Origin of the sequence: Paraclostridium dentum, assembly GCF_048568265.1 — a bacterium.
GTDB lineage: Bacteria > Bacillota > Clostridia > Peptostreptococcales > Peptostreptococcaceae > Paraclostridium > Paraclostridium dentum.
On sequence record NZ_CP183813.1, the window covers coordinates 230685 to 288355 of the forward strand.

At 29.5% G+C, this 57671-nt stretch carries 45 protein-coding genes (1 of these 45 only partly in view); 39 read left to right on the forward strand and 6 right to left on the reverse strand.

Features of this window, described 5'->3' with window-relative positions; genetic code table 11:
* The 14 genes from ACN6I1_RS01055 to ACN6I1_RS01120 all read left to right on the forward strand — a co-directional run.
* Positions 1-3552: the 3' portion of a tetratricopeptide repeat protein gene (locus tag ACN6I1_RS01055; RefSeq protein ID WP_419742415.1), read on the forward strand. Its footprint begins 339 nt before the window's first position; the window shows 3552 of its 3891 coding nt (coding positions 340-3891); its start codon lies beyond the left edge, outside the window; its stop codon occupies positions 3550-3552.
* Positions 3553-3915: 363 nt separating this feature from the next.
* Positions 3916-4278 carry a hypothetical protein gene (locus ACN6I1_RS01060; protein WP_419742416.1) on the forward strand — a complete coding sequence of 121 codons (363 nt, stop codon included), beginning with the start codon at positions 3916-3918 and terminating at the stop codon, positions 4276-4278.
* Positions 4279-4365: 87 nt separating this feature from the next.
* On the forward strand, positions 4366-5367 hold the full coding sequence (locus ACN6I1_RS01065) for a type II toxin-antitoxin system antitoxin SocA domain-containing protein (protein ID WP_419742417.1): 1002 nt from the start codon (positions 4366-4368) through the stop codon (positions 5365-5367).
* Positions 5368-6648: 1281 nt separating this feature from the next.
* Complete coding sequence (gene licT, locus ACN6I1_RS01070) at positions 6649-7500, forward strand: BglG family transcription antiterminator LicT (protein ID WP_419742418.1); 852 nt, start codon at positions 6649-6651, stop codon at positions 7498-7500.
* A gap of 92 nt (positions 7501-7592) precedes the next feature.
* A complete protein-coding gene (locus ACN6I1_RS01075; RefSeq protein WP_419742419.1) occupies positions 7593-9515 on the forward strand; it encodes a beta-glucoside-specific PTS transporter subunit IIABC in 1923 nt (640 codons plus the stop codon).
* Between the two features lie 11 nt (positions 9516-9526).
* Positions 9527-10954 carry a 6-phospho-beta-glucosidase gene (locus tag ACN6I1_RS01080; RefSeq protein ID WP_419742420.1) on the forward strand — a complete coding sequence of 476 codons (1428 nt, stop codon included), beginning with the start codon at positions 9527-9529 and terminating at the stop codon, positions 10952-10954.
* Between the two features lie 369 nt (positions 10955-11323).
* On the forward strand, positions 11324-11863 hold the full coding sequence (locus ACN6I1_RS01085) for a flavin reductase family protein (RefSeq protein WP_419742421.1): 540 nt from the start codon (positions 11324-11326) through the stop codon (positions 11861-11863).
* Between the two features lie 288 nt (positions 11864-12151).
* Positions 12152-14353: a catalase/peroxidase HPI gene (gene katG, locus ACN6I1_RS01090; RefSeq protein ID WP_419742422.1), complete on the forward strand. Its 2202-nt coding sequence runs from the start codon at positions 12152-12154 to the stop codon at positions 14351-14353.
* A gap of 594 nt (positions 14354-14947) precedes the next feature.
* Positions 14948-18628, forward strand: coding sequence for an AAA family ATPase (locus ACN6I1_RS01095; protein WP_419742423.1), 3681 nt, complete (start codon positions 14948-14950; stop codon positions 18626-18628).
* A 16-nt stretch (positions 18629-18644) separates the two neighbouring features.
* A complete protein-coding gene (locus ACN6I1_RS01100) occupies positions 18645-19133 on the forward strand; it encodes a hypothetical protein (protein ID WP_419742424.1) in 489 nt (162 codons plus the stop codon).
* Between the two features lie 11 nt (positions 19134-19144).
* Positions 19145-19792 carry a hypothetical protein gene (locus ACN6I1_RS01105; protein ID WP_419742425.1) on the forward strand — a complete coding sequence of 216 codons (648 nt, stop codon included), beginning with the start codon at positions 19145-19147 and terminating at the stop codon, positions 19790-19792.
* A 130-nt stretch (positions 19793-19922) separates the two neighbouring features.
* Complete coding sequence (locus ACN6I1_RS01110; RefSeq protein WP_332841262.1) at positions 19923-20576, forward strand: hypothetical protein; 654 nt, start codon at positions 19923-19925, stop codon at positions 20574-20576.
* 172 nt (positions 20577-20748) lie between these two features.
* A complete protein-coding gene (locus ACN6I1_RS01115) occupies positions 20749-22002 on the forward strand; it encodes a DEAD/DEAH box helicase (RefSeq protein ID WP_168932367.1) in 1254 nt (417 codons plus the stop codon).
* Between the two features lie 420 nt (positions 22003-22422).
* Positions 22423-22989 (forward strand): 50S ribosomal protein L25/general stress protein Ctc, encoded by a 567-nt coding sequence (locus tag ACN6I1_RS01120; protein ID WP_419742426.1) that lies wholly within the window; start codon positions 22423-22425, stop codon positions 22987-22989.
* Positions 22990-23037: 48 nt separating this feature from the next.
* On the opposite strand, the gene ACN6I1_RS01125 is transcribed toward ACN6I1_RS01120, so the two are convergent.
* Complete coding sequence (locus ACN6I1_RS01125) at positions 23038-23640, reverse strand: TetR/AcrR family transcriptional regulator (protein WP_419742427.1); 603 nt, start codon at positions 23638-23640, stop codon at positions 23038-23040.
* Between the two features lie 308 nt (positions 23641-23948).
* Here ACN6I1_RS01125 and hypB point away from each other — a divergent pair, with 308 nt between their 5' ends.
* Genes hypB through ACN6I1_RS01140 form a run of 3 tightly spaced genes read left to right on the forward strand, consistent with a single transcriptional unit; the run spans position 23949 to position 28304 of the window.
* On the forward strand, positions 23949-24617 hold the full coding sequence (hypB, locus tag ACN6I1_RS01130; protein WP_419742428.1) for a hydrogenase nickel incorporation protein HypB: 669 nt from the start codon (positions 23949-23951) through the stop codon (positions 24615-24617).
* A 36-nt stretch (positions 24618-24653) separates the two neighbouring features.
* A complete protein-coding gene (locus tag ACN6I1_RS01135) occupies positions 24654-27338 on the forward strand; it encodes an FAD-dependent oxidoreductase (RefSeq protein WP_419742429.1) in 2685 nt (894 codons plus the stop codon).
* A gap of 30 nt (positions 27339-27368) precedes the next feature.
* Complete coding sequence (locus ACN6I1_RS01140; protein WP_419742430.1) at positions 27369-28304, forward strand: DUF5692 family protein; 936 nt, start codon at positions 27369-27371, stop codon at positions 28302-28304.
* Positions 28305-28399: 95 nt separating this feature from the next.
* Here ACN6I1_RS01140 and ACN6I1_RS01145 read toward each other — a convergent pair whose 3' ends face one another.
* Together ACN6I1_RS01145 and ACN6I1_RS01150 are read right to left on the reverse strand one after the other, a co-directional pair.
* Positions 28400-29422, reverse strand: coding sequence for a DUF4179 domain-containing protein (locus ACN6I1_RS01145; RefSeq protein WP_419742431.1), 1023 nt, complete (start codon positions 29420-29422; stop codon positions 28400-28402).
* 14 nt (positions 29423-29436) lie between these two features.
* Positions 29437-29982 carry a sigma-70 family RNA polymerase sigma factor gene (locus ACN6I1_RS01150; RefSeq protein WP_419742432.1) on the reverse strand — a complete coding sequence of 182 codons (546 nt, stop codon included), beginning with the start codon at positions 29980-29982 and terminating at the stop codon, positions 29437-29439.
* A gap of 269 nt (positions 29983-30251) precedes the next feature.
* Between ACN6I1_RS01150 and ACN6I1_RS01155 the strand changes: the two genes are divergently transcribed.
* The 9 genes from ACN6I1_RS01155 to ACN6I1_RS01195 all read left to right on the forward strand — a co-directional run bounded on the left by ACN6I1_RS01155 (position 30252) and on the right by ACN6I1_RS01195 (position 37328).
* Positions 30252-30923 (forward strand): response regulator transcription factor, encoded by a 672-nt coding sequence (locus ACN6I1_RS01155; RefSeq protein WP_261813290.1) that lies wholly within the window; start codon positions 30252-30254, stop codon positions 30921-30923.
* Positions 30911-32062 (forward strand): sensor histidine kinase, encoded by a 1152-nt coding sequence (locus tag ACN6I1_RS01160; RefSeq protein WP_419742433.1) that lies wholly within the window; start codon positions 30911-30913, stop codon positions 32060-32062. The genes ACN6I1_RS01155 and ACN6I1_RS01160 overlap by 13 nt, the downstream gene beginning before the upstream one ends.
* A 98-nt stretch (positions 32063-32160) precedes the next feature.
* Positions 32161-33558, forward strand: coding sequence for an ABC transporter permease (locus ACN6I1_RS01165; protein ID WP_419742434.1), 1398 nt, complete (start codon positions 32161-32163; stop codon positions 33556-33558).
* Between the two features lie 4 nt (positions 33559-33562).
* Positions 33563-34258 (forward strand): ABC transporter ATP-binding protein, encoded by a 696-nt coding sequence (locus tag ACN6I1_RS01170; protein ID WP_419742435.1) that lies wholly within the window; start codon positions 33563-33565, stop codon positions 34256-34258.
* Positions 34259-34298: 40 nt separating this feature from the next.
* Positions 34299-34655, forward strand: a complete 357-nt coding sequence (locus tag ACN6I1_RS01175) for a hypothetical protein (protein WP_419742436.1) — start codon at positions 34299-34301, stop codon at positions 34653-34655.
* A 317-nt stretch (positions 34656-34972) separates the two neighbouring features.
* Complete coding sequence (locus ACN6I1_RS01180; RefSeq protein ID WP_419742437.1) at positions 34973-35692, forward strand: MBL fold metallo-hydrolase; 720 nt, start codon at positions 34973-34975, stop codon at positions 35690-35692.
* A 66-nt stretch (positions 35693-35758) separates the two neighbouring features.
* Complete coding sequence (locus ACN6I1_RS01185; RefSeq protein WP_419742438.1) at positions 35759-36154, forward strand: GNAT family N-acetyltransferase; 396 nt, start codon at positions 35759-35761, stop codon at positions 36152-36154.
* A gap of 57 nt (positions 36155-36211) precedes the next feature.
* Entirely contained in the window at positions 36212-36835 is a 624-nt protein-coding gene (locus ACN6I1_RS01190; protein WP_419742439.1) for a GyrI-like domain-containing protein, read from the forward strand.
* A gap of 82 nt (positions 36836-36917) precedes the next feature.
* A complete protein-coding gene (locus ACN6I1_RS01195; protein WP_021434058.1) occupies positions 36918-37328 on the forward strand; it encodes a peptide deformylase in 411 nt (136 codons plus the stop codon).
* Between the two features lie 54 nt (positions 37329-37382).
* Here ACN6I1_RS01195 and ACN6I1_RS01200 read toward each other — a convergent pair whose 3' ends face one another.
* Positions 37383-38693, reverse strand: coding sequence for an NCS2 family permease (locus ACN6I1_RS01200; protein ID WP_220796137.1), 1311 nt, complete (start codon positions 38691-38693; stop codon positions 37383-37385).
* Positions 38694-38950: 257 nt separating this feature from the next.
* Here ACN6I1_RS01200 and ACN6I1_RS01205 point away from each other — a divergent pair, with 257 nt between their 5' ends.
* The 9 genes from ACN6I1_RS01205 to xdh all read left to right on the forward strand — a co-directional run bounded on the left by ACN6I1_RS01205 (position 38951) and on the right by xdh (position 52868).
* Positions 38951-40744, forward strand: coding sequence for a sigma-54-dependent Fis family transcriptional regulator (locus ACN6I1_RS01205; RefSeq protein WP_220796138.1), 1794 nt, complete (start codon positions 38951-38953; stop codon positions 40742-40744).
* A 229-nt stretch (positions 40745-40973) separates the two neighbouring features.
* Positions 40974-42185 carry a diaminopropionate ammonia-lyase gene (gene dpaL / locus ACN6I1_RS01210; RefSeq protein ID WP_021434055.1) on the forward strand — a complete coding sequence of 404 codons (1212 nt, stop codon included), beginning with the start codon at positions 40974-40976 and terminating at the stop codon, positions 42183-42185.
* A gap of 34 nt (positions 42186-42219) precedes the next feature.
* Positions 42220-43407 (forward strand): YgeY family selenium metabolism-linked hydrolase, encoded by a 1188-nt coding sequence (locus ACN6I1_RS01215; protein WP_220796139.1) that lies wholly within the window; start codon positions 42220-42222, stop codon positions 43405-43407.
* A 19-nt stretch (positions 43408-43426) separates the two neighbouring features.
* Positions 43427-45007, forward strand: a complete 1581-nt coding sequence (locus tag ACN6I1_RS01220; RefSeq protein ID WP_278548440.1) for an N-acyl-D-amino-acid deacylase family protein — start codon at positions 43427-43429, stop codon at positions 45005-45007.
* Between the two features lie 19 nt (positions 45008-45026).
* Complete coding sequence (gene ssnA, locus ACN6I1_RS01225) at positions 45027-46355, forward strand: putative aminohydrolase SsnA (RefSeq protein WP_419742440.1); 1329 nt, start codon at positions 45027-45029, stop codon at positions 46353-46355.
* A 27-nt stretch (positions 46356-46382) separates the two neighbouring features.
* A complete protein-coding gene (locus ACN6I1_RS01230; protein WP_419742441.1) occupies positions 46383-47744 on the forward strand; it encodes a nucleobase:cation symporter-2 family protein in 1362 nt (453 codons plus the stop codon).
* A gap of 62 nt (positions 47745-47806) precedes the next feature.
* The gene (locus tag ACN6I1_RS01235; RefSeq protein ID WP_419742442.1) at positions 47807-48910 is read left to right on the forward strand and encodes a 4Fe-4S binding protein; all 1104 of its coding nucleotides are present in this window, start codon (positions 47807-47809) and stop codon (positions 48908-48910) included.
* A gap of 15 nt (positions 48911-48925) precedes the next feature.
* Positions 48926-50299 carry a dihydropyrimidinase gene (gene hydA, locus ACN6I1_RS01240; protein WP_419742443.1) on the forward strand — a complete coding sequence of 458 codons (1374 nt, stop codon included), beginning with the start codon at positions 48926-48928 and terminating at the stop codon, positions 50297-50299.
* A 10-nt stretch (positions 50300-50309) separates the two neighbouring features.
* Positions 50310-52868, forward strand: coding sequence for a selenium-dependent xanthine dehydrogenase (gene xdh / locus ACN6I1_RS01245; RefSeq protein ID WP_419742444.1), 2559 nt, complete (start codon positions 50310-50312; stop codon positions 52866-52868).
* A 51-nt stretch (positions 52869-52919) separates the two neighbouring features.
* Here xdh and ACN6I1_RS01250 read toward each other — a convergent pair whose 3' ends face one another.
* Together ACN6I1_RS01250 and ACN6I1_RS01255 are read right to left on the reverse strand one after the other, a co-directional pair.
* A complete protein-coding gene (locus ACN6I1_RS01250) occupies positions 52920-53558 on the reverse strand; it encodes a 4Fe-4S binding protein (protein WP_419742445.1) in 639 nt (212 codons plus the stop codon).
* A 3-nt stretch (positions 53559-53561) separates the two neighbouring features.
* On the reverse strand, positions 53562-53768 hold the full coding sequence (locus ACN6I1_RS01255) for a 4Fe-4S binding protein (protein ID WP_046822853.1): 207 nt from the start codon (positions 53766-53768) through the stop codon (positions 53562-53564).
* Between the two features lie 134 nt (positions 53769-53902).
* On the opposite strand from ACN6I1_RS01255, the gene ACN6I1_RS01260 reads away from it, so the two are divergent.
* From ACN6I1_RS01260 to ACN6I1_RS01275, 4 genes are all read left to right on the forward strand, one after another.
* Entirely contained in the window at positions 53903-54742 is an 840-nt protein-coding gene (locus tag ACN6I1_RS01260; protein WP_419742446.1) for a MerR family transcriptional regulator, read from the forward strand.
* 98 nt (positions 54743-54840) lie between these two features.
* Entirely contained in the window at positions 54841-55542 is a 702-nt protein-coding gene (locus ACN6I1_RS01265) for a B3/4 domain-containing protein (protein ID WP_419742447.1), read from the forward strand.
* 333 nt (positions 55543-55875) lie between these two features.
* Positions 55876-57306, forward strand: a complete 1431-nt coding sequence (gene nhaC / locus ACN6I1_RS01270) for a Na+/H+ antiporter NhaC (protein ID WP_419742448.1) — start codon at positions 55876-55878, stop codon at positions 57304-57306.
* A gap of 15 nt (positions 57307-57321) precedes the next feature.
* The gene (locus tag ACN6I1_RS01275; protein ID WP_025161815.1) at positions 57322-57597 is read left to right on the forward strand and encodes a hypothetical protein; all 276 of its coding nucleotides are present in this window, start codon (positions 57322-57324) and stop codon (positions 57595-57597) included.
* The last annotated feature ends 74 nt before the right edge of the window (positions 57598-57671 follow it).

Consider the following 57671-nt stretch of genomic DNA (forward strand, 5'->3'; position numbering starts at 1 on the left):
AATAATCAAGGTAAAAAATTAATTAATACAAAATTTGAGGGATTAACTATAATGGCTAATTTAATGCAAGAGGAAGATTGGCATACATATTGTTTATGGTTAGACAAACTATATGAGGACTTTCAGCATAAAGTTAAAGGTATTATATTAAATATAGGGGTCGATGAGAATACGAGGGATATAATTACATCATTATTAGAAAAATCAGAAAATATGTCAATTATAAATACTCAATATATAAAAACTAATAATAATTTATATGATATTTCAAATGAATTTTATAACAATCTTGAAAAATATAAATATGATGATATGATTGAATTTTTAGATAAAAATAAAAATTTATTAGATAAAAAGACTTATATAATTATGTCAATACAAGTGTATTTATTTTTTGGAGTTAGAAATAAAGCAATAAATTTACTAGAAAAAAATTATGATTATTTAAGTAATCAAAATAAAAAATTATTAGCTGATTTATTGTATAGGGAATACAATAAAGTTGATGAAAGTAAAAAAATATTATATGAGATATTTAAACAAGATAAGTTTTTAAAAGATTTAATGCCATCTATATTAAGGGTTCATGAGAAGGATAGTGATGAAATAAGGGAAAAATGGATTAATATATCATTAGAAATAGATCCAGATAACCCAAAAGTTATTGAAAATTATGGAAACTGGCTATCCCATATAAATAAATATGAAGAGGCTGCAAAAATATTTAGAAATCTAAAACTAATTTTCAATAATCAATATTATGAAATAGTGGCACGAATAAATGATATTTTAAATAATCCTCCACAAGATTTATTAGAAATACAAACGTATATCCTTCAATCAGTTCAAGATTATCCAGAACTACATAATGAAGCAATTCTAAGACTAGTTATTTACTTTAAAGATATTAATAGGAGTGAGTATGTTACATACAGGTTACTAAACGATATAGATTATAATTTTAATGAAGATTTGGTATATAAATTGCTAAATATTAAATTAGATATGTTGAGTGATATTGTAACTGCATCTAAAGCCTTAGGAAAATTAAAACCTCATATAAAAGATACTCATGCAAAAAAAATTAATATTGAAAGAATTAAATGTGTAATAAACTCAATATTTACTCTTGCTAAATATGAAAAAGGGTATTTAGATTGGAGGAGATTTATAGATAATTGTCAATCTCAAGATAGCTGGTTTGATGTTGTTTGTGATGAGTTGATTGAAAATATATGTGAGTTAAATAAACTAGACATTAACAAATTAATAGGGAATTCCTTTATAAATAGAATTGAAGATTGTAATAATAAAGGATATAAGGAGTTAGGTATTGTATTACTTAGAAAGATAAAAAGTGGCCAATTTCATGTTGATGATATTGATGAGACTATTACTAACCTATTAAAATATGCAGAAATTGAGCAAGATGAGGAACTAAAAATATGGGGAAGATATTATGCATCTATAATTTACTCACTTAGAGGAAATGACCAATTAGCTAATAACTATGCATTAACTATTTTAGATTATTATAATATTATGAGTGAAGAGCGTAAGGAAATATGTATTTTACTAGGATTAATCTCATGGGCTAATTCTCAGTTTAGGATAGGGAGAGAAATTGAAGGGATTATATGTCTAATAACCTGCATTAAATATTGTAGTAATGTAGGAGAAATATATCCGATATTAGAAGAAGGGTTAAATTTAGTTGGAAGATTTTTCACTGAACATATAAATGGAATTCAGAGCATGGATAATTCTAGAGTCTCTAGTGTATTAAATTCTTTAAGTAAATATAACGATAGCTTGAAGTTTTCAAGTAATTTTATCAATAACTCGTTGGAAATATTTGAGAAAGAACTATTAGAAAAAATTTGCAAATCTAATGAAGAAAATATAGAATGGGCAGGAGATATTACTAATTTAGTGGCTATTTATGTTAAAAATGAGAAGTATGATAAAGCTATTCCTCTAATCAAAGATAACTATAAAAAGATAATGGAAGTATACAAACTAAGAAAGGATATGAGATATAAGTTAGCACAAAATTGGGCAAAATTGATTTTTTTATTAGAAGACTCATGTATAGATAAATATGCTATAGCAAAAGAATTATTAGAAATTTCAATTGGAGATATTGAAAATAGACGTAATGTTTATCATAAAGAAGAAAGGGCTACAATTGGAGAAATATCTAAATCAATATATATTATGTATATAGAGATTATTTTTCTAACGGATAGTAAAATTATATCTGAAGTCGATAAGTATAAAATTTTAGAACAAAATATTATTAATATTTGTCATAAATCTACAATAGAACAGAAAAAATATAATCAAGACAAAAATATAGACGATAATTTAAAGAAAAAAGAAACAGAACTGCAGAATTTAAAAGAAGAATACGATATTTTATATAAGGGTAATCTAGGGCAAAGTGAAGAATTAAATAATTTAGGTATTAAAATTCAAGAGCTACAAGATTATTTAAAGTTAAATCATCCGTACTATAGACCTTTACCTAAATTAGAGAAGATAAGTTTTAAAGATATAAAAAATTCACTAAAAGATAAAGAGATATTTTTTCAATATATTAAGCTGAATATAATATCTATTCAGATATTAATAACTAATAAAGATATAATGGTAATTTCAAAATTATTAGATACAGAGAAAATTCATAGGAGCTTAAATTTAGTAGATAAATACATATATGGTAGTAATTTAAATAGCGAAGATTCTAATATTATTAATGATATAGAAATCCTATCAAATCAATTTGCGAGCAGTGTTTTAGAGTATTGTCAGCATAATCAGGTAAGTAAGATATATGTTATGCCAGACTTAAGCTTAGGTTCATATAACTTAAATATGAGTAGACTTAATGATGTATGTATAATAGATAAAACTACATCCATTATACAAATTTTAGACTATAGTGTATTAAATGAGAAAAAATATATACATAATTGTTCAAAATTTATTAATAGAGTTTTTGGAAATAAAAATGAAAGAAATTTGAAATTAATAGATAATTTTATACAACGATATAAAAGCGATGATTTTATTATAGTAGATAGTGATGAAGATGAAATAGATACAGTTAGAAATTCGATTATTGATAAAAATGCAGATACTGTTTTAATATATGGACATGGGGTTGATGATCCAAATGGAAGTGATATAAGTGGTTCATTAGGTATACAAGGAAGACGAAGCTTAATTCATATAGAAAATATTGTTGAGAATATGAATATTGTAAAAAATATAGTACTCATAAGCTGTAGAGGTGGAGTTCCTCTAAGTAAAGGAATTGAAACATCTACAGGTAGCTGGGCAGAATTATTTGAAACGTTTAGAGGTAATATAATAATCTGCAAATGGGATGTCAATACTGAGTCTAGTATCTATATTGTTGAAAAATTACTTGTGTATGTAAATAAAAATATAAAATTAGATGAAGCTTTATTATTGTCAATAAAGGATGCCAAAAAAAAGTATAAAGATACTATTTATTGGTCGGGGATTGAGTTTTGGATGAATTAATATAAAGATTACTAGAAAATAAATTAAACATTAATTATAGATTTTATAATAATAGAGTGTATGAGTTTTGATAACCATCTTCACAACTCGAATCAGATTAAGCACATTGATATTTTATCAATGTGCTTTTAAATATATATATAATGAAAATTAATATCTAGATTTGAAAAAATTAAAAATGATACACTTTGTATATAAATAAGCTTTTAAAAATAAAAAGTGTTGCAATTGATACTGTATTTCGATAGAATTATATTAATATAAGTATGATAAATAAAAATATGTCAATACTATAAATACACAAAAGAAAGGGAAGATATTTTTGGGATAGCATTAAATAAACATTTAATAGAAGAGTTAGTATTGAAAAGGGTACATAGATGTGCTAATAATCGAAGTTTTAGAATATCAATGAATGATGAGACTAGAACAGAAAATTGTGAATTTATAGAGGAATATAATTTAACTAATTCTAGGCAGATAGAAATGCTAAAAAGTATTAAGGTTGAAGATTTTTCTAAAGCAGAACCTGATGACAAAGATGGTAGTGAAACTGTATATTTTTTTGGGAAAGATTATGAGTTAGATCATGAAGAAAGAGGACCTGAGACTATAACTTGTTATATAAAGCTTGTGTTTAAGGAACGAAAAAATGATGAATTAATGCTCTTAATTTCTTTTCATAAGGCTAAATGGCCTATAGATTACCAATTTAAAAACAAATAAAAGTAAGTAGGTATGCATTGCATACCTACCGAATTAAAACATATAGATATTATGATTATAGGAAAGATAAACTTTGGAGGTGGCTATATGATTAGTAATATTGATTTTTGCGAAAAATGTTTAGATGATAGAAAATATACTATTATAGCTGAAGAAAATACTAAAACAGTTAGAGGATATAATATAAAATATATAAAAAAGCAAGCAGTATGCGATACGTGTCAAAGTATTATGTATATACCAGAAATTAATGATGAAAATTTAAATGAATATTATAGTAAAATTAGAGATATCGATAAAATTGTATCTATAGAAGACATTGAAAAAATTATTGAAAAATATAATATTAAGAAAAGACCATTATCTAAATTATTAGGATGGGGTGAAACTACACTTACTAGATATATAGATGGAAGTTTACCAACTAGAGAATACTCAGATAAACTAAAGCTAATATTAAATAGCATAAATGAAATGGAAAATCTTTTAGAAGCTAACAAGTGTAACATAAGTGACATTGCATATAAAAAATGTAAAGAAGCTATAAATAATTTAAAAGATGAAAAGGCAATATCATTGGAAGAAGAGGACTGTAAAATATATCGTGTTTCTAATTATCTGATAAAAAAGTGTGGAGATATAACGCCACTCGCTCTTCAAAAAATGTTATACTATTGCCAAGCTTTTTGTAAAGTATTTACAGGAAAATACTTATTTGAGAATGAATGTCAAGCATGGGTACATGGACCTGTGTATGTTGAAGTTTATAATAAATATAGTAAGTTTGGTGGAAGTATAATAGAATTATGTGATGAAAAAACTTATTTAGAAAATCAGGATGAAGAAGAAATTGTTGAATGTGTAGCTAAATACTTTGGAAAGTATAGTGGAAGGACACTAGAATTAATGACTCATATGGAAAGGCCATGGAGAGATACTAGAAAAGGTCTTAAAGTAAATGAAAGCTCAAATAAAGTAATAGAAAAAGATTTGATTGAATCTTATTTTAACATAGAAAAAGAAAAGTGTAATATGGTAAATGTTAGTGATATTACAGAATATATAGATTCATTATTAAAAAAAATATAAGATATTTAAATTTCTAAAGAAAAGTATAATATATTAAAGGAAGAAAAGTAGTTAAAATCATTATGAAGAATAGACATAATTTTAAGGGTAAATAAAAAAGAGAAGTAGTTGATTCTACAACTTCGATTGAACAATGAAGATAAGATATAAAAAAAGGTGCAGATAAAATGTCAAAACTACTTGATTGAGTTAAGATAGTTGATTCAAAAGTTGATAAATTTTATAGTGAGTGGATAATACCAGAAAACCATAATTAAGATAAAGTAATATTATACTTCTGCGGAGGTGAATTTGTAGCTGGAACAAGCAAAGGTCATAGAAGATAAGTTGCTAATTTTTCTAAAATATGTAGTGTAAAATGTTCAGGCTTTGATTATAGCCTAGCTTCTAAAAACATTTTCAGTAGCAGTAGATGATTCTGCAGAAATATATAGTTGGTTATTAAAACCAGTATATATTTCATAAAATATAATGTTTGTTGGAGATTCAGAGGGTAGAGGAATTGAAATAAGTATATTATTAATGTTAAGAGAAAAGGTGATTAATAATATAAATGCTGTTGTGGCTATGTGTCCTTGTGTAGATATGGCTAAATCTGGATAATCTAACATAACTAAAAGATATATAGATCATTGTACACCTATAGGAACTGATGAAAATTATATAAGTTACTATTTTGTACCGCATGATTCAAAAGATCCTATAACATCTCCTATATTTGCTGATTTTATAGGTATATGTCTTACTATTATTCAAGTGGGAGAAGAGGAGATTGTATTAGCGGATTCTATAAGATTAGCAAAAATAGCAGAAGAAGATAGAGTAGATTTAAGTATGTATATGGAAGGAAATGTTCCATTGTTCCCCAATGCTAGAACTGATGTTTAGAGAAGCAACTGATGCAATGGATGAAATTTGTGATTTTATAAAAAAGCATCTATTACAGTAGATTGTGGGTATTATTTCTATGATTCGTCTCTAATATTGAAATTCATGAAAAACACATTGATTAATTAATCAATGTGTTTTTATTTTATAAACCATAGTTAAACAATCATATTAAAATGAGCATAAAACATTATCTAAAATAAAACTAGCAAAAGAAAGTTATACAAAGAAAACGTTGACAAAAAAGATGCTATGTTCTATCATAGTAATTGGAATTAGGTAGTAATTGTTTAAGTACAAGCTAAGCTTATTCATTAATAATAGCAGTATCCTAGGAAGGAGTCTGCCCATTATTATGAATAAGCTTTTTTTATACTTAAAAGGAGGCTAATCATGATAATTAATAAAATATTAAACAACAATGTTGTAATTACATCAGATGACAATGATGAGGAAATTATTGTCATGGGTAAAGGCATTGGTTATCAAAAATCAAAAGGTGATTCAATAGATGAAACTAAAGTAAACAAAGTATTTAGAATTTCAAATAAAGAAATATCAACTAAGTTACAAGAATTACTTAATAATATTCCTATGGAACACATGAAACTATCAAGTGAAATTATAGAATATGCACAAATAAAGTTAAATAGGAAGTTAAATGAAAGTATTTATATATCATTAAGTGATCACACTTATTCTGCAATTCAAAGAATGAAAGAAGGAGTAAATGTAAAGAATGCAATACTTTGGGAAACTAAAAGATTTTATAAAGAAGAGTTTGAGATTGGAATGAAAGCATTAGATCTTATTGAAAGTAAGACGGGTGTAAGATTACCTGATGATGAAGCTGGATTTATAGCTTTTCATATAGTAAATGCTCAGATAAGTGAAGGAAATACCTTGGCATCTGATATTACAAAGTTAATGCAAGAAGTACTTAATATAGTTAGATATCATTTTGGTATAGAATTTCATGAAGAGTCAGTGTTTTATTATAGGTTCATAATGCATCTGAAGTTTTTTGCACAAAGGCTACTTTCAAATAGCTCACATGAAGGAGAAACAGATAAAGAACTATTAAGTATTATTAAATCTAAATATAGTAAAGAGTTTGAATGTGTAGTTAAGATTAAAAACTTCATTAATAAAAAATACAACTATATGTTAACAGATGATGAACTTATATATTTAACTATTCATGTGGCTAAAGTGGTTAAAGACTCAAATATGAAATCTGAGTAATTTCTCAGTATTATAAAAAATTATACCTATGGTTGGATGGTAACATTGAGTTGGCCAAACCTTCAGATTTTAAAAAAATATGGAGGCAAAAAATGGGGAAATACAAACAATTAGCACAAGACATAATAAAAAATGTTGGTGGAAAAGAAAATATTAATGGATTAACACACTGTATTACAAGGTTACGTTTTAAGTTAAAAGATGAAAGTATAGCTAATGATGATGTATTAAAAAACATGGGAGATATTGTTACTGTTATGAAAAGTGGAGGACAATATCAAGTAGTTATAGGTAATCATGTTGAAGCTGTTTATAAAGATGTAGTTGAGATAATTGATTTAGATAATTTAAATACATCTTCAGAAACTAAAAAATCAGGAAATATTCTAGATAAAGGTATAGATATAATATCGGGTATTTTCCAACCAGTATTAGGGATAATGGCAGCCTGTGGTATGTTAAAAGGGTTAAATGCTTTATTCGTAGCATTAGGATTATATAGTGCTACATCTGGTGGGTATATGGTAATAAATGCAGCTGGAGATGCACTATTTACATTCCTTCCCTTATTTTTAGGATATACTTCAGCTAAGAAGTTTGGGTTAAAACCAATGTTAGGATTAGCTCTAGGAGCTGCAATGTGTTACCCTGCAATACAAGGAAGTAGTATATCAGCAGGTGCAGATGCAATGTACACTTTATTTAAAGGAACGATGTTTGCATCACCAGTATATATTGATTTCTTTGGATTACCAATAATATCAATGGATTATACAGGAACAGTTGTACCTATTATATTTGTAGTGCATTTTGCATCTAAATGTGAGAAGTTATTTAATAAGTTTGTTCCAGACTTAGTTAAGTTTTTCTTTGTACCGATGCTTACATTATTAGTAACATTACCTGTTGCACTTATAGTTATAGGTCCTATAGCGACGTTTGGATCTACACTTATTTCAGAAGCTGTACTTTCAATAAGAGATTTTAGTCCATTATTAGCAGGTGCTATAGTAGGATTTTCTTGGCAAATTCTTGTTATTTTTGGATTACACTGGGGATTCATTCCTGTATATATAAACAATGTTATGACTTTAGGATACGATAATGTTATGATGCCGTTTTTTGCTTGTACATTTGCAACTTCTGCAGTTGTATTAGCTATATTTATTAAAACTAAAGATAAAAAGTTAAAAGAGATGGCGATACCAAACTTTATATCTGGAATATTTGGAGTTACAGAGCCAGCAATTTACGGAATGTTATTACCTTTAAAGAAGCCATTTATAATAAGTTGTATAGCTAGTGGTATTGGTGGAGCGTTCTATGGATTCTTCAATCTTAGAAAGTTTATAACTGGAGGAATGGGGATATTTGAACTTCCAGCAATGATTGAACCAAACGGTAGAATGGGTAACTTAATAGTAGCTCTTTCTGGTATGGCTATATCGATGGTCGTAGCTTTTGTATTAACTATGATTTTATATAAAGATAAGGAAGAAGTTAAAGAAGTAGAAAATAAGCTTAAAGAAGAAACAAAAGAAGTTAAGTCTACTAAATTAGAAAAAGAAATAGTAGTAAGCCCTATAAAAGGTGAAGTATTAAATTTAAGTGATATAGAGGATGCAGCATTTTCATCTGGGGTACTAGGTCAAGGAGTAGCAATAATACCTAGTGATGGAAAAGTAGTTGCACCAGTAAATGGAGTAGTTACGACTTTATTCCCTAGTTTACATGCTATAGGAATTCTTTCAGATGAAGGTGTTGAAGTTCTTATTCATATTGGATTAAATACTGTTCAGTTAGAAGGAAGAGGTTTTGAGGCATGTATAAAGCAAGGTGATAGAATTACAAAAGGTCAAACTATTTTAAAATTTGATATTGATGTAATAAAAGAAGCTGGATACAGTGTTGTAACTCCAATTGTTGTTACAAATTCATCTCAATTTTTAGATGTAGTACAAACAGAAAGTAAAAATATTGAATTAGAGGATAATCTGATTACAGTTATATTTTAGGAGGCTTAACTATGAGTTTTAAAAAAGATTTTTTATGGGGAGGAGCTACTGCAGCTAATCAATGTGAAGGTGGATACAACGAAGATGGAAGAGGATTAGCAAATGTAGATGTATGTCCAACAGGAGAAGATAGAACAGCAGTTATTACGGGAAAATTAAAAATGTTTGATTTTGATGATAAGCATTATTATCCTGCTCAAACTGGTATTGATATGTATCATAATTATAAAGAAGATATCAAGTTATTTAGTGAAATGGGATTTAAAGTATATAGAATGAGTATTGCATGGAGTAGGATTTTTCCAAAAGGTGATGAAGAAACACCAAATGAAAAAGGTCTTCAATTTTATGAAAATATATTTAAAGAGTGTAAGAAGTATAAAATAGAGCCATTAGTTACTATTACACATTTTGATTGTCCAATGCATTTAATTGAAAAGTATGGTGCATGGCGTAATCGTAAAATGATAGATTTTTATGAAAAACTATGTAATGTTATTTTTAGAAGATATAAAGGGTTAGTTAAATACTGGCTAACGTTTAATGAAATAAATATGATTTTACATGCTCCGTTTATGGGTGCTGGTATTTGTTTTGAAGAAGGCGAAGATGTTGAAAAGATAAAATATCAAGCAGCTCATCATGAACTTGTAGCTAGTGCAATTGCAACTAAAATAGCACATGAAGTTGATCCAAATAACTTAGTTGGGTGCATGTTTGCAGCTGGAAGTGTATATCCTTATAGTTGCAATCCTAATGATGTATGGGAAGCTACTAAATTAGATAGAGAAAATTATTTTTTTGTAGATGTACAAGCTAGAGGAAAATATCCTAACTATGCATTAAAGTATATGAAACAAAAAGGAATTACACCAGAAATGGAGCCAGGGGACATAGAACTACTGAAAAAAAATACAGTAGATTTTATTTCATTCTCATACTACAACAGCCGTTGTGTTAGAACTGATGAAAATGCAGATGATGTAGCTGAAGGAAATATATTTAAATCTGCTAAAAATCCATATCTTACATATAGCCAATGGGGATGGCCGATTGATCCATTAGGTTTGAGAATTACATTAAATCATGTGTATGATAGATATGAAAAGCCACTATTTATTGTAGAAAATGGATTAGGTGCTAAAGACGTAGTTGATGAAAATGGTTATGTAGAAGATGATTACAGAATCGATTATTTAAGAGAACATATAAAAGCGATGCATGATGCAGTTTCTATAGATGGAGTAGATTTACTAGGTTACACGACGTGGGGGCCTATTGATTTAGTAAGTGCTGGTACAGGTGAAATGGAAAAGCGTTATGGCTTTATATATGTAGATAGAGACAATAGAGGTAATGGAAGTTTAAGAAGAACGAAAAAGAAAAGTTTCGACTGGTATAAGAAAGTTATAGCTTCAAACGGTGAAGATCTATACTAAATAAGAAAATATAAAATTAAATAGTGGAGTTAGTTATTGAGAATAGTCTCCACCATTGAAATTCACGAAAACTCATATTCATTTGAATATGAGTTTTTTTATGAAAATAATTATCTTTTTATTTCACACTGTACATTAATGGAACAGCATACGTTATATTAAAAAAACAAGTTTTTGAAACCGTAAAGATAAAAGATAGTTTCTAGGATAGGATAAGTTATGTATAGATTCAAATAATTTAATAAAAAGATCTATAAGTTTAGTTATAGCATTAATGAATTTTGTAGTAACTTACTAAAAAGTGCGTACTTGTTAATGAACGTATACTACTCTAGTATTAAAATATAATATTTTTACGAGGAGGAAATTATGAAAAGAGAAATAGAAGTATTTGACTATGCAGGTGAAATTATGAAGGGTGTTAAAACTGGAGTTCTTTTGACTACTAAAGCAGACGATAAAGTTAATACTATGACTATATCATGGGGAACTTTGGGGATTGAGTGGAATAAGCCTATATTTACGGTTTTTGTAAGAGAGAATCGTTTCACAAAAGAACAACTTGATAAAAATCCACAATTTACGATAAACATACCAGTAGGCGAATTTGATAAAAAGATATTAGGTGTGTGTGGTACAAAATCTGGTCGTAATGTTGATAAGATTAGTGAACTTAATTTGACTTTAGAAGAGTCTAATAATATTTCTGTTCCAGGGATAAAGGAACTTCCTCTTACTCTTGAGTGTAGAGTTATTTATAAACAAGAACAGGATAAAAATGCTATTACAGAAGAAAATAAGAAAGCTTTTTATCCTCAAGATGTAGACAGTTCTTATCATGGAGCAAATAATGATTTCCATACGGCTTATTATGGCGAGATTATTGGGGCATATATAATAGAAGAGTAATAAGAAAGAGAACACTATTTGTACTCAAACTGACCTAGGGTAAAAGTTGTGTAGAAATGTATAAAATTAATAGTGGAGTTAGTTATTGAGAATAGTCTCCACTATTGAAATTCACGAAAAGATATTGACTAAACTGTCAATATCTTTTTTATATGTCCAAAGTCAGCTACAACTTGATGTTGATTTAATAAATATGATCATATTATGTGTATTTAAAAAAGTTATAATTAAAAGCTTATTTACATAATATGTAATGAAACATGTAGTACTTAAAGGGGGAATCATCACATGAGAGAAATAAGATGTCCATTTACAGGGAGAGTAAGCAACCATGTATCAGGAGATGAAAACTCAAATAAAAATTGGTTGCCTAATCAGCTGAACCTAGATATTCTTCATCAAAATTCAAGCCTTAGTAATCCAATGGGGCCTAAGTTTGACTATGCTAAAGAATTCTGTAAGCTTGATTTTTATGAATTAAAAAAAGATTTATATAAGTTAATGACAGATTCAAAGGATTGGTGGCCAGCAGATTTTGGTAATTATGGACCACTATTTATTCGTATGGCGTGGCATAGTGCAGGAACTTATAGAGTAGGTGATGGCAGAGGTGGAGGTGGTGATGGATCACAAAGATTTCCACCATTAAATAGTTGGCCTGATAATGTTAATTTAGATAAAGCTCGTCGATTAATTTGGCCAATCAAACAGAAGTATGGTGATAAAATTTCATGGGCAGATCTTATGATATTAGCAGGAAATTGTGCTTTTGAATCAATGGGACTTAAGACTATTGGATTTGGTGGAGGACGTGTGGATGTTTGGGAACCACAAGATACTTACTGGGGTTCACAGGCTAAATTGCTTGGAGATAATAAAAATCCTATGAGTGGTAAACTTGAAAATCCACTTGCTGCAACTCAGATGGGATTAATTTATGTAAATCCAGAAGGACCTGAGGGAAAACCTGATCCAGTTGGAGCTGCAAAAGATATTAGAGAAACATTCGCGCGCATGGCTATGAATGATGAAGAAACTGTAGCGCTTATAGCTGGTGGTCATACATTTGGTAAGTGTCACGGCGCAGCTCCTGCAACATATGTTGGTCCGCCACCTGAAGCTGCTAGTATCGAACAGCAGGGACTTGGTTGGAAAAACAGCTATAAAAGTGGTAAAGGGCCTGATACAATCAGTAGTGGAATTGAAGGTGCATGGAAACCAAATCCAACAAAATGGGATATGGGTTATTTTAAAGTATTGTTAAGATACCAATATGAGTTAGTTAAAAGTCCAGCAGGAGCTTATCAGTGGATAGCTAAAGATGTAGCTGAAGAGGATATGATTATAGATGCACATGATCCATCGAAGAAGCATCCGCCTATGATGACAACAGCTGACTTAGGTCTTATCTACGATCCTATATATAAAAAAATTGTAAAAAATTATTCAGAAAATCCTGAGAAATTTACTTATGATTTCGCACGTGCTTGGTTTAAATTAACACATCGTGATATGGGACCTATTTCACGATATCTTGGTCCAGAGGTTCCTTGTGAAAAGTTTATATGGCAAGACCCTGTACCAGAAGTCGATTATGAATTAATTAATGAAGGTGATATCAAATATCTTAAAAAGAATATTTTAGATTCTAAATTATCAATATCAGAGCTTGTTTATACAGCTTGGTCATCTGCATCAACATTTAGAGGTTCTGATAAACGTGGTGGTGCAAATGGGGCTAGAATTCGCCTAGAGCCACAAAAAAATTGGGAAGTTAATGAACCACAGCAATTAGATTATGTTTTACAGATTCTTGAAGAAATAAAGGAAGATTTTAATTCTTTACAGTTAAAAAATAAGCAGGTATCTTTAGCAGATATGATTGTTCTTGGAGGATGTGTAGGTATTGAAAAGGCAGCAAAGAATGCTGGATATAAAGTTAGAGTTCCTTTTATTCCGGGGCGTACAGATGCATCACAGGAACAAACTGATGTTGAATCATTTTCTGTGCTTGAGCCAAAAGCAGATGGATTTAGAAATTATTTAAAAGCAGATTATTCAGTGCGTGAGGAAGAATTATTAATTGACCGTGCACAACTTTTAACTTTGACTGCTCCTGAGATGACAGTTTTAATAGGAGGTATGCGTGTATTGAATACAAATTATGGAAAGTCTAAGTATGGTGTTTTTACAAATAGACCAGAAGTTCTTACAAATGATTTCTTTGTAAATCTTTTAGATATGGATACAGTTTGGACACCTACTTCTCCTGATGAAAAGGTATTTGAGGGACGTGACAGAGAAACAGGAAAGTTAAAGTGGGAAGGAACACGAGTTGATCTTGTTTTTGGATCTAATTCTCAACTTCGTGCTATTTCAGAGGTGTATGCAAGTGAAGGGTCTCAGGGAAAATTCTTAAAGGATTTTATATGTGCTTGGAATAAAGTAATGAATGCAGACCGTTTTGATATAGATAAATCTAAAAATTAGAATAATATTACAAATAATAAGGAGTAGTTTTCTGGTAGTTATATATATTGTTACATGAATTATAAGGCTATTCCTAAAACTACAAAAATTGGATCAATAATTTTTCTATGGTTAACACTAAGTATTTCTATATTACTTATGAAATCAATTTGCATTAAAATGTTTTTAGTTATGGTTGGTATAGCTGTTACATGGCATATAACTACCATAAAAACTTTGAGTATTGAAGAACTTAACAATCTGTATAGCAATCAAAGATATTGACTATTTAGTTAATATCTTTTTTTATGTAAAGCCTTAAGAAACTTGATTCTGTATTAAGTTTTACTATTATTTACACTTAAAGATATAAGATGTACATTTACAGGCAACACAAGCAACTATATATATTTGAATAAATCTTAAAAATATAAGACATATAATGTAAATCATATATAAAGAGAGCTAAAGAATAAGATTGATTAGATTCATGCAAATTATTTATTTAAATATTATAAAATTAATATAAATGATAAAATAACATTTAATATGGAAACTTATGGTAAAATATATTAGGAAACTTTAAAACAATAAAATTGAGGGGGAAATTCAAACATGCCTAAATCTAAACTATTAAGAATTTTATTTCCTGAAATTCAAGTTATAGATCATATAAAAGAGGTTGGAATAATAGATAAAGATCATTTCAAGAAAAATAAAAGGACATTAGAAAAAACAAATATTAATATGAAAAACAAAATAAGTAATAAGGCTAAACCTAGCACATCAAATATTACTAATTTTGATTCAGCTCAAAGTATACCAAGTAAACCCACTAAACCTTTAATTAATCAAACAGCAACTAGCAATAGTGTAAAATCAAATACTATTACAAAAAAACAAGAGTTAGATACAATCTTTAATTCAATTGAGAGCACACTTTCAGAGTATGTTCTTGGCCAAAATGATTATATATCTAAATTAATAATTGCTTTTAAAAGACCGTTTGCATATGGAAAAGAAGATGGTGTGAAAAATACAGTATTTATAACAGGTCCCACTGGTTCAGGAAGACATTTATCAGTTAAGGCAATAGGTAGATTTTTAAAAGAAAATAAACTCATTAAAAAAAGTGGAATACATTCTATAGATTTAGCTAAGTACAAACTTGAAAGCGATTCAGATAATTTGTTTTTATCGGATTTATATAATGCTTTATATAGTAGTGAGCAAATTATTGTATTTGATAACTTTGAAAAGTGCCATCAAAGTGCTTTAGATTTACTTACACAACTTGTTGTAGATGAAAAACTTAAATTAAATAGAAGATACATAGAACAATTAGGTCAAATGGTAGATGTTACAGGTAAGGGTAATCTTGCCTTAAATACTACGGATGAAATATTAGTTAATGGAAAATACTTAGTATTTATAACTGAAAAGACAGAAGAAGATATAAGAAGTGCATTTTCTAATAATTTTATGAAAAAAGTAAATGACATAATAAATACAATAAATCTTAATGAGGAAAGTTTATCATTAATATGCAAATTTATATTAAATGATTATCAAACAAAAATAAATAACAATCTTCAAATAAATATAGAATTTGATGAAATGGTTTTAAATCACGTACTAAACAACTTTGACAAAAACAGAGGAGCACATGGCTTAGAAGAATATATTAAAAACTACATATACACTCCGATAGTTGAATTAGAGTTAACAGGAAAAATAAGTACCGATTATACATATAAGATAAAAGAAGAGAATAATTCTTTAACAATAGCCAATGAAGTAGAATCAATAAATTTATATTCTGTAATTAAAACCAATGATAATGATAGTATCGAAGATTTAAATAAAGAACTTGAGAATATAATAGGATTATCAACTGTAAAAGAATTTATAAAGAAATTAGATGATAATATAAAAGTTCAAAATTTAAGAAAAAGTAAAGGTTCGAAAGAAGCTAAATTATCTTTACATATGATATTTACTGGAAATCCAGGAACGGGTAAAACTACAATGGCTAGGATAATGGCTAAATACCTAAAAGCATTTGGATATTTATCAAGTGGTCATTTAGTTGAAGTTTCTAGAAATGATTTAGTAGGTCAATATGTTGGAGAAACAGCTCAAAAAACAATGAGTAAGGTAAACTCAGCTATGGGAGGAGTTTTATTTATAGATGAAGCTTATGCTATTGCTAGAGATGAAAATGATATTTTTGGAATAGAGGCAGTAGATACAATTGTAAAAGCTGTTGAGGATAATAGAGATAATTTAGTTGTTATATTAGCTGGATATAGTGAGGAAATGGAAGATTTCTTAAAAACAAATAGTGGTCTTAAATCTAGATTTAACTATAATATTGAATTTGAAGATTATTCACCAAGGGAATTATTAGATATATCAAGGGTTATTGCAAAGTCAAATGGATATATAATAGATGAAAATTTAGATGAGAGTTTATTAGAACTGTTTGAAGGTAAGCAAATAAAAGGTAAAAATGATAGTGGTAACGGAAGATTAGCTAGAAATATAATAGAACAGGCTATAACTAATCAATCTAATAGATTAGCTAAACTAGACGAAAATGATATAAGTAATGAAGAAATAAATAATCTAACAGAAAGTGATTTTGGATTAGATAAAAAAGAAGAATTTAAAATTGAAGAAGAGTTAAATAATATTGTTGGATTAGAAGATGTAAAACAATTTGTTAGAGATTTAGAAAAGCAACTGATTGCAAAAGAAAAAAGAAAGCAGCTTGGAGTAAGTGTAGAATCATCTCAATCTCTTAATATGATATTTACTGGAAATCCAGGAACAGGTAAAACTACAGTTGCAAGACTTATAGGGAACCTTATGAGTAAAATGGGAATATTAAAGTCTGGTCAAGTTATAGAAGTAGATAGAAACTCTTTAGTAGGTCAATATGCAGGAGAGACTAGTAAAAAAACAACAGAAGTATTTAAGTCAGCATTAGGAGGTGTTTTATTTATAGATGAGGCATATGCATTAATGTCATCTGAAAATGATCCTTTAGGTAAAGAAGCTGTTGATACTTTAGTAAAGCTGATAGAAGATTTTAGAGAAGATATAGTTGTAATACTTGCTGGTTACGATAAAGAGATGAAAGATTTCTTAAATACTAACTCAGGTCTTAGATCTAGATTTCCGATGAGCGTTAACTTTAAGGATTATGAAATAGATGAATTAATTGAAATAGGTAAAAAAATGATACATAATAAAGGATTTATATTAGCTGGAAATTCAGAAGATGAACTTGAATTAGCTATAAGAAAAGAAAAACAAAAGAGTGGGCAGAATTCTGGTAATGGAAGAATGGTAAGAAATATTATTGAAAGGACAATAAGAAATCAATCAACAAGGATAGCAGACATGGATGTGATCGATGAAAATTCTGTAATATTATTAGCTGAAGAAGATTTTGATGTTTATGATAAATCGAAAGAAACATTTGATTTAGACTCAAAATTGAATGAGGTTGTAGGACTTGAAGAAGTTAAAGAATTTATAAAAAGTTTACAAGCACAATTAAAAATAAGAGAGCAAAGAAAAACTTTAGGTTTACCTGTAGATGAATCACAAACACTTCATATGATATTTAAAGGGAATCCAGGAACGGGTAAAACTACTATGGCTAGAATTGTTGGTGAAGTTTTACATAATATTGGTGTGTTAAGTAGTCAGACGTTTATAGAGACAGATAGAAGTGGATTGGTTGCAGGATATGTTGGTCAAACTGCTATAAAAACTAAAGAAAAATTAGAGTCAGCTCTTGGAGGAATATTATTTATAGATGAAGCTTATGCACTAGCTCAAGATGCCGGAAGTGGTAGTGGATTTGGTAAAGAAGCTATAGACACGTTAGTAAAAGGAATGGATGATAATAGAGATAACTTATTAGTGATATTAGCAGGATACAGTGATGACATGGATAAGTTCTTAGATACTAACCCAGGATTAAAGTCTAGATTTGCAAATATTATAGAATTTAAAGATTACTCAGTTAGTGATTTATCAATTATTGCAGACAAATTATTTAAAGGAAAAGGGTATGTACTTACTGAAGAATCTAAATTGAAAATTAAAGATATATTTGAAGAAGCATGTAAGGTATCTGATTTTGGAAACGGTAGATATGTTAGAAATATGTTTGAAAAAGCAGTAAGAAACCAAGCTGTTAGACTTGAAAAAATTGATAACCTAACTAAAGAGCATCTTATCACTATTGAAGCGTGTGATGTATCAAAGGTTAATTTATAGATAAAGAGGTGATAGTATGAAATTTATATCAAATATAATAAGCAATATTATAACACTAGCATATGGTATATTATGTATACCTTTACTTGTACTTATATCTATATTATTTCCGATTATGACTATTATAGATGCTTATAAAATAATAAGTACTGGGTTTACAGTTTATGGAGAATATATAACTTTACTTATAGCAATTACAATGCTTATGTATATATCATTAAGATTTAGAGCTTTAAGGAGGATTTATAGTATTTTCCCATCATTATTTGAAGCCCTTAAGTATCTTACAATATCGAATATGTTTATTGGTATAGGAGCTGAAATATTAAACTGGAGTTACATGGAATTAACTCCAGGTAGAAAAATTTTTGGGATAGTATCTTTTGTAATTTCATTAATACTTTGGAGAGTATTTATATCGATGTATTATAAGAAAAAGCCTCTTTCAGAAACTATGCTAGAGAGCGAGGAAAAAATGCAAAACTATAATGAAGAACTTAGTTAACGGAGGATATTATGAAAAGATTTAAAGAGAATAATAAAATTGAGTTAGAAAATCAATCTGACATAAATTTATATAAAGAAAATAAAAACTCTGAAGGTGCACAAGAGGATATTGATGAAAGTTCGTATAAAAGGTTTGAAGATGAGGAAGAGAAAGATGATTATATAAACCCTTCTATGAAAAAGTTTAGAAAAGTTGTAGGAGGACTGTTTTTAGTAATTTTTATATTTTATGTTATGTTTTCCCATACTCCAAAGGAGGTATTTAGAGATAACTTAACTTCAGGGGCTATTGAAAATGTAGTTGAAGGTGATTTACTAAGTAAAAAAGATTTAAAACTTGAACCTAAGAATGCAACATTAGAAATTGCAGGAGGGGTTGGAAACTTAGAAATATCGATATGGAACTTTTCACAAGTAGAAGATAATGACTATGTTCAAGTGTTTATTGATGGAGTAGCACAAGGAGCTCCTTTTTCAATTAGACATAAGCCAGTTAAAATAAGTGTTCCAGATAAAGGAGTTATACAAGTTCAAGGTGTAAGAGATGGAAGTAATAATGGTATAACATATGCAGTTTTCTTTAATAAGACAGGAGAGACATATTTAAATACAGTACCATTAAATTCTATGAATACATATACAATTATAAGTAAATAAAACAATTTACATATATAAAAGTAAAATAAATATATAAGATACTAAGTATGTATTAATTGATATAAAAAAACTTATTAGCTTTTATCAATAAATTCTGTTAAACTTAAATAACACTAATTTAAAGATAGAGGTGATTATCATAAATAATTACAAAACAACAAAAAATAATTATGAGAGTCAAGGTTCAGTTACTAACATAACAATACTTAAAAAGAATGGATCTGAACTTATAGCTAAAATAGATACAGAAGATTTAGAAAAGGTACAAGCTATGGGAGTTTGGTTTGCTGAATGGCATAAAGACTTTAATAGTTATTTAGTTCAAAATATAACTACAACTAAAGAAAATAAAAAAGTTAAGAGTACTAAAAGAAACATTCAATCAGTAATATTAGATACTCAATCATCAGCTCCAATTAGACATATAAATGGAGATACACTAGATAATAGAAAATCTAATTTAGAGATTGTTAATCGAAGAGAAAAAAATGAATATGAGAATATAGACGATGAAACAGTAGCTATAATACTAAAAGATAGATATGGAAAGCCACAAGCAAAGGCATTAGTATCAGTTAAAGATTTAGATAGAGTAGTAAATAAGAAGTATACATGGATATATTCAAAAGGACATAAACAGCCTAGTGTAATAGCACATATTCCAGGTGGTAAGGTATATATGGAAGATGTAATAATGAAACCTAGTGAAGAAGAAAGAGTTCATCATATAAATTTAAACCCATTAGATAATAGAAGAAAAAATTTAGAAAATAAACTAAAATAATTAAAAATTAAGTAGTAAATTATAAATATATATATCGTTATTTTAAAGAATATGATGTATAATAAAAAAGATAAGCACTTTTTATGTTTAGATATTAAATGGCATAGGAAGTGTTTATTTTATTTTGTAAACAATTTAGATTAATATAAAAGGAAACAAAAAGGAGATATAAATGCTATTTACAGATTTAGACATAATTAAACCAATACAAAAAGCACTAAAGGAAGAAGGATATTTAAACCCAACACCAATACAATCAAAGTCAATAACACCATTATTAGAAGGTAGAGATTTATTAGGATGTGCACAGACAGGTACTGGTAAAACAGCATCTTTTGCAATACCTATAATACAACAAATATATAATGATAAAAAATCACTAAAAGGTAAAAGAACTATAAAAGCGGTAATACTAGCACCTACAAGAGAATTAGCAATACAAATAGAAGAAAACTTTGCAGCTTATGCAAGACATACAAATATAAAAAGTTTAGTTATATTTGGAGGTGTATCTCAAAATCCTCAAACTAAAGCATTAAAGCAAGGTGTAGATATACTAATAGCAACTCCAGGTAGAATGCTTGATTTATATAATCAAAAATTCTTAAAATTAAATGATGTTAAACACTTTGTTTTAGATGAAGCTGACAGCATGTTAGATATGGGTATGATACATGATGTAAAAAGAATAATGAGTTACCTTCCAAAGGTTAGACAAAATATATTCTTCTCAGCTACTATGCCAAAGGAAATATCAAAATTAGCAGATTCAATATTTAAAAATCCAGTTAGAGTAGAGGTTGCACCAGTTTCATCAACAACTGAGATGGTTGACCAAAATATTTACTTTGTAAGTAAAAAACAAAAGACAAACTTACTTATAGAGTTATTAAAAAGTAATCCAAAAGAATCTGTACTTGTATTTTCAAGAACAAAACATGGAGCAAATAAAATAACACAACAGTTAATATCATCATCAATAAGTGCTGCTGCAATACATGGAAATAAGTCACAAAATGCAAGACAGCTAGCATTAAATGATTTTAAAGAAGGTAAGATTAGAGTACTGGTAGCAACTGATATAGCTGCAAGAGGAATTGATATTGACGACCTACCATATGTAATAAATTATGATTTACCAGAAGTTGCAGAGACTTATGTTCATAGAATCGGAAGAACAGGAAGAGCGGGAAGAAGTGGTAGAGCAACAGCATTTTGTGCAATGGAAGAAAGAGATCTTTATAAGGCTATAGAAAAACTTATAAACAAAAAGATTGAAGTTGTAGAAAATCACAGCTTTGCATCTAGTGCAGAGGATATAACTGTATCAGCAAATAAGAACAATAGAGGCAGAAAAAGACCTAGCAGAAATAATGGTAATAAAAGTAAAGCTAAATTTACAAATAAAAATAAAAGTAAAAATTAAAATGTGGTTGGCAAAATAATTTGAGTCTAAGTATGATTAGGCTAACCATTGAAATTTATGAGAAAAGTATTGATTTTTTAATCAATACTTTTTTTATTACAAGGGAATTTATATGTAATTTCAAGAAAAGTATACATGAATAGGAAAATGGTTGCCTTGATTTTGGGTCGTAACTGCTATATACTATAATTAAAATTGTAAATAAAAAAGAACCGTCTTTAGAGAAGGGCTTTTAGTATCGCGCTTATTGCGTTGTATGAAGAGTCTTTTTTTTATTACGGTTCAAAAAAATATTAAGACTTTTACTTTGAAGTACTTTTGACAGTCTAGTTTAAATAATTTAACTTCTATCGATTGTTTCATTGTAACGTACTGCGTTGCAATTAGGCATATATTATAAAATAATTAGGAGGAAACAAAATGGAAACTATTAATGTTCAAAAACGTAATTTTAATTTAAAGGCAAAAAAAATGAGACGACTCGGGTTGGTTCCTGGAAATGTATTCGGGAAATCTTTGCAAGATCCAATATCTATTCAAATGGAAGAATCTGTTGCACGCAGATTGATTCGACTAAATCGTGAAGGTAGTAAAGTGTTGATGAATATTGAAGGACAAACAATGCCGGTACAAATCAAGGAAAAATCACTGAATAGAGTGAACGATGAAATTTTAAATATCAGTTTTCAAGCATTAAGTGCAAATGAAAAAGTAAACAGTGTAATTCATATTATTGTTGTCAATGATGCGAAAATCCAAGGGGTAGTGGAGAAAATGCAGCTTGAAATTCCATATACATCTTTACCTAAATATATGATTGATACTATAACTATTGACGTTGATGGAATGAAGGCAGGTAATGTTATAACTGTTGGAGAAATTCCTGAACTACAGAGTGACAAAATTGAATTACAAGTTGATCCAGACAATATCGTATTGCGTATAAGCGAGAAACAGAATAATGCTTTGGAAGCTGTTGAAGGATAAATATTATTGTACTTAAAATGAAAAAAGTCGCTTAATTAGCGACTTTTTTTAATCTAATTTTTCAGTTTTAAAATTAGAAAGAAGTAAGTTTAATTCAAATTCCATTCTAGATTTAAGATCATAACTTCCTTCATGAAGACACCAGTCAAATATGGTACCTCTAGATATTCTCATAATTATCATAGTCAAATCAAATGAAGAAATTGAGCTATTTAACTCACCACTTTTTAGTGAATCTTCTATAATAGATCTAACTTCTAATGCTATATAACGGTCAGGTTTAGTAGAATACTTTGATTCTATTGAAAGTAAATTTTTATATATTTCACTTACAAATACCCAACCAAGTTCTTCCATAACAATAGCACCTTCACCTAATAAAAATAATAATTTATCAAGATTTGAATCTAAATCTTTTGTTTCAAGTCTATCTAATACTAAAATATCAACTTGCTCATAAGCCGTGTTTATTATTTCTGCTTTTGATTTAAAATGATGATAAAAAGCCCCTATTGAAATTTCTGCAGCTTGGCAGATATCTTGAATTTTTACACTATCAAATCCATTTAATTTAAAAAGTTCAGTTGCTACTTGTGTAATTCTAAGTTTGGTTGCAATAGCTTGTTTTTGTCTATTATTTAATTTTTTCATGACAAATACCTTTCTATAGCACTGCAATGTGAATACAGTAAATTATATAATTATTTAGTATAGCATAAAAAAAGTAAATATATAATGAAAAGTTGTGAAAGAAATCAAATGAAAACGACATGTATACATTTACAAAATATGGTAAAGATGATATATTTTAATTACAGAATGTGATTCGGTGAAATTAATTCTGTATGGAATATTACAAAGTTAACAAATGATAATATAAGATTAATCAAAGTAAAATGATTGATTGTAAATATACTAAATACTTTTAACAATATCAATAAATATTAGGGGGTAAGTTTATGGAAAAGTATAAAGTTATCGAGATAAAGGAAAGTGTGTTTAAGAACAATGATGAACAAGCAGATTTACTTAGATCTGATTTAAAGAAAGATAACACTTTTTTATTAAATTTAATGTCTTCTCCTGGTTCAGGGAAGACTACAACAGTTTTAAGAACTATTGAAGCTTTAAAAGATGATATGAAAATAGGGGTTATGGAAGCTGATATAGATTCAGATGTTGATGCTGACACTGTTTCAAAAACAGGTGCAAAGGTAATACAGTTACATACAGGTGGAATGTGTCATTTAGATGCAGATATGACTAAGCAAGGTTTAGTAGAACTTGGAACAGATGATGTGGACTTTGTAATATTAGAAAATGTGGGGAATTTAGTGTGTCCAGCAGAATTTGATACTGGTTCTTCGAAAAATGCTATGATACTTAGCGTACCAGAGGGACATGATAAACCTTTAAAATATCCATTAATATTTTCAGTAGTGGATGTGGTTTTAATAAACAAAATTGATGCTATAGAGTATTTTGACTTTGATATAGACTTAGTTAAAGAATACATTAAAAGACGAAATCCAAATGCAAAAGTTATAGAGATATCAGCCAAAACTGGTGAAGGTATCGATGAATGGGCTAATTGGATAAGAGAAGAAGTAAAGGCTTGGAATAATTAATATAATATAAAAATTATAATTTTTAGGGGGATTAAGATGGCAGTTAAAGAAAAGGTTCTTCAATTTGCAAACCAAGTTAGTGGAAAGAAACCAGGGTCTAGAGGGTACTTTGGTGAAAATGATGCACGTTATAGAATTTTAGAGCCAGTTGTAACAGACGAAATGGCAGAAGTTTTACTTTGTATGGAGATTAGAAAGAAAACAACGGCTGAGAAAGTCGCACCTTTATGTGGTAAGAGTGTTGAGAAGTGTACAGAGTTACTATTAGAATTATCAGAAATAGGGGTAGTTTTCGTTAATGAAATAGATGGTGTAGATACTTTCTGGTATGAAACTTGGGTACCAGGAATTATGGAAATGATGGTTAATAATAAGGCACAGGCTAAAAAATATCCACAAATTCCTAAAGCATTTCATGATTATGGTGTGGAAAATGGACCAAGGTCTACAGGAAGTTTTCCTCCAGGCGTAGGGCTTATGCGTGTTATTCCAATAGAAACTGCAATAGATGGGGAAACAAGAAGAGCTTCATATGAGGAAATATCAAAATATTTAAATGAGAGTGATAAATTCTCTGTATCAGACTGTTCATGTCGTACAGCAAGAGAAAGTATGGGAGAAGGATGCGGACATCTAAAAGAAGATATGTGTATTCAATTAGGCCATGCAGCTGAATACTACATAAGAACAGGTAGAGGTAAAAAAATAACTAGAGAAGAAGCTTTTGAAATAATAAAAAGAGCTGAAGAAAATGGGTTAATGCACCAAATACCAAACTTAGATGGATCAGGAAAAACTCATGCAATATGCAATTGCTGTGGATGTTCTTGTTTAGCACTTAAGGGTGGAAATATGTTTGCAAATACTGATATGGTACGTTCTAACTATGTATCTAAAGTAGATAAAGATAAGTGTGTTGCTTGTGGAGAGTGTGTAGTTAACTGTCCAACTAATGCTTTAAAACTTGGTCAAAAATTATGTTCTAGCAAACCTATCGTAGACAAAATAGAAAGAAAAGAAACGCCAAGAAATACTAACTGGGGACCAGAGAGATGGAATGAAGATTATAGAATTAATAGAGAAGATGTAGTAGAAAGTGGAACAAGTCCATGTAAGACTGCATGCCCTGCGCATATAGCTGTTCAAGGATACATTAAACTTGCTTCACAAGGAAGATACAAAGAAGCTTTAGAACTTATAAAACAAGAAAATCCATTTCCAGCTATATGTGGTCGTATTTGCCCAAGAAAGTGTGAATCAGCATGCACAAGAGGAGATATAGATTCACCAATAGCTATAGACGAGATTAAAAAGTTTGTAGCTGAACAAGATTTAAAAGAAGAGCATAGATTCGTTCCTAAAAAGAGACATAATTACGGTAAGAAGATTGCCATAATAGGTGGAGGACCTGCAGGACTTTCATGTGCATATTACTTATCAATAGATGGATACAAGGTAACAGTATTTGAAAAACAAAAAGCTCTTGGTGGTATGTTAACTTTAGGAATTCCTTCTTTCAGATTGGAAAAAGAAGTAGTTAATGCTGAAATAGAAATACTAAGACAAATGGGTGTAGAATTTAAAACAGGTATAGAAGTAGGTAAGGATGTTACATTAGATGAATTAAGAAAAGATGGATATAAAGCTTTCTATTTAGCAATCGGGGCACAAGCTGGTAGAAGATTAAATATAGAAGGTGAAGATGCAGAAGGTGTTATACCAGGAGTAGAATTTGTACGTGATGTTAACTTAGGTGAAGATGTAAAACTAAATGGAAAAGTAGTTGTTATAGGTGGAGGAAATGTTGCGATAGATGTTGCAAGAAATGCAACAAGAGTAGGTGCAGATAGTATAGATATGTTCTGCTTAGAAAATCGTGAACAAATGCCTGCTTTAGAAGAAGAAATAGAAGAAGCTTTAGAAGAGGATATAGTAATAAATAACTCTTGGGGACCTAATAGAATAATTGTAGAAGAAGGAAAAGTAGTAGGGGTTGAATTTAAAAAATGTGTTTCAGTATTTGATGAAAACGGAAGATTCTCTCCGGTATTTGATGAAGATAATTTAAAAGTAGTAGATGCTGATTATGTTCTAATTTCAGTAGGTCAAAGTATTGACTGGGGTGATTTACTTAAAGGAAGTAAAGCAGAGTTAAATCCTAATAACACAATAAAAGCTGATGGATTTACTTATCAAACAAATGAACCTGATATATTTGCTGGAGGAGATTCATATACTGGTCCTAGATTTGCAATAGATGCAATAGCAGCAGGTAAGCAAGGAGCTATATCAATTCACCGTTTTGTTCAGCCGGGACAAAGTTTAGTAAATGGACGTGATAGAAGAGATTATCATGAATTTGATAAGAAAAGCTTACAATTAGAAGGATATGACAATATGCCAAGACAAAGACCAAGTCATAAATCTGGCGTAGATGCAAAAGAATCTTTCAAAGATATGCGTCTTACTTTTACAGAAGAACAAATGAAAAAAGAAACAGAAAGATGTTTAGGTTGTGGAGCTACTGTTGTAGATGAATATATGTGCGTAGGTTGTGGCCAATGTACTACAAAGTGTAAGTTTGACGCTATATCATTAGTAAGAAAATATGATGCAGAAGGTGTAGCTTATGAAGATTTAAAACCAGCAGTAGTTAAAAATGTTATAAGAAGAAAAGGTAGAATAATAGGAAAGAAAGTTAAGGATGTATTTGCAAAATAAAATTAAAATAAAATAGATTAGGGGTGCATTATGGGAATTTTATATGAAAAAATGACCTTTGAAGGATGGGGAATTTTCCTATTTGTATTACTTGCATTGATGGCATTTAATGAACTTGGAAGATCAACAAAATGGACGGGAATATTATTATTTATAATAGTACCTACATTTTTAACTATTTTTGTTTGGCCAACTACAGCAGCACCAGGCAATGAATATGGAACAGGAACTTGGTTTAACTGGGTGAAAACTTATTCGGCACTTGCTGGGTGTGTTTGGTTTATGGCTCTTAGATATATTCCATCGTTACAGAAGAAAAAATGGGCACTGGCTCTTCCAGCGATTATTTTAGCATTAAATATATTTGAAGCTTCTATTAGAGACTTTCAAATTTTCACTTATGGATTAACTGATGGTGGAGTTGTAGATAATCTTTGGACGATATCTGGACCTTGGAATATTATGAATGGTATAGCTGGGTTATTAAATATAGTTACAATTTGTGGTTGTTATGGAATATTTATATCTAAAGATAAAACAAAGGATATGATATGGCCAGATATGATATGGACATGGGTTATAGCTTATGATGTATGGAACTTTGCTTATACTTATAACTGTATATCAGACCACTCAATTTATTGTGGAGCAGCTTTATTACTTTCATGTACAATACCAACTTTCTTTATAAAAAAAGGAGCTTGGTTACAACATCGTGCTCAAACATTAGCTCTTTGGATTATGTTTGTTATGACTGTTCCTCAGTTTGCTGATAGGATAGCACCAGTTCCTACAACACATAACAAGACAGCGTTCTTTGTGGTAAGTTTAATATCTTTAGCTGTGAATGCAGCTTTAGCAATTTATCAATTTAATAAGGTAAGAAAAAATAAACTTAATCCAATAAAGGATGAAATTTACACAGATACTGATGCTTATCAACAAGTATTAGCTGAAAATAAGTAGATATAAAATAATATTCTATTAAATAAAATGTAGTTATTAAGTGTGAAAACTTAGTAACTACATTTTTAAATTGTTGGGATACTTTTTAAAACTAATTATTTAGGTAATTTTATAGTAAATTCATCACTTACTTTTTTATAATCACCATTTATATTTCCATCTGAAATTTTATATGCATATGCAGTAAGCTTTAACTCTTTTGAATTTTCATTAAGATCTCCAGTATCTCCATAAGGAACTATTTTAAAAGTACCTTTATCTTCATAATTATCATTTAGTCTAAACTCCACATTGTGACCTAAATTATCTGTACCTTTAAGAAGCATATCGTAATCATTACCGTTAAAATCTTTAGAGAATTTTATCTCTTTAGCTAAGTCATTACTTGTGTATTTTTCTAACTTTATAGTTTGTCCATTTTCAAGTTTAAAACTTTCATCAAGTTTTACTTCTTTAGTATCTTTAACTATTTTTGCATTAGTTTTGAATTCAAACATCCAAGGGCCTTGTTTAGTTTCTTCTTTTTCACCGTTCATAAAGTCTATACTTGAAATTTCCATTCTCACATCTATATCACCAGTTAACTTTGTATCTAGCTTATAGTACATAAATAACTCTACTGTATTATCATCTATGGGTTGAGCTGACCCTCCGGCATCAGATTTAATTTCTTTTCCATTTATAAATATTTTTGTGTTGGGTGAAGCATAACCATATTCTATTTTATCTTTAGATTTTATAGTTTGAGTAACTATTAATTGGTCTTTATCTACTACAACCTCATTTAAGCTTACTGTAACTCCATCTTTAGTGATAGATTCTCCTACAACCTTTTTATAGTCATCTAGTCCTTTGTTTATTCCTAATTGGGTAGATATGTCATAGAAAAATTCATTTATGTTAGCAAATGCTTTTTGGCCTAAGCTTGTTGTTCCCAATAACCCTACACTTAAAATGGCTACAGAGGCTACTTTTAACCCATTAACATAGCTATTCTTTCTAGCGGATTTCTTTAGTCTTTTTTTTACCTTTGTTTTCTCTATATCATTTACATTCATCTCTACAAACTCACTTTCATCTATATTTATATTATTTAATAGTTCATATATATCTTTCATATTAATTTAACCTCCTATGAAATCTTATAATTTTCTTTAAGTTTCTTTCTACCCCTACATATCCGGTTATCTACACTTGCTTTTGTAATAGATAACTTCAAAGCAATATCTTCTGATTTCATTCCTAGAAAAAATTTCATAACAAATATATCTCTACTAATATCATCTAATTTATTTATTGCTTTAACTAACTCTTCTCTATTTTCAGTAGAAATTAACTCATCTTCAACTGTATTTTTTTCTACATGGCTTATATCATCGAATACAACCTCTGATTTTTTTATCTCTTTCCTGTAATAGTCAATTGCTTTAAATTTAGCTATTGCGCATATCCATTTCTTAAAATCCTTGTTTTCCCCAGTGAATTTTTTAGAATTATTCCATACAGAAAGAAAAGTATCATTAATACACTCTTCTATAATTCCGTCATTTTGCAAAGGAGAAAGTATCTTATAACTTACCCCCTTTACTAAAGGTAAATATTTATCTACTATAAATTCTAAAGAATCCTCTTTTCTTTTTTTAAACCTTTTTATATAGTTATTTTCATTACATTTCATTTAATGTTAACCTCCAGTTGTAAAAGCTTTTACACCATATATAACGAATAAAAAAATATTTATTATCATATTTTTTCATTTTTTATTTTTTTTATGTTTAGAATATAGATGATACCTTCTATGATATTGTGTACAAATCTATGTAGAGAGGATATTAATTAATAGAAATAAGAGTTTTTGATTAAACAGTTAACTTTTAATAAACATTATATATGATAAAGTATAATGATATAAAATTTTAATTTATTGATTTATAAGGAGAGCTAAAAATGAGATTACTAGTTATAGAAGATAATATAGAACTGTCAAACTCAATGAAAAAAGGGTTAGAAAATATGAACTTTAAAGTAGATATATCAAATACAGGAGAAGAAGGAGAGGAGAAAGCAAGTATTAATGAATATGATGTTATATTACTAGATTTAAACCTTCCGGATACTGATGGAATAGAAGTACTAAAATACCTTAGAAAAAAATCAATAGACACACCAATAATAATAATAACAGCAAGAGATAATGTATCAGATTTAGCAATAGGATTAGATAATGGAGCAGATGATTATATAACAAAGCCATTTCAACTATTAGAAGTTAGAGCAAGAATTCATGCAGTAATAAGAAGATTCCACGGGCGAACAAATCCAATTATAAACATTGGAACTTTAAAGCTTAATCCAGTAAATCGTACTGTGTATATAGATGATAAAGAGGTAATACTTGCAATAAAAGAGTTTGATATATTAGAGTACATCTGCTATAAACACCCTGCAGTTGTTTCTAGCGAGGAAATTGTAGAGCATGTATATGACGAAAACTTTGATCCATTTTCATCAGTACTAAGAGTACATATATCAAGGCTAAAAAATAAATTGAAAAATATACAAGGGCAAGAAGTTTTAGTTAATGTTAGAGGAAAGGGTTATTGTTTATGCGTAGAGTAAACTTTAAAAGTGGACTAGTTATAATAATATATTCATTAATACTATCACTTGTTATAGGCGTTGGATTATATAAAATAAAAGGATCATTTAATAATCTAGAAACTAAAACAAATATAAAAGATACCAAAGCTATTATTGTTAGTACTTCTGTATCTAACGAAGAAAATTTAATATATAGAGCACTAAAAGAAGGTAGTTATCTAAATTCAAAAGAGTACAATGAAAACTTTGAAAGTCATAAAATGACAGGCACAAGTAAGTTAGTAGATGTAGCTGAAATCGGAAGAGCTTATCTGAAGCTAGGATTTAAAGACATATTAAGTATAGTTCTAATATTTTTCTTTGTTTTAATATTATCATCTTTAATATTATGGATAGTATTAAATAAGATTCATGATAAAGAAATCGAAAATATTGTGAAAAATTTAAATGAACTTGATGATGATTTTAATCCATATTTAGTAAGTAAAACTTTTGGAATAGCTTATGAAAATATAAAGGAAAAGTTCAAACAAAATTTAGAGGACTATAAAAAATTAAACTCTTATTTATCCCATGAACAAAAAAATGCTATTGCTATATTAAGGACTAATTTAGAAATAGACAACAATCAAGAATATATTAAATTGATAGATAATATTGCTGACAGTATAGACGATGTATTAACTTTAAGTGATTTAAAATCTGAAGATGAGATGGTTAGTGTAGATGTTTCTTTAATATGTGCTAGTATTTGTGACATGTATCAAAAAAATTATAAAAATATTGAGTTTGATTTTGATGAAGAAAATAATACAACTATTTTGGCTAAGGAAAGATGGATATATCGGGCAGTAAGTAATTTGGTTGATAACGCAGTAAAGTATGGCGAGAATAAAATGATAAGAGTATCAGTAAGAAATAAATACAATAGCGTAATAATTAAAGTAGAAGATAACGGAATTGGAATGGAAAAAAATTTTATAGATAACATATTTAACAATAAATATAGAATTAATGATTTAAAGAAAGATGGATATGGGATAGGGCTAAGTTTAGTATCACATGTGTGTGATTTGTGTAATGGAATAGTAGTAGTGGATAGTGAAATAAATAAAGGGTCTTGTTTTTATTTATCCTTTTCTGAATATAAGAATTAACATTTACTTTTAGATTTTATAGATAGGGTTAACATTGAGTAAACAATATATTTATTATAATTTGCTTATAGTAAACCTAAAGAAAAGGAGAATTTTGTATGTATATTTTTAAAAATGCATTAAAAAACTTATCGAGGAATAAAGGGCGAAATATATTGTTAGGAATTATAATGACAGCCATACTTTCTTGTACAGCAATATCTATTCTTATTAATACAACATCTAATGAGATAATAAAAGATTATAAAAATAGATTTGGAGCTGAAGTTTTTATCCAGTCAAATATGGAGAAGACACAGGAAAAAATAAACGAAGGTAAAGTTGAGGAACTAAATAAAGGAGTATCTAACGATATTAAAGAAAAGCTTGCTAAATCAAAATATATTAAAGAATCTATATTTAGCTTAGGATTTAGTGGTTATAGTGATAAGATTAAATCTTTAGATCAACCAGAAGGTTCAGATGATTTGAACTTGAGCAATGTTGTAGCTATTGGTGGTAAATCAAAGCTTAAAAAAAGTCCAAACTTAAATATTTTAGGAGGACTTAGTAATGAGGGTAAAAAGGAATTTAAAAATGGAACAAGAAAAATCATAGAAGGAAAAATGCCGCAAAAAAATAATGAGGCTATGGTGAGTAAGGAGTTTGCAAAGTTAAATAACTTAAAGGTTGGGGATAAGATGCAAATTAAAAATCCTCAGGATCCAGATAAGTTAGAGTCACTAGATTTAACTATATCAGGGATATATTATGATGGTGCAAAGTCAAATGATTACGGAATGAAGCACCACATGTTAAATAGAAGTAATGAGATTATTACAACATATGATACTTTAAAATTATATGATGAAAAATCTGAAGAAGATTTAGTTACTATGGATGCAAAATATTACTTGAAAGATCCAGATTTAGTAGATGAGTTTAATAAAGAAGCTCATGAAATGGGGTTAAGTGAGTTATTTGATTTATCTGTAGATGCAAGTAGTTACAATAGTATTGTTAAACCTGTAGAAGGATTAAAAAGCATTTCAAAAATATTTATGACTTTAGTTTTAGGTTTTGGGGGTAGTATATTAGTTTTAATTTCTATTTTAGCTATCCGTGAAAGAAAATACGAGATAGGTGTTTTAAGAGCTATGGGTATGAAAAAAGGAAAAGTTGCACTAGGTTTAATTTTTGAAACATTATCTATGATACTTATTTCTTTAAGCATAGGTTTAACTATTGGAAGCATATCAGCTCAACCAGTTTCAAATATGCTTTTGCAAGGACAAATAGATGCTCAAAAGCAAGCTGAATCAATGAGCATGACTGTTGGGTTTGCGGGTCCAAGTACAACAGCACCAGCGTTAGAAAAATTAGATGTATTTTTAAGTGGAGAAGCTATTTTAAGCATTACGCTAATAGCATTATTACTAGGAGTAGTATCTGCCGGTATAGGTATTTTATATATAAATAGATATGAACCAAGAAAAATACTAACAGAAAGGAACTAATAATATGAGTTTACTAAGTTTAAAAGATGTAAGTTATAGATATGAAGGTGCTAAGAGAGATGTTTTTGATGATATAAATATAGATTTTGAAAAAGGAAAAGTATATGGAATAATAGGAAAATCCGGAGCAGGTAAAAGTACTTTATTATCATTAATATCAGGGCTTGATACATGTAAAAGTGGAGAAGTTTTATATAAAGATAATAGTTTGAAAAATATAGATAGAGATTTATACAGAGCAAAGGATATTGGGGTTATATTTCAAGGTTATAATTTATTATTAAATGCTACGGCTAAAGAAAATATATTATTATCTATGAATATAAGCAACTCTAAGCAGGAAAACAAGGATAAATATATAGATGATTTACTTCAGGATGTAGGTATTGATACTGATAAAGCAAATAGAAAAATTTTAAATTTATCAGGAGGAGAGCAACAAAGAATCGGTATAGCTAGAGCGTTATCACATAATCCAGATATAATAATTGCTGATGAGCCAACTGGAAATCTTGATAATGAAACTGAAGAAAAGATTATGGATATTCTAGTGTCATTAGCTCATAAACATAACAAGTGTGTTATCATTGTAACTCACTCAAAAAAAGTGTGTTCATACCTTGATGAAATTTGGGGATTAAAATCTGGTAAATTATTATTTATAAAAGACGAAAAGGAAAAAGTTAATACTGATAAATAACAGAAAATAAAATAAATGAAGTATATGATAGGAGAATGTTATGAAATCGTCAGATATAAAAAAATCACCAAAGCTTACAGTGATATTATATGTATGTGCAACATTAATGGCTCTAAGCACTATATTTATTATATATAAATCAAATGTTTACATATCAGATTTAGTTAAAGAGGGGTTTGATCCTAAAAAGGAGATAGTAGAAGTAATAAATTATTACTTAGTTACAGTTATACCATTTGTATTTTACACAATATCTTTAATTACTTTAGGATATATAGTTAAAAAGATAGATTATATAACAAAAGGCAAAGAAGAAATAAAAGAAAAAAGTGTATATTTAGAAAGAGCACCAGAGAATAAAAATGATGAAATAGATGAATTTTTTAGTAATATATAATTACATAAAATTATATTAGAAAAAAAGTAGTTATTATTTCTTGGAGTTAGCATGTTAGCTAGACTTATGAAAAACACATTGGTAATTTTATCAATGTGTTTTTTAGTTATGTTATAAAATACAAATATGAAAAAGGATTATTTAAAGCAATTGGAAAAATATTTATTATATTATATAAAATTTAAGGTAATTAAAAAAAGATGTACTTTGAATATGATTAAGAATAATACATAAGCATTTATAGCAATACTACCTTGAACGAGAAGTGATATAATTATAATCTATAGAAATTAATTGGAAATTATGGAGGCAAAAGTATGAGTAAATTGACTGTTCTAGATGTAAATTTTGAGTCTAATGGATGTATACAAACAATAAATCCAGTTATAGTAGAAGATGACAACGAGATGATTTTAATTGATTGTGGGTATCCTAATTTTTTATCAATAATAGAAGAATGTGCATGCGAAAATAATATAGATTTAAATAAATTAACAAAGTTGATTATAACTCATCATGATTTTGATCATAGGGGATCAGCTGCTAAGTTAAAGTCAAAGTATACTAATATGAAAATATTAGCATCACAAAAAGATGAAAAATATATTAGTGGAAAAGAAAAATCATTAAGACTTCAACAAGCGGAGTCGATATATGATAGTTTGTCAGAAGAGCAAAAAGAATGGGCACTTAATTTTCAAAAGACATTAGAATCAGTAGAAAATGTAGATGTAGATATAGAGTTAAAGGATGGGGATAAGATTGATTGTTGCGGTGGTGTTGAAATAATTGAAACTCCAGGTCATATGCCAGGGCATATATCAATTTATATCAAGGAAAGTAAAACATTAATAGCTGGAGATGCTTTAGTTATTAAAAATAATAAATTGTGTATGGCAAACCCTCAGTATACTTTGGATATGAAAGAAGCAAAAAAATCTGTTAAAAAGCTATTAAACTATGATATTGATAGAGTTATATGCTATCATGGTGGGATATACAATACAGATGTTAAGTATTCATTAGAACAGATTTAAACAATGAATCAATATAAGATTATCATGAAATTAAGGAGAATTAAATTTATATAGGAGGCCAGAAATATGGATATAAGATACACGTCACCATCACCAATGGAATATATTTCACTAAGATTAAGAACAGGAATGGGCGAAAAAGATTTAACAAAATCAGAAATAGCTTTAAAAAATTCATTATTTATAGTTTCTTTATGGGATAATAACGATTTGATTGGATTTGGAAGAATAGTTGGGGACAAAGGAATAACTTACGTTGTTTCTGATATTATGGTAGATCCTAACTACCAAGGCCAAGGTTTTGGACAGATAATTATGAAAGAAATTGATGCTTATTTAGAACAGAATACTGATGAAGATGCATATATTTGCTTAATTGCAAACAAGCCTGCCGATAAACTATACTCAAAATTTAAATTTGAATATGTGGAGCCAAAAGCTTGTGGGATGAAGAGAAAATAAGTGAATTTTATAAAAAATTATAAAATAGTAAGTTAAAACTGCAAGGGAGGGATATTCATGAAACATGAATGGAGAAAAAAAGAAAAAGAATATTACATACCAAAAGAAAAACCTCAAATAGTAGAAATACCTGAATTCAAATTCCTAACTCTAAAAGGGCAAGGAAACCCAAATAGTGAAGGATTCTCAAAAGCTATAGAAACACTATACTCACTAGCTTACGCTATAAGAATGATGCCTAAAAAAGGAATTACCCCAGAAGGATATTTTGAATACACAGTATATCCATTAGAAGGAATATGGGACTTAACTGAAAAAGGTAGGGATGAAGAAGTTCTTAACAAGGACGAGCTAGTTTACACATTAATGATTAGACAACCTGACTTTGTAAATGAAGAAGTTTTCAATATAGCTATGGATATTGCAAAAAAGAAAAAGTCAAATCCATTATTAGAAAAAGTAGAACTTAAAAATATTAAAGAAGGAACTTCAGTACAAATGCTTCACGTTGGACCTTATGATGATGAACCAAGAACTTTTTCAGTTATGGAAGAGTTTTGCAATGAAAATAATTTAAAGATAAAAACAAAAGCGCATAGAGAAATATATCTTTCAGATTTTAGAAAGACTGAAGCATCAAAATTAAAAACTGTTCTTAGATATATGGTAGAAGAAAATTAATATTTTAATAATTTGACTGAAATACATACTTGTACTAATATAAACTTATATTAATTTAGATAAATTAGAGAGGTTATTAAGTATGATAAAAGCAGTTGTAAAGGATATATTATTTTTAGAACAAAAATCAGAACTTGCAACAAAAGATGATGTAGAAGTTATAAATGATTTAATAGATACATTAAGAGCAAATTTAGACCATTGTGTAGGAATGGCAGCTAATATGATCGGAGTAAAAAAGCGTATACTAGTATTTAGTGTAGGGGAGATGATAATTCCTATGGTGAATCCAGTTATACTAAAAAAAGAGATTCCTTATGAAGCTGAGGAGAGTTGTTTATCTTTAGAAGGATTTAGGAAAACAACTAGATATGAAAAAATAGAGGTAGAGTACCTAGATAGAAACTTTAAAAAACATAAGCAAGTATTTACAGGATTTACAGCACAAATTATTCAACACGAAGTAGATCACTTCGAAGGAATAATAATATAGTATATAAATGAAAAAGGCGCTCCCTATTTTAGAGCGATCGCCTTTTTTTATATGTTAATGGATAGTTCCCATAACCGTACTCATTACAAAGTTAAGAATAAACAAGCCGCTAAGTACGTACATAGCTACAGAAACATTTTTCCCTTTATTTATAACTAAATTAAGAATTGTATAAACTATAAATCCAATAGATATACCATTTACAATATTATAAGTAAAAGGTATTATCGTAATCATTAAGATTATAGATATAGTTTCTATCAAATCTCCTTTTTCTAGGTCAAAGAAAGTTTGTATCATAAGTATTCCTATAAATATAAGAACACTACTTATAACACCATCTGGTATAAGTTTTAATACAGGTATTAAGAACAATGATAGTAAGAATAATGTAGCAGATGTAAATGCAGCTACTTTGCTTTTACCACCAACACTGATCCCTGAGAAGTTTTCAGCTGCAACTATAGTTGGACTTGTTCCACATATTCCAGCTATTATATTAGATATTCCAGTTACCTTAAATGATTTTTGGAAATCTTCTTCTCTTTTTAGAGCTCCTAATTGACCATATAAAATTCCCATATTTTCAAATACTATTACAATTGTTATAGAGAATACGGCTACCATAAACGGTATAGACCAAATATTTTTAAATGACATGCCTAAAAATACTTCTTTAATAGCACCCATGTTAAATCCTGCAAAATCTAAACTGCTTAGACTAGTAACTCCCATAATAAGTGATAATACTGTACCTATTATTATACTTATAAGTAAGTTACCTGGTACGTTTTTCATATTTAATATCAAAATGATAATTAAAGTTACTATACTTAAAAGAGTTTCCTTGTCTGCGATATTACCAATACCTATCATAGTATTTTCATTACCTACAACAAGACCACTTTTTTGAAGTCCTATAAATAAGATTAAAAATCCTACTCCTGTAGTTATTGCATGTTTTAAGTTATTAGGTATCGAGTTCATAAGAATTGTAGTTAGCTTTGTGCTTGCTATTAAAGTGAATATTATACCACTCACTAATACTGCTGCTAAAGCTTCTTGCCATGACAATCCCATTGATTGAACAATAGTATAAGTAAATAATGAGTTTATTCCCATTCCAGGGACTAATATAAGTGGAGTATCTGAGATTACTCCCATAAGAATTGTAGATATAGTACATGTAAGTACTGTGGCTATCATAGCTGCATCTGGACTTATACCTGCATCAGATAATATTAATGCATTAGTCATTATGATATACACGCTGGCTATGAATGTTGTGATTCCTGCTAAAATCTCTGTCTTTAAACTTTGTGTTGCAATTGATTCTAATTTACTGCTTGATAGTTTTTGTTCCATTTTTCTTCCTCTTTATTTTGGTTCCCTCGCCCGCCCGCATTGGTTAATGCCCATATATATTACCACTATTTTTTTTTATTGTCTATAATTCTGGTGAAGTTTATTGTCGATTTTTCTGTTAAAAATATTGATACAGGGAAAATAAGTAAATTGAAAAGTTTATGTAAATTAATAAGTTAGCTAATTATATTTGATAATCAATTATGATAAAATATAGTCAATATGTGAAACTTACTAACAAAGGGGAAATATATCAAATGGGGAGTATGTTAAAGCAAGTTCAAGAAGAGATGACCAAATACGTGGAAACAATAGCGAGCGTATTGAATGTAGATATTGAAATTGTAGATGATAGGTTAGTCAGAATTGGGGGTTCTGGGATTTACAAATATAAAGAAGATGAAGTTCTTGTATCTAGTGGTTATATATATAGCCAAGTTATTAGTACAGGAAATGATATAACAGTAGTTGATATAGCTAGTCATGAAATTTGTAGTAATTGTAGTAGGCTTAGTAAGTGCCTTGATAAAATGATTTTAGCTGTACCGATTAAGTATAGTGGCCGCACAATTGGTGTTATAGGTGCAATAAGTACTGATAAAGAAAAGAAAAAAGAAGTACGTAAAAAATTAAAATCTTATTTAGAGTTTATACATCATATTTCAGATTTGATCTCTATAAAAGTAAATGAGTTTGAAGATAGTAAGTATGTTGATAAAGAAATGGAAATGTTTAGAGACATAATTGATAATATTGAAAAAGGAGTATTGATTTTAGATCCTGGAAGAAAGATATCATATATAAATAATATAGCAAAGAAAAGATTGAGTATTTTTGATGATCCAATAGGTAAGTTAGTAGAAATAAGAGCTATAGAACAAAATGAAGATAATGATGAAATGTTAAGCTTTAGTATAGATGATAAAGTTTATCATACTACATATAAGATAATACCTGTTCATCCTTATATTAATAATTATGATAAGCTTATAATTTTTGATGAAGTTAAAGAAAGTAAAGATCAGAAAATAAATACTAAATGGGAAGTTAAAAAAATAGATTCTATAATTGGTAATAGTGAAGCTATGAAACTGGTTAAAATTAGGACTAAGAGAGTTGCACAATCTAATTCAACAGTTTTAATAACGGGTGAAAGTGGAACAGGTAAAGAGTTAATTGCAAAGTCAATCCATGCAGAAGGAAATCGATGTACTAAACCATTTATAGCTATAAACTGTGCAGCTATTCCGGAAGCCTTATTAGAAAGTGAGCTTTTTGGATATGCAAAAGGAGCTTTTAGTGGTGCAAGTAATGAAGGTAAAATAGGAAAATTTGAGTTAGCTAATACAGGAGTAATATTTTTAGATGAAATAGGAGATTTATCTGTGCATTTACAAGCAAAATTGCTAAGGGTTTTACAAGAGAGAAAGTTAGTTAGGATTGGTTCTAACAAAATTATCGATTTAGATATAAGAGTAATAGCAGCTACAAATCAAAATATATTAGAGTTAGTTAATAGCGGTAAATTTAGAAGTGACTTATATTATAGATTAAATGTAATGCCTATAAACTTACCACCACTTAGAGATAGAAAAGAAGATATTAAAGATATATTTATGAATATATTAAATAGATATTCAATAGAATTCGACATAAGTGTAAAGAAAATTGAAGAATCTGTGATGAATAAGTTGATTAATTATTATTGGCCGGGAAATATAAGAGAATTAGAAAACTCAGCAGAATATATGATGAATATAATCGGAGAAGATGGAATAATATCAGAGGATATGTTGCCAATAGATATAATTAATTATTATGAAAAAAATAACAAAAATAAAGAAATCAATGATACAAATAAAATTACTAATAATAGCAATTTAATAAGAATTGATAATTATGGAGATATTTTAACTATGAAAGAATTAGAGCTATTTTATATAAATAGCATACTTGATAAATATGGAAGAGATACAAAAGCTAAAAAGGAAATAGCCAAAAAGCTTGGAATAGGGGTATCTACTTTATATAGAAAACTAGATGAAAATTAAATAATTCCCAAAATGAAAATTCTCAAATTGGTAAAAATTCCCGATTTGAGAATTTTTTTATTATATAAATAAAGATATCAAGGAGAGTTGTAAAGATAAAATGTGAGTGAATTAACAAAGTTTTAGTTTGAAAAACTGGGTTTCAAGGTTTGTTAAGAAAATAAATTTAAGTTTGGCATATTAATTGCTTTATACAAATTACGAAAACATTTATACAAGGGGGAGAATTATGAGAGAAATAAAATGGAAATTAAATAACCTACCAAAAAGTGAGAATAAGGAAAAAACTATAGAGTTTTTAAATGATGAAGAGATAAGTAAAGTAAAATCTTTCCACGAAAGTTTCCCGCAATATACAAAAACACCATTAGTTAAATTAGATAATTTAGCTGAAGTTTTAGGAGTTGGAGGCGTTTTCGTAAAAGATGAATCATATAGATTTGGATTAAATGCATTTAAGGTACTAGGCGGATCGTTTGCTATGGCAAGACACATGGCTGAAAAATTAGGAATGGATATATCAGAATTAACTTATGAAAAATTAATATCTGATGAAGTTAGAGAAAAACTTGGAGATATGACATTCTTTACAGCTACTGATGGAAACCACGGAAGAGGGGTTGCTTGGACTGCTAATAAATTAAAGCAAAAATCAGTAGTTTATATGCCAAAAGGATCATCAATAACAAGATTAAACAACATCAAAGCAGAGGGAGCGGATGCAAGTATAACTGATCTTAACTACGATGATGCTGTTAGATTAGCAGATGAAGATGCCAAAAAAGTTGGAGGACTTATAGTTCAAGATACAGCATGGGATGGCTATGAAGATATTCCTGCTTGGATAATGCAAGGATACGGAACAATGGCTAAAGAAGCAGTTGAACAATTAAAAGAGTACGGAGTAGAAAGACCTACACATGTATTTGTTCAAGCTGGAGTTGGATCTCTTGCAGGTGCAGTACAAGGATACATAGCTAATGCGTTTGATGAGTGCCCTATAACAGTAGTGGTAGAAGCTGATGAAGCAGATTGTTTCTACAAATCTGCAGAAGCTGGAGATGGAAAACCAAGATTTGTTGGTGGAGATATGCCTACAATAATGGCTGGTCTTGCTTGTGGAGAGCCAAATACAATAGGATTTGAAATATTAAAGAACTATTCAGGAGCTTTTGTTTCAGCACCAGATTGGGTTTCAGCTAAAGGAATGAGAGTATTAGGAAATCCATTAACAGGAGATACAAAAGTTATATCAGGAGAATCAGGAGCTGTAACAACAGGATTATTAGCAGCTATGATGAGCGATGATAAATTAAAAGATCTTAGAGAAGCATTAAAACTAGATAAAGATTCTAGAGTATTACTAATAAGCACTGAAGGAGACACAGATCCAGAGAAATATAGAAGCATAGTTTGGGACGGAGAATGTGCAAGTATATAGATAATAATTAGAAAAATTAAGGGGGATTAATAGGATGTTAAATGAGCAAAGAAAACAAGAATTAACTGAGTTATGCCAAGCATTAATAAGAAATGCAAGTTATTCAGGTCATGAAGAAAATGTAGTTAAAGCAATAGAAGAAAACTTTAAAAAACTAGGGTTTGATAGTTGGTTTAGAGATGAATATGGAAACATAATAGGTTGTATCAAAGGTAATAAAGAAGGAAAGAAAATATTATTTGATGGACATATAGATACAGTAGAAGTACCAGATGAAAGCAAGTGGACATTTCCTCCATTTGGTGGAGTTATAAATGATGGGAAAATATACGGTAGAGGTACTTCTGATATGAAAGGTCAGTTAAGTGCAATGATAGCTGCTGTTTCATACTTTGCAGAAGATACAAAAAAAGATTTTGAAGGTGAATTATATGTAGCGGGTGTAGTTCATGAAGAAATATTTGAAGGGATAGCAGCTAGAAAAATAAGTGAAGCTGTTAAGCCAGATTATGTTGTTATAGGGGAATCTTCAGAACTTAACTTAAAGATAGGGCAAAGAGGTAGAGGAGAAATAGTAGTAGAAACTTTCGGGAAACCAGCTCACTCTGCTAACCCACACAAAGGAATAAATGCAGTATATAAAATGTCTAAGATAATAGAAAAAATACAAAACCTAGAGCCGCCTACTCATCCAGTATTAGGGCCTGGAATATTAGTTTTAACTGATATAAAATCTTCTCCATACCCAGGGGCTTCAGTAGTACCAGATTATTGTAAAGCTACTTTTGATAGAAGATTATTAGTAGGAGAAACTAAAGAAGGAGTATTAGCTCCAATACAAGCATTATTAGATGAAATGATGAAAGAAGATCCAGAACTAGATGCTAAAGTTTCTTATGCTATAGGATGTGAAGGATGCTACACAGGAAATAAAATTGAAGGTGAAAGATTCTTCCCAGGTTGGTTATATGATGAGCAAGATGAGTTTGTTCAAGCAGCATATAAAGGATTAAAAGAAGCTGGAATAGATAGTCAAATAACTCAATACTCATTCTGTACAAATGGAAGTCACTATGCAGGTGAGGCAGGAATAAAAACAATAGGATTTGGACCTTCAAAAGAAAATCTTGCTCATACAATAGATGAATATATAGAACAAGAACAATTATTTATAGGAGCAGAAGGTTACTACGGAATACTTAAATCAGTTTATAAAAAATAAATAAATAGGGGTAAGTGTTATGAAAATTTTAATAAAGCAAGGGCTAGTAGTTGATGGTAATAATACAGAACCATTTATAGGTGATGTGTTAATTAATGATGATAAGATAAGTAAAATATCAACTGAAATTACAGAAAATGTAGATAGGATAATAGATGCAAGAGGTAGAGTAGTATGTCCTGGTTTTATAGATACTCATAGCCACTCAGACCTTATGATTTTAGTAAATCCATTTAATGAAATAAAGATAAGACAAGGAATAACAACAGAAGTGTTGGGCCAAGATGGTATATCTATGGCCCCACTTCCTAAGGAATTTATTCCTTCATGGAGAAAAAATCTAGCAGGCCTAGATGGTGAAAGTGACGAGATAGATTGGGAATATGAAACTACTGATAACTATCTTACTATGATGGAAGATAACGGAGTAGGATTAAATGAAACTTACTTAGTTCCTCATGGAAATATTAGAATGGAAGCTATGGGATTAGAAGATAGACCAGCAACTAAAGAAGAAATTCAAAAGATGTGTGAAATCACAGAAAGAGAATTAAAAGCAGGAGCTATTGGATTATCTACAGGGCTTATATATATACCATGTGCTTACTCTATGACTGAAGAAATAATAGAAATGTGCAAGGTTGTTGCAAAATATGATGGAGTATTTGTTGTTCATCAAAGAAGTGAAGCTGATACGATTCTTACATCTATGGAGGAAATAATAACTATAGGAAAAGAATCTGGGGTTAAGGTTCATTTTTCACATTTTAAAGTATGTGGAAAAGATAACTGGAAGTACATACCACAAGTTTTAGAGTTATTGGAGAAAGTCAAATCAGAAGGTATAAAAGTTTCATTTGACCAATATCCATATGCTGCAGGTAGTACTATGCTTGGAGTAGTTCTTCCTCCTTGGGCACATTCAGGTGGGACAGATAAACTATTAGAAAGATTACAAAATGAAGATGATAGAAATAGAATGAAAAAAGATATCGAAAATGGAATAGAAGGTTGGGATAACTTTATTCAATTTGCAGGAATAGATCAAATTTTTGTTACAAGTGTAAAGAATAAAAAGAATGAAAATACAATAGGTAAAAGTCTATTAGAAATAGGTGAAATGAGAGGTAAAGATCCTGTTGATGCTACTATGGACCTATTATTAGAAGAAGAAAATGCAGTTGGAATGGTAGATTTTTATGGATTAGAAGAACATATTATAACTTTTATGAAGAGAGAAGAACAAAATGTTTGTACAGATGGTCTATTATCAGGGAAGCCACATCCAAGAGCATATGGATCATTCCCTAAAATATTAGGAAGATATGTTAGAGAATTAGGAGTATTGACTTTACAAGAAGCAGTTCATAAAATGACTAAAAAAGCTGCACAAAGTTTCAGTATAAAAGATAGAGGTCAACTAAAAGAGGGATACTTTGCAGATATAGTTATATTTGATAAAGACAAAGTTTCAGGGTGTGATGATTATATTAATTCTACTCAATATCCAATAGGTATAGATTATGTAATCATAAATGGAAACTGTGTAATTGAAGAAAATGAATATAAACATATTAAGGCTGGTAAAGTATTGAGATAACCTTAGGAGGTATCAAAACATGATATTAGTTGGAAATGGGAGATTGATAACTAAAAATGAGCAAAATCCATATATGGATGACGGTTGTGTAGTTATCGAAGGAAATATTATAAAAGAGATTGGTTCAACCAAAGAAATGAAGGAAAAGTACTCATGTCATGAGTTTATAGATGCGAATAAAAAGGTAATAATGCCAGGGCTTATAAATACTCATATGCATATATATAGTTCTTTTGCTAGGGGGATGGCTGTACCAGGAAAACCATCAGAAAATTTTATGGAAATCCTAGAAAACTTATGGTGGAGATTAGATAAAAAACTTACTTTAGAAGATACAAAATATAGTGCTTATGCAACTTATATAGATTGTATAAAAAATGGAGTTACAACAGTATTTGATCACCATGCGAGTCCATTTGCTATAGAGGGAAGTTTATTTACTATAAAAGATGTAGCTAAGGATTTAGGAATTAGAACTAATCTTTGTTATGAAGTATCTGATAGGGATGGGTTAAAGACGATAGATCAAGGAATTCAGGAAAACGTTAATTTAATAAAATTTGCTCAAAATGATGAATCAGATATGGTAAAAGGTATGTTTGGACTTCATGCAGCTTTTACATTATCTGATGAAACTTTAGAAAAATGTGCAAATGAAATGGCTAACCTAGATGCTGGATATCATGTACATACAGCAGAGGGGATAGATGATGTAATTATAAATAAAGAAAAATACAATAAAAAGGTTGTACAAAGATTAAATGATTTTAATGTTTTAAATGATAAAACTATAGCAGTTCACTGTATTCATATAGATTCTGAAGAAATGGAATTAATAAAAGAAAATAAATCTTTTGTTGTACATAATCCAGAATCTAACATGGGAAATGCAGTTGGTTGTGCTCCTGTAGTTCATTTATTAAACAAAGGAATAACTGTTGGATTAGGAACTGATGGATATACAAGTGATATGTTTGAGTCTTTGAAGGTTGCAAATATAATACACAAACATCAACTAAGAGATCCAAGAGTTGGATGGGCAGAAGCTCCAACTATGTTATTTGAAAACAATAGAAAAATAGCTAGTAAGCATTATAAAAAAGACCTAGGGGTTTTAAAAGAGGGAGCATATGCTGATGTAATAGTTGTAGATTATATACCGCACACTCCACTTAATGAAAATACAGAAAATGGACATATAATATTTGGTATGACAGGAAGAAGCGTTGATACAACCATTGTAAATGGAAAAGTATTAATGAAGGATAGAATTTTATTAAATATTGATGAAGAGTCAATATTAGCAAAGAGTAGAGAGATGAGCAACAAATTGTGGGATAGAATATAAAAAAATAATATAAAAGGGGGACTATAAATGTCTCAAGAAAAAAGCCCTAAAATAGCTCCGGTTGATGAGAGAATACCGGTATCCAAGTCGTGGATATTCTCATTACAACACGTATTAGCAATGTGTGCAGGAGCGGTGGCAGTTCCTATGATGGTAGGAAGTGCTGCAGGACTAGACCATGAAAGTATAGTTTTTTTAATTAGTGCTTGTATATTTATGGCGGGGGTAGGAACGCTGATACAAGCTTTTGGTATAGGAAATATTGCAGGTGCTAAGATTCCGGTAATCGAAGGAACTAGCTTTGCGGCTGTTGCAGCCATGACATCTATCGCTTCATCATATCAAGACCCAAATCTAGCTATGCAAACTGTATTTGGAGCAGTTATGGCAGCAGGATTGTTTTGTATAATAATAGCTCCAATATTTGAAAAAATAATAAGATTTTTCCCAAAAGTAGTCACAGGAACAGTAGTGCTGGTAATCGGGGTATCTCTATTACCAGTTGGGATTAAGTGGATAACTGATAGTAAAGTAGGTCCAGCTGAGCCGGCTCAAGTAGGATTAGCACTAGCTGTTTTAGCTATAACTATTGTGTTATTTAAGTATTTAAAAGGGATTTGGAATAGTGCAGCAATACTTTTTGCAATAGTAATCGGAACAGTACTAGCGGGTGTATTAGGTATGGCTGACTTTAGTAATGTAGCTGGTGCAAGTTGGTTTAGTGTTAATGTACCTTTAAAATTTGGTATGCCAGTATTTGAACCATCAGCAGTAATATCTTTAGGTCTAATAATGTTAGTACTAATGACTGAATCGTTAGGAAACATGATGGCAATACATGAGATGGTAGATAAAGAGATAGATGGTGCAAACATAAAAAGAGCATTAAGAGGAGATGGTATATCAACTTTTCTATCTAGTATATTCAACTCATTTCCAATAACTCCATTTGCTCAAAATACAGGGCTTGTTGGATTGATGGGAATAAAGTCAAGATACGTAGCGATACATGCAGGGATTATCTTATTAGTATTAGGATTTATACCTAAATTTGCATCAATAATAGCAGCAATACCTAAACAGGTTCTTGGTGGAGTAGGATTTGCGATGTTTGGGATGGTTTTAGTAGGAGGAATAAGAACTTTAAGCAAAGTTGAATTCAATGGGACAAAAAATGGAGTAATTGTAGCAATAAGTGTAGGGTTGGCGATGATACCTTTAGCAAATCCTGATTTTTATCATAACTTCCCAAATTGGGTGCAAACAATATTCCATAGTGGTATAACAACAGGAAGTTTAGCAGCAGTTATACTGAACATATTCTTTAATGAATTAGGAAGCAAAAAAGAATCAAACAATGATAATGAAACAGACGAGAAAGCAGTTTAAATATATTAATTAGAATAAGTTTTGTGAAAATATAAACAAAAATGAAAAGGGGAGATTTAAAAATGGCAAATTTACAAGTTAAAATACACGATATGGAGTTTCCAAATCCAATAATGACAGCAGCAGGACCAGGAGCTAAAGATGGAGATTTATGTATAGAAGCTGTAAAAGGTGGAGCAGGAGGTATATGTACAAAAACTATATCTGTACTTCCAGCAGACGTACCAAGACCATGTATGGCAAATACTAACGGTGGTTTCTTAAATACAGAGTTATGGTCTGAATTACCAAAGGAACAATGGATAGCTGAAGAATATGCAAAAGCTAAAAGTGCAGGAGTTCCAGTAATAATAAGTATGGGATATACAGCAGAAGATATCGCTAAAGTAGCACCACTTGTTAAGCCTTATGCAGATGCAGTTGAATTGTCTACACATTATGTAGGAACAGATGTTACACCTATAGTAAATGCTTTAAAAGCTGCAAAAGCTGCATTAGACGTACCAGTATTTATGAAAATGAGCCCTCACACTGATATACAAACAATAGCAAAAGCTGTTGAAGAAGCAGGGGCAGACGGACTTGTAATGATAAATTCATTTGGACCATGTATGGCAATAGATGTTGAAACAGGATTCCCTATAATGGGAAGTAAAACAGGATACGGATGGCTATCTGGAGCTCCAATAAGACCATTAGCAGTAAGATGTATATACGAAGCTTCTAAAGTTGTAAATATACCAATAATAGGTGTAGGTGGAATAACTTGCGGAAGAGATGTTGCTGAAATGATGATGGCTGGGGCTTCAGCAGTACAAACTTGTACAGAAGCAATACTTAAAGGACCACAAGTATACGGAAAAATAGCTAGAGAATTAAACGAATTCTTAGAAGCGAATGGATATTCAGATGTAAATGAAATAAAAGGATTAGCACATAAGAAAGTTCAAGAGATGGAATTTAGAACTCATGCAGTAGCTCCTCAAGTAGATCAAGATAAATGTATAAAGTGTAAGAAATGCGTAACAAGTTGTGTATACGAAGCAATTGAAGTTGGAGATGAAATGGTTATAGATGAAGATAAATGTTTTGGATGCGGATTATGCGTAACACGATGTCCAAAGAGAGCATTAACAATGCAAATGGGTGCTGTAGAAGCAAAGTAAAGGCAGGAAATTAAAATGGGGCTAATTTTACAAGGTGGAATAATAGTAACGGATGTAAAATCCTATAAAGCAGATTTAAGAATTGAAAATGAAAAAATAGCTGAAATTGGGTTTAATTTATTTAAAGAAGGAGATGAGATAGTGCCTATAAATGGGTGCTATCTTGTACCTGGAGGAATAGATACCCATACTCATTTTGACTTAGATGTTGGAACTACAATAACAGCTGATAATTTTGAAACAGGAACTAAAGCAGCTATAGTTGGAGGTACAACTACAATACTAGATTTTGCTACTCAATCAAAAGGACATACGTTAAATGATGGGCTTAGAGAATGGCATGATAAATCTAGGGGAAAATGCTATTCAGATTATGGATTTCATATGGCTATAACAGATTGGAATGATAATACATCCAAAGAAATGAAAGATATGATAAATGAGGGTGTTACATCATTTAAAATGTATATGGCGTATAAGGATACACTACAAGTTGATGATGGAATTATATTCAAAGCTTTGAAAAGAGCTAAGGAGTTAGGAGTGCTTATAGGATTCCACTGCGAAAATGGAGATATAATAAGTGAGCTAATAAATGAGTGTAAAAAGAATAATCAATTGTCACCTAAATACCACCAACTAAGTAGACCATCAGATGTAGAGATAGAGGCTACTTATAGATTAATGAAAATTGCAAAGACTGCAAATGCACCTGTATATGTAGTTCATTTAAGTTCGAAGAATGCATTACAAGAAGTTAAAAAAGCTAGGTTGGATGGGGTTAAAGTATATACGGAAACTTGCCCACAATATTTACTTTTAGATGATAAATTATATGATTTAGATGGGTTTGAAAGTGCTAAGTATGTAATGTCACCGCCGCTTAGAAAAAAAGCAGACAATGATGCTTTATGGAAAGCTTTAGAAGAGGGAGACATTGATGCTATAGGAACAGACCATTGTTCATTTAATTATAAAGGGCAAAAGGATATTGGGATAAATGATTTTAGCAAAATTCCAAATGGAGGCCCAGGAGTTGAACATAGAATGGGTCTTTTATATACATACGGGGTTAAAGAAGGAAAAATAAGTATGAATAAATTTGTAGAGTTAACATCTACAAAAGCAGCAAAGTTATTTGGAATGTATCCTCAAAAAGGAAGCATTGAAGTGGGTAGCGATGCAGATATAGTGGTTATAGATCCTGAAATAAAAAATACAATAAGTGCAGAAAATCAAACTCAAAATACGGACTATACTCCATACGAAGGATACGAAGTTGATTGCCAGTTTAGGCATGTATTTTTAAGGGGGATTGAAGTTATAAAAGAAGGAAAGTTAACAGTAGAACATCCTACTGGAAAGTATATAGTAAGAACTATAAACTAGGGGGTCATATATGTTTGAATTCACATTAAACGGGGAAACTGTTCAAGCAAAAGAAAATAAAAAACTATTAGAGTTTTTAAGAGAAGATATGAACATAACTTCTGTAAAAAATGGATGTGCAGAGGGTGCATGTGGAACTTGTATGGTTATTATAGATGGGAAAGCTACAAAAGCTTGCGTATTTAATACACAAAAGTTAGTAGGTAAAAATATTATTACCATAGAAGGAATGTCTGAGAAAGAAATGGATGCATATGCATATGCATTTACAAATGCAGGAGCAGTACAATGTGGGTTCTGCATACCTGGGATGGTAATAAGTTCTAAAGCATTGCTAGATGTAAATCCAGATCCAACAGAAGAAGAAATAAGAAAAGCCTTAAGAGGAAACATATGTAGATGTACAGGATATGTAAAGATAGTAGAAGCAGTAAAGCAAGCTGCTAAAATTCTTAGAGAAAATATAGAAGTTCCAAAAGTTGAGTGTAAGGGACTTGTTGGAGATAAATTACATAGAGTAGATGCAGTAGCAAAAACTTTAGGTAAAGCAGAGTATGTAGATGATATTAGAATAGATGGAATGATTTATGGATCTGCAGTAAGAACTATGTATCCAAGGGCTTTAGTAAAAAAAATTGATATAGAAGAAGCTAAAAAATATCCAGGTGTAGTAGCTGTATTAACCGCTAAAGATATACCTGGAACAATAAAAGTAGGGCACTTAAAGAAAGACTGGGATACGTTAATTCCAGAAGGTGAAATTACTAGATATCTAGGTGACTCAGTAGCATTAGTAGCTGCAAAATCAAAGGAAGCACTAGAAGAAGCTAAGAAGTTAGTAAAAGTTGAGTATGAAGAATTAAAACCTTTAACTTGTCCAGAAGAAGCTTTAAAGGAAGATGCTCCTGAAATTCATGAAGGTGGAAATATTTTAGTAGAAAAAGAGTTAGTAAGAGGAAATGCTGATGAAAAAATAAAAAATTCTAAGCATGTAGTAACAAGAAGATATTCTGTTCCATTTAATGAACATGCTTTTTTAGAACCAGAATGTGCAGTAGCTGGTCCTTATGAAGATGATGGTGTAATAATATATTCATCGGATCAAGGAGTATATGCAACTCAACATGAGTGTGCAGATATGTTAGGCCTTCCACATGAAAAAGTTAGAGTAATAAATAAAATGGTAGGCGGAGGATTTGGAGGTAAAGAGGATATGAGTGTTCAACATCATGCTGCTTTACTTGCATATCACACGAAGAAGTATGTAAAGGTTCAGTTAACTAGAAAAGAAAGTATAATAGTGCATCCAAAGAAGCATGCAATGGAGATGGAATTTACAACTTCATGTGATGAAAATGGATACTTAACAGCACTAAAAGCTACAATAGTTTCAGATACTGGGGCATATGCATCACTAGGAGGACCAGTATTAGAGAGAGCATGTACACATGCAGCAGGACCTTATAATTATCAAGATATAGATATACATGGTAAGGCTGTATATACAAATAATCCTCCAGGAGGAGCATTTAGAGGATTTGGAGTAACACAAAGTTGTTTTGCCACAGAATCTAACTTAAATTTACTAGCGGAAATGGTAGGAATATCTCCATGGGAGATAAGATATAGAAATGCTATAAGACCAGGGCAAGTATTGCCAAATGGACAAATAGCAGATGAAGGAACAGCTATGGTAGAAACACTAGAGGCTGTTAAGGAAGAGTATGATAAATACCCTTATGCAGGAATAGCTTGTGCTATGAAAAATGCAGGAGTAGGAGTAGGAATACCTGATATAGGTAGATGTAAGTTAGCTATAAAAGCTGGGAAAATACATTTAAGAACAAGTGCATCTTGTATAGGTCAAGGATTAGCAACGACTATGATTCAAATGCTTTGTCAGACTACAGGTTTAAAACCAGAAGATGTTATATACCAAGCGCCTGATACTCATTTAACTCCTGATTCAGGAAATACTACAGCATCTAGACAAACTGTATTTACAGGAGAGGCAACTAAAAATGCATGTCTTCAACTTAAAAAGGAATTAGATTCTGGGAAAACAATAAATGACTTAGAAGGGAAAGAGTTTTTAGGAACATATTCTAGTGTGACAGATAGAATGGGATCTGATAAAGAAAATCCAGTAAGTCACGTTGCTTATGGATATGCTACTCAAGTTGTAATATTAGATGAAAATGGAAAGTTAGAAAAAGTTATAGCTGCACATGATGTTGGTAGGGCAGTTAATCCAATTAATGTTGAAGGTCAAATCGAAGGTGGAGTGGTAATGTCGTTAGGATACGCACTTACAGAAACTTATCCATTAGAAAATTGTGTACCTAAAGCTAAATATGGAACATTAGGGCTTTTTAAATCAACAGATGCTCCACCAATAGAGCCTATAATAATAGAGAAAAATAAAGATGGATTGGCATATGGAGCTAAAGGTATAGGTGAAATAACAGCAATACCAACAGCACCTGCAACAGCAAATGCTTACTATAGATTTGATAAAGAGTTTAGAACTAGCTTACCTCTTATAAATACAGCTTATAAGAAAAAATAAAATGTTAACTATTAAAAAATAGACCCCTTTTGTCCGGGGTCTGTTTTTTATTTACTTTATGTTACATCCGGTAGAGCAAGAAGTACAACCTGATTCACAACCAAAGCCTTCTATAGGTTTATACTTTGCTTTTGAAATAAGTTGAGTCATAGTTCCCATTGGACAGTAAACACACCAAGATTTTGGTTTATATAGCATCATAGTTATAATACCAAGTATTGAAGATGTAAGCATCATACTATAAAATCCAAATGCAAATTGAGCAACCCATGGCGAAACCATACTTACATCAGCCCAATGCCAAGGCACTTTGAATGTCCATATTAAAGCAATGACTTCTTTTAAGTCTTTTGCACTACTAAACACTAAGTAAGTAGTATTCAGCATAGATACGAACATAGTTAAGAAAAATATTAAAAATCCATATCTAAAGCATTTGCTTTTCAAGAATTTAGGGATATCTTTATTTCTCGAAAGTTTAAGTTTAGTACCCATTAGGTCCAACATTTGCCCCCTACCACAGTAAACATTACAATATTTTTTCCCTCCACCAGCTAGAGCGATTATTAAAGGAATTGAGAAGCATAAAAGTCCTAACCATGCAAATAATATATTAAAAAGTCCTAATGTTAAATAAGCTACACTCAAAATCCACATGTAATCTATAAGTTTCTTTTTATTTTTCTTCATATATTAGACAACCTCCATAGTTTTAATATTTATAACTGATGCTGGACAAGATTTAGCACATTTTCCGCAACCAACACATTTTTCAGTATCTATTTTTGCGAATACTCCTTGTTCTATATTTATGATTTGAAGTGGACACACTTTTACGCATGAACCACAAGCTACACAAAGATCAGTATCAACAATTGCTTTTCTTTTTATTTTAGCCATATATTTACCTCCGTTTAAAAAAATGAATTTTCTAAATTATATAATTAATCTAAATTTAATTCTGTAACTTAATCACTAAAAACACACTCAATGATATAATTAACTAAAAAACATTGATTATAGAGAGGATATAAATGAGCAATAAAACTAATATAAAAGATTTATTTACAATAGGAGAAATAGCAATTTTATTTGATATTAATAAAAAAACATTAAGATATTATGATGAAATAGACTTATTTAAGCCAAGTTATATAGACGAAAAAAATAACTATAGATACTACACAACAAATCAATTTGAAAAACTAAATACTATAATTTATCTAAAAAGTATGGGAATAGCACTAAGTAAAATAAAATCTCATTTAGATAATAGAAGTATAAATAATACTCTTAAATTATTCCAAATTCAAGAAGAAGCAATTAAGAAAAAGATAGAAGAATTAGAAATTATACAAAATAAAGTTAAGGGTAGAATTAGTAAAATAAAAGATTCAATAGACTATGAAAAAATAAATAAAATAATAGAAGCGGATATTGAAGAGAGGTCTATTGTTTTATTAAAGGAAGAAGTTAAGACAAACAAAGACTTAGAGATTTCTATTAGAAAGCTAGAAAATAAGGCAAATAAAAAATCATCTATATTTTTAGGAGAAGTAGGGGTTTCTATATCTAAAGATAAATTAAAAAATAAATTATTTAAAGATTATGACTCAACTTTCATTTTTGTAGAAAACAAAAAATATAGTAAAGAAATAAGCAAAATTTTACCTAAAGGAAAATACATATGCTTAAGATTTAATGGACTACATGATGATTCTGATATTTATTATGAAAGAATTTTAAAATATATAGAACAAAACAACTATGAAATATTAGAGGATTCAATAGAAATAACATTAGTTGATTCAGGATTAACTACAAATTCTTCAGAGTATGTAACAGAAATACAAATACTAGTAAAAAGATATTGACATTCCAGCTACTGGAATGTCTATTATTTTTTATAATAAACATGGTAGTAAAATACGAGTTTTGTTATAAATAGAACTCAAAGTTTTGGAGGATTAATATGAAATTTAGTGTATCAAGTGAAGTATTTGAAAAATTAGATAATGTTTGTTTTGGAGTTATAGTAGCAAAGGGAATTGATAATAGCTTAGTAAAAGATGATATTGTAGAAAAATTAAATCAATCAATAAAAAACTGTGAAGATAAATTTAAAGATACTAAGGTTAAGGAACTAGAGGGGATATTATATTATAGAGATGCATTTAAAGAATTAGGAATTAACCCAAATAAATTTATGAGTTCTATTGAAGCTATGCTTACTAGAACATCTAAAGGTAAAGGGATACCTAACATAAGCCCTATTGTAGATTTAGGAAATGCAGTATCTTTAAAAAACATGGTTCCATTAGGAGCACATGATATAGACACATTAGATGGAGATATAGAGGTTAGATTTTCTAAAGAAGGGGATAGTTTTATTCCTTTAGGAACTGAAGAAAAAGAAATTTTGGAAGATGGAGAGTTAATTTATTCAGCTGGAGATAATGTAAGAACAAGAAGATGGATATGGAGACAAAGCGAGCAAGGAAAAATTACTAATGAAAGTAAAAACATATTTTTCCCTATAGATGGATTTACGGATAAAAACTATGAGAGTGTTATGTCAGCAAGAGATGAATTAGCAAGTTTATTAAAAGAAGTATTTTCTTGTGATGTAAAGGTAGGATTTATAGATAAAAATAATACAGAATTTGAAATATAAAATTAGTTAAAAAGGTTTAAAGGGTGTCCTATTTAACCCGTTAAACCTTTTTATTTGCTTAATGGGTTAAATATATAACGAAATCTAATAATTAGCTAAATTGAATTAAAAAAGGATTTCTTAATAAAATAAAAAAACATTTATTTAAATTCCAATGATTATACGTAATGAATTTAAAAAAAAATTAATTTGGCATAGATATTGCTTAATAGTATTATGAGACAAAATGATAAGGATGGTGATTTTTAACACTTTGGGAAAAGGATATCAAAAACATTGTGTACTTATCAATTACATACAAATAAAAGAGATTAAGAAGGATGGACAGTTAAAATGAGCAAAAACATAGAAAAAAGAAAACCTACATTTCAGTTTGCGGTGTTAGTAATGGTTGCAATTATATCTTTAACTACAGTTGGAATGGTTGTTTTTAAGGCATCTATAACAACAATGTTTTTATTATCATGGTTAATAGTAGTTCCTGCTGCTATGAAGTTAGGTTACACGAATAGTGAAATTGAAGAAATGGGATTTGATGTTGGGAAAGGTGCATTTCAATCGAATATAATTGTACTTTCTGTTGGAGTATTGATTGCTACATGGATAGCAGCTGGAACTATTCCAACGATAGTGTATAGTGGACTTGCTATAATAACACCTAAATATTTTTTAGTTACAACATTAATAGTATGTTCTTTAACATCTATAGCTACTGGTACTTCATGGGGGACTTTAGGTACTTCAGGGATAGCCTTAATGAGTATTGGAACTAGTATGGGGGTTCCTGCTGGGTTAACAGCTGGAGCTATAATATCTGGTGCGTTTTTCGGAGATAAGATTTCTCCTCTTTCAGACTCTACGAACTTATCAGCAGCAGTTTGTAAAACTGATGTAATAACTCATATAAAACATATGACTTTATCAGCAGTTCCAGCTTATATAATTTGTGTAGTTTTATATACAGTTATAGGATTTAAATATGCTAATAATACTATAGATTACAATCAAATAAATCAAGTAATGGAAGTTTTAAAAGCTAATTTCAATATAGGATTTGTTTCAATAATACCAATAATATTTTTACTTATTCTATTACTTTTACAAAAGCCATCTATAGTTTCTATACTAGCTTCTGGAGTAGCAGGTGCAATTATAGCATTTTTCCAAGAAGGCGAAAGTATTAGTAAGTTATTAAATTATATGCTTAATGGTTTTTCTATAGATACAGGTCTTGAATATACAGATAAACTATTAAATCGTGGTGGAATAATGAGTATGGCAGAGACTGTATTATTAGTATTTATAGTATTTGTTATAGCTGGAATTTTACAAAAGACAGGGTTTTTAGAAGTTTTATTACAACCTATGTTAAGTAAGATAGGAAAGTCTAGAACTAAATTAATTGGAACTACATTTATATCTAGTTATCTTGCAAATGCGTTTAGTTCTTCTATGATGTTTACATCTGTATTTGTAGGAACTATAATGGAACCTTTATACAAGGAATTTAATTTAAAACCTGAAAACTTATCTAGGATTATACAAGATACTGCAACCTTAGGGGCTCCACTAATTCCATGGAATTCAAATGCAATATTTTGTAGTCAGACTTTAGGAGTTAGTTCTTTTGAATTTATTCCATACTGTTTCTTAAACTGGATAACTCCTTTAATAACATTTATATATGGAGTTACAGGATTTACAATGAAAACATACACAGAAGAAGAAGTTGTTATGATGAGAGAAGTTGAAGACGCTATATAAAAAGGAGAAATTAATATGGAGTTTCATTATTACTATATAATTCAAGATATTGTAGGCGTACTTATGGCATTTATAGGTATAAGAATGTTTACATTAAGTATAAGAATGATTTTATCGAGTAAAAAATCTAAAAATGGAATATTAATATCTATTAGCTATGCTTTAATTACAATTGCTGGTATTAACTTATTATTTAATAACTTCGGATTAAAGCCTTGGATTGTAAGTATAATTTTGATACTTTTAAGTTTATTAATTACAAATATAGTTAAAACTGATAAAACAATATAAATATACATTAAATAAAACTCATGTCCATTGGATATGAGTTTTTTGTTGATTTTAAAAATTATATATGGTAAAAC

What these genes read in the sequence shown, in the direction of transcription:
- ACN6I1_RS01065 (WP_419742417.1), top strand. Translation starts at nt 4,366, where the DNA reads ATGATTAGTAATATTGATTTTTGCGAAAAATGTTTAGATGATAGAAAA.
- licT (WP_419742418.1), top strand. Translation starts at nt 6,649, where the DNA reads ATGATAATTAATAAAATATTAAACAACAATGTTGTAATTACATCAGAT.
- ACN6I1_RS01075 (WP_419742419.1), top strand. Translation starts at nt 7,593, where the DNA reads ATGGGGAAATACAAACAATTAGCACAAGACATAATAAAAAATGTTGGT.
- ACN6I1_RS01080 (WP_419742420.1), top strand. Translation starts at nt 9,527, where the DNA reads ATGAGTTTTAAAAAAGATTTTTTATGGGGAGGAGCTACTGCAGCTAAT.
- ACN6I1_RS01085 (WP_419742421.1), top strand. Translation starts at nt 11,324, where the DNA reads ATGAAAAGAGAAATAGAAGTATTTGACTATGCAGGTGAAATTATGAAG.
- katG (WP_419742422.1), top strand. Translation starts at nt 12,152, where the DNA reads ATGAGAGAAATAAGATGTCCATTTACAGGGAGAGTAAGCAACCATGTA.
- ACN6I1_RS01095 (WP_419742423.1), top strand. Translation starts at nt 14,948, where the DNA reads ATGCCTAAATCTAAACTATTAAGAATTTTATTTCCTGAAATTCAAGTT.
- ACN6I1_RS01100 (WP_419742424.1), top strand. Translation starts at nt 18,645, where the DNA reads ATGAAATTTATATCAAATATAATAAGCAATATTATAACACTAGCATAT.
- ACN6I1_RS01105 (WP_419742425.1), top strand. Translation starts at nt 19,145, where the DNA reads ATGAAAAGATTTAAAGAGAATAATAAAATTGAGTTAGAAAATCAATCT.
- ACN6I1_RS01115 (WP_168932367.1), top strand. Translation starts at nt 20,749, where the DNA reads ATGCTATTTACAGATTTAGACATAATTAAACCAATACAAAAAGCACTA.
- ACN6I1_RS01120 (WP_419742426.1), top strand. Translation starts at nt 22,423, where the DNA reads ATGGAAACTATTAATGTTCAAAAACGTAATTTTAATTTAAAGGCAAAA.
- ACN6I1_RS01125 (WP_419742427.1), bottom strand. Translation starts at nt 23,640, where the DNA reads ATGAAAAAATTAAATAATAGACAAAAACAAGCTATTGCAACCAAACTT.
- hypB (WP_419742428.1), top strand. Translation starts at nt 23,949, where the DNA reads ATGGAAAAGTATAAAGTTATCGAGATAAAGGAAAGTGTGTTTAAGAAC.
- ACN6I1_RS01135 (WP_419742429.1), top strand. Translation starts at nt 24,654, where the DNA reads ATGGCAGTTAAAGAAAAGGTTCTTCAATTTGCAAACCAAGTTAGTGGA.
- ACN6I1_RS01140 (WP_419742430.1), top strand. Translation starts at nt 27,369, where the DNA reads ATGGGAATTTTATATGAAAAAATGACCTTTGAAGGATGGGGAATTTTC.
- ACN6I1_RS01145 (WP_419742431.1), bottom strand. Translation starts at nt 29,422, where the DNA reads ATGAAAGATATATATGAACTATTAAATAATATAAATATAGATGAAAGT.
- ACN6I1_RS01150 (WP_419742432.1), bottom strand. Translation starts at nt 29,982, where the DNA reads ATGAAATGTAATGAAAATAACTATATAAAAAGGTTTAAAAAAAGAAAA.
- ACN6I1_RS01155 (WP_261813290.1), top strand. Translation starts at nt 30,252, where the DNA reads ATGAGATTACTAGTTATAGAAGATAATATAGAACTGTCAAACTCAATG.
- ACN6I1_RS01160 (WP_419742433.1), top strand. Translation starts at nt 30,911, where the DNA reads ATGCGTAGAGTAAACTTTAAAAGTGGACTAGTTATAATAATATATTCA.
- ACN6I1_RS01165 (WP_419742434.1), top strand. Translation starts at nt 32,161, where the DNA reads ATGTATATTTTTAAAAATGCATTAAAAAACTTATCGAGGAATAAAGGG.
- ACN6I1_RS01170 (WP_419742435.1), top strand. Translation starts at nt 33,563, where the DNA reads ATGAGTTTACTAAGTTTAAAAGATGTAAGTTATAGATATGAAGGTGCT.
- ACN6I1_RS01175 (WP_419742436.1), top strand. Translation starts at nt 34,299, where the DNA reads ATGAAATCGTCAGATATAAAAAAATCACCAAAGCTTACAGTGATATTA.
- ACN6I1_RS01180 (WP_419742437.1), top strand. Translation starts at nt 34,973, where the DNA reads ATGAGTAAATTGACTGTTCTAGATGTAAATTTTGAGTCTAATGGATGT.
- ACN6I1_RS01185 (WP_419742438.1), top strand. Translation starts at nt 35,759, where the DNA reads ATGGATATAAGATACACGTCACCATCACCAATGGAATATATTTCACTA.
- ACN6I1_RS01190 (WP_419742439.1), top strand. Translation starts at nt 36,212, where the DNA reads ATGAAACATGAATGGAGAAAAAAAGAAAAAGAATATTACATACCAAAA.
- ACN6I1_RS01195 (WP_021434058.1), top strand. Translation starts at nt 36,918, where the DNA reads ATGATAAAAGCAGTTGTAAAGGATATATTATTTTTAGAACAAAAATCA.
- ACN6I1_RS01200 (WP_220796137.1), bottom strand. Translation starts at nt 38,693, where the DNA reads ATGGAACAAAAACTATCAAGCAGTAAATTAGAATCAATTGCAACACAA.
- ACN6I1_RS01205 (WP_220796138.1), top strand. Translation starts at nt 38,951, where the DNA reads ATGGGGAGTATGTTAAAGCAAGTTCAAGAAGAGATGACCAAATACGTG.
- dpaL (WP_021434055.1), top strand. Translation starts at nt 40,974, where the DNA reads ATGAGAGAAATAAAATGGAAATTAAATAACCTACCAAAAAGTGAGAAT.
- ACN6I1_RS01215 (WP_220796139.1), top strand. Translation starts at nt 42,220, where the DNA reads ATGTTAAATGAGCAAAGAAAACAAGAATTAACTGAGTTATGCCAAGCA.
- ACN6I1_RS01220 (WP_278548440.1), top strand. Translation starts at nt 43,427, where the DNA reads ATGAAAATTTTAATAAAGCAAGGGCTAGTAGTTGATGGTAATAATACA.
- ssnA (WP_419742440.1), top strand. Translation starts at nt 45,027, where the DNA reads ATGATATTAGTTGGAAATGGGAGATTGATAACTAAAAATGAGCAAAAT.
- ACN6I1_RS01230 (WP_419742441.1), top strand. Translation starts at nt 46,383, where the DNA reads ATGTCTCAAGAAAAAAGCCCTAAAATAGCTCCGGTTGATGAGAGAATA.
- ACN6I1_RS01235 (WP_419742442.1), top strand. Translation starts at nt 47,807, where the DNA reads ATGGCAAATTTACAAGTTAAAATACACGATATGGAGTTTCCAAATCCA.
- hydA (WP_419742443.1), top strand. Translation starts at nt 48,926, where the DNA reads ATGGGGCTAATTTTACAAGGTGGAATAATAGTAACGGATGTAAAATCC.
- xdh (WP_419742444.1), top strand. Translation starts at nt 50,310, where the DNA reads ATGTTTGAATTCACATTAAACGGGGAAACTGTTCAAGCAAAAGAAAAT.
- ACN6I1_RS01250 (WP_419742445.1), bottom strand. Translation starts at nt 53,558, where the DNA reads ATGAAGAAAAATAAAAAGAAACTTATAGATTACATGTGGATTTTGAGT.
- ACN6I1_RS01255 (WP_046822853.1), bottom strand. Translation starts at nt 53,768, where the DNA reads ATGGCTAAAATAAAAAGAAAAGCAATTGTTGATACTGATCTTTGTGTA.
- ACN6I1_RS01260 (WP_419742446.1), top strand. Translation starts at nt 53,903, where the DNA reads ATGAGCAATAAAACTAATATAAAAGATTTATTTACAATAGGAGAAATA.
- ACN6I1_RS01265 (WP_419742447.1), top strand. Translation starts at nt 54,841, where the DNA reads ATGAAATTTAGTGTATCAAGTGAAGTATTTGAAAAATTAGATAATGTT.
- nhaC (WP_419742448.1), top strand. Translation starts at nt 55,876, where the DNA reads ATGAGCAAAAACATAGAAAAAAGAAAACCTACATTTCAGTTTGCGGTG.
- ACN6I1_RS01275 (WP_025161815.1), top strand. Translation starts at nt 57,322, where the DNA reads ATGGAGTTTCATTATTACTATATAATTCAAGATATTGTAGGCGTACTT.